The organism is Nocardia sp. NBC_00881, assembly GCF_045207455.1.
Taxonomy (GTDB): Bacteria; Actinomycetota; Actinomycetes; order Mycobacteriales; family Mycobacteriaceae; genus Nocardia.
The window spans coordinates 3223942-3280788 of record NZ_CP108798.1 but is presented as its reverse complement, the minus strand read 5'-3'; the positions used below and the strand labels follow the sequence as shown (position 1 = coordinate 3280788).

Sequence of the window (56847 nt, the reverse complement as noted above, 5' to 3'; positions counted from 1 at the left end):
TCACACCGCACGTGCACGTCCACGCCCGGACATGCAGCGGCTTCTTTCCTCCCTGCGCTCCGCACACCGAGCAGAGCTGCGAGGACGGGAACCAGCGATCCACCTTGCCGAAAACCCGCCCATACCGGCCGGCTTTGTCCTCCAGCATGCGAGTGAACATGCTCCATCCGGCATCATGGACCGACTTCGCCAACCTGGCACGCGCCAAACCTTTGACGCACAGGTCCTCGACGAACACCGCTTGGTTGTCGCGGATGATCGCCGTGGACTGCTTGTGCGCGTGATCCCGTCGCGCGTCGGCCACCCTGACGTGAGCACGGGCCACCCGAGCCCGCGCCTTGGCACGGTTCTTGCTGCCCTTCGCCTTACGGCACAGCGACTGTTGCGCCTTGCGGAGTTTACGTTCGACGCGGCGAAGGAACCTCGGGTTCTCGATCACCGTGCCGTTCGACAACACCGCGAACGAACTCAGCCCCAAGTCGATACCGACCTCGGAATCCGACCGCGGCAGCGGCACGGACTCCACTTCGACCACGAATGAAGCGAAATACCGGGCCGCCGCATCCTTCACGATCGTCACGCTCGACGGCTCCGACGGCAACTCCCGCGACCAGCGAACCGATATATCCCCGATCTTCGGCAGCCGAAGCCTCCGCCCGGCCGTGACCGTGAACCGGGAGTTCTTCGTGAACCGGATCGACTGCCGATTGTCCTTGCGGGACCGATACTTCGGCGGCGCAACTCTCGGGCCATTCCGTTTGCCGGTTACCGACGTGAAAAAGTTTCGGTACGCAGTATTCAAATCCGCCAGGGCCTGCTGTAGAACCACGGCGGACACTTCCCCGAGCCACTTGCGTTCCGGGATGCGCTTCGATTCGGTGAGCCGCTTGGACAGTTCTCCGTCGCTGATCCGCTGCCCCGCTTCGAACGCTTCCCGCCGCGCCCGCAGTGCATCGTTGTACACCACCCGGGCGCATCCGAATGCCTTCGCCAACGACTGTTGTTGTCCCACAGTGGGATACAGGCGGAAGTTGTACCGAAGCTGCGCACTCCGATCCTACCGTCGGTTCAGGAGCGAATACGGCATTGTTCGCACCGGCAGACACCCTTTCATGCTGTGCGCACTTGGTAGAGGACCGCCCGGTTCAGGGCACGCTCGGCCCTGACAGGCCTCCCGCGTGAGCCTTCACCACCGCCCTGGAGGGCGGCGCACTAGCCCACACCCCGGTAGCGCGACCACGCCGTTACGGGCCGTGCGCTGTCCGATCCGGACGCGCGTCCTGTGCGTCTCGGCAATCCGGAGCCGCGACGAGCAGGTGACCACGTGTGACGTGGGTGTGATCCGACCACGGGCTGGTGTGGCAGGCTAGGCGGATGCGAGTAGCCGTTGTCGCGGGGCCCGATCCCGGGCATGCTTTTCCAGCTATCGCGTTGTGCTTGCGGTTTTTGGCGGCCGGGGACGAGCCGGTCTTGTTCACCGGCCCGCGCTGGTTCGATGCGGCGCTCGGAGCCGGGATCGGCGTGCGCAGACTCAAGGGTCTGGCGCCGCGACCGATGGACGATGACGCCGACGCCGGGCAGCGCATCCACGAGCGGGCCGCACACATCTCCACCGAGATCCTGCCCGACCTGAGCGCCATGCTGCCCGAGTTGGTGGTCTCCGATGTGCTGACCGCCGGCGGCGGGATGGCCGCCGAACAGCTGGGCGTGCCATGGGTGGAACTGTCACCGCATCCGCTGTATCTGCCGTCGAAGGCGTTGCCGCCCATCGGAAGCGGGCTTGCTCCGGGCGTGGGCCTGAGCGGGCGGGTGCGCGACGGTGTGCTGCGGACCATGACCTCGCGCGCGATCCGCCACGGGCGACTCCAGCGCGAGCGGGCACGCGAGAGCGTCGGTCTCCCCTCCCCCGACCCCGGTCCCGCCGCTCGCCTGATCGCCACTCTGCCCGCCCTCGAGGTGCCACGACCCGATTGGCCGGAATCCGCGCACGTTGTCGGTCCGCTCTTATGGGAGCCCACCGACGCGATCCTCGACCTTCCAGCCGGGGACGGGCCGCTGGTGATGGTCGCCCCCTCGACCGCCCACACCGGCGTCGCGGGCATGGTCGAGACTGTGCTGGCGGCCCTCGACGGAACCGGTGTCCGGGTGGCGATCTCGATGCTGGACACTCCGCCTGCCGACCTGCCTCCGTGGGCAAGCGCGGGTCTCGGCCGTCAGGACGAGCTGCTCACCCACGCCTCCGTGGTCGTCGGAGGCGGCGGCCATGGTTTGCTCGCCAAATCCCTTTCCGCGGGCGTCCCGGTCGTCACCGTTCCGGGCGGCGGCGACCAGTGGGAACTTGCCAATCGTGCTGCCCGCCAAGGAAGTTCGGTACTCGTCCGCCCGCTGTCGCCCGACGCCCTCCGCGCCGCGGTCCAGGAAATTCTCACCGACCCGCGTTACTCCGCCGCGGCCGCCGAAGCAGCCGCCACAGCGACCGCTCTCGAGGACCCCGTCGCCCTCTGCCGCCAGACCCTCCACCCCGTCCAAACCTGACGAGTGGCATATGGCCGCGGCAAAACGCCCGAGAAGCCCTCTCCGTGGTGTGCCCCTTGCCGGGAGTATCTTGGGCACGGTGCGGTTGACCGAGTTCCAGGAACTGTTGCACACCGAGTTCGGTGTGGCGCGAGGCGACGCCCTGCTGACCGATCACGTGGTCCTCGCGCTCGGGGGCCGCACCGGAGCCGCCGCCATCGAGGCGGGTGTGGATCCGCGGGACGTCTGGCGCGCCCTGTGCGCGGAGTTCGACGTGCCGAGGGCGCGCTGGTGAGCGCCACCGGGCAGGTCGATCAGGGCGGGCCGCTCTACCGGTTCGACGAGCGGCGTCGGATGATCCCGCTGGATCCGGAGCGCTTGGCCGCTCGGGTGGTGGACGCCCATCCCGTCGACTTCGCGAGTTTCCGGCAAACCGGTATCGAGCTGATGCTCCTCGGCCGCTACGACGAGGCGCTCGACCATCTCGATCGTGCGCTGGAATTGGTGGACACCGAGCAGCGTCGAATCACCGTGTGGATCAATCTGGGCGACGTCTACCGTTATCGGGGCGATGCTGTCACGGCCGAAAGGCTCTATCGCCGCGCCGTCGAGCACGCGCGTGCGTCCGCGTCGGAGGTGCTTTCCTTCGCCGTCCAGCACCTGGGTAAGGCGTTGGCCGAGCGGAACCAGCTGCGCGAAGCGCATACGCTGCTGGTGGAGGCGATGGAACTGCGCGCCGCCGAAGGCGACTCCGAGGAGATCGAATCCACCCGCGCGGCCCTGGACACCCTCGGTGAGCTGCCGATACCGTTGCCGCCCACGGTCGCCTCGCTACTCGGCGAGGCGCCCACCTGGTCGGACGATCACGAGGGAATGAGCGGTGGTGTCGTGCTCGTAGACGGTGCCTACTGGCTGAAGCGCGGTCCGAAGGCGGTCGCCGAGCACGAACGCCTGAACTGGTTGCGTGACCGCGGGATTCGCCTGCCAGAGGTGGTGGCATTCGAGGACGACGTGCTGGTGCTCGCCGACGCGGGTGCGCCGAGCCTGGCCGCGCGCGACAGCTCCGAAGAGCCGGCCGCGATCGGCACTGTCATGGGCTCGATCCTGCGACGGCTGCACGGCATTCCGATCGATGAGTGCCCGTTCGACGGCCGCTTGGACGTCGTCTTGGGGCAGGCGCGCCGCCAGGTGATCGAAGGTCTTGTCTATACCGACGATTTCGACGACGACAACAAGGGCTCCAGCCCGGCGGACCTGCTGGCGCGGCTGCTTGCCGAACGTCCGGACCACGAGGATCTGGTGGTGGCGCACGGTGACTTCACTCCGGCGAATGTGCTGGACGGCGAGATTCTGCTCGATGTCGCCGCGCTCGGCGTGGCCGATCGGTATCGGGATGTGGCGATCGCCGTGCGTGATCTGCGCGAGGACTTCGGCGAGGCGGCGGTGGCGGCCTTCTTCGCGGCTTATGGTGCGATCGAGCCGGACCCTCGCCGCCTCGCATACTATCGGCTGCTCGACGAATTGTTCTGAGCATCAGGTCTTTTTCGCGTAGTGCCGGGCGGCCTTGGTGCGATTGCCGCAGGTCGCCATCGAGTGCCAGCGCCGGGTGCCGTTCTTCGAGGTGTCGTAGAAGAACAGCACGCACTCCGGATGCGCGCACTGGCGGATCCGGTCGGGCGCCTCGCGCAGCAGGTGCAGCAGGTTGTCGGCGGCCAGCCAGCCGGGTATCCAGCTCTTTTCGGGAACATCGACCACATCGGCGGGTCCGGACTCGGTGAGCGTGCGCCGGATCCGCCCGTGTTCGAGCACTTCGTCTAGGCCATGGTGGGCGGCGTGCACGACCACGTCGTACACGGCCGTACGGGCGGCGAGCACGGCTTTCAGCGTCGCCTCGTCGGCGTGCGCGCGGTCGGCGAGGCCAGCCGATTCCAACCAGATGCGCAACCCGGCCACGTCGGTGAGCAGATCCTGCGGTCCGTGCTCGATCCATCTCGTGTTCAGCAGGTCGAGCGCCAGCGGTTCACCGAGGTGGGGGCGTGGATCGGGCATGACTGAGGGTATCGAGTCCGCGCCGATGTCCAGGTAGACCACCTCCTTTGTAACCGTTTAAATATCTATTAACGGTTGACCGTGCTGGTCGGCGTCGGCTATGTTCTAACCGGTCAAACAGATAATAACGGTTGAACATTCCGAGGAGGAACACATGACCACGGTCGCCGCACCCCAGCTCGCCACCGGGCACATCGGCCTGAACGTCTCCGACCTGAACCGCTCGGTGGACTTCTATCGCCGTGCACTGGGCTTCGAGCAACTCGCCGCGAGCACCGACGGTGACCGCCGCTGGGCATTCCTCGGTGCAGGCGGCAAACTCGTGGTCACGTTGTGGGAACAGAGTGACGGCGCCTTCTCTACTGAAAAGCCTGGGCTGCACCATCTTTCGTTCCAGGTAGACAGCATCGACCAGGTGCGCGCGGTCGAGCGGGTGCTGCGCGAACTGTCGGTCACCTTCGCCTACGACGGTGTGGTGGCGCACGGCGAGGGCGTCGCCTCGGGCGGCATCTTCTTCACTGACCCCGACGGCATCCGGCTCGAGGTCTACACGCCCAGCGGCGCCGAAACTGCCCCTGCGCCCAGCGGTGCCGCCCCGACCTGTGGGTTCTTCTGACCCCACCTCGTCAGGCCGCATAAGCGAAAGGAGAATCGCGATGGTCCCGTTTCATCCCGGCGAGATCGCTGTTCAGCGCCGGATGGGCCAAGCGCACATCGCCGACCGGGTCGGTCGCATGATCCGTCCCGACATCCCCGCGGTCGCCGCCGACTTCCTTGCCGAACAGCCGATGGTGGTGATCGCGGCCGCCGACGCTGCGGGCAGGCTGTGGGCGAGTGAACTGGTCGGGCCGCCGGGCTTCGTGCGTGCGGTCGACGCCGCGACGATCGCCATCGGCGCACGGCCCGCCGCGGGCGACCCACTGCGCGAGGTCTTGGCGCATTCCGCCCGCATCGGCATGATCGCCCTGCAACCCCAGCGGCGCAGGCGGATGCGGGTCAACGGCAGGTCGACGCCGGAGGGCGAGGGCTTGCGCATCGTCACCGACCAGGTGTACTCGAACTGCCCGAAGTACATCTCCCGCAGGGAGATCGAGAGCTATGCTCCGGATGCCGAGCTACCGGCGGTGCACCACGGCGTCGAGTTGGTCGCAAGCCAGCGAGCCGCGATCGCGGCGGCCGACACGTTCTTCGTGGCGTCCGCCGATGCGGACGGGAACGCCGACGCTTCACATCGCGGTGGGAATCCGAGCTTCCTGCATGTGCTTTCGCCCACTCGGCTGCGCTGGCCGGACTACCGCGGCAACTCGATGTTCATGACCCTCGGCAATCTCGAGGTGAACCCCCGTTGCGGAATCCTGATCCCGGACTGGACCACCGGCGCCTCACTCCAGATCACCGGATCCGCCGAATTGACCTGGGCACCAGAGACATTCGCCGCAGGTGCGCAGTGCTCCATCGACTTCACCGTCGACGAGGTGATCGAACGCCGCGCGGGAGCGCTGCGCTGGGGGCCTGCCGAACTCTCGCCCACCAATCCATCACTATAAGAAAGGAGTCGCCCGATGCGACCTCCGCTGCCCCCGTTCGACGCGGAATCCGCCAAGGCCAAGGTGCGGGCGGCTGAAAATGCCTGGAATACCTGCGATCCCGAGCGGGTCGCCGCTGCCTACACCGAGGACTCGGTGTGGCGCAACCGCGACGAGTTCTTCACCGGCCGTGACGCCATCGTCGAGTTTTTGACCAGGAAGTGGGCGACCGAGAACGGTTACGCGCTGCGCAAGGACCTGTGGGCCTTCGAGGGAAACCGCATCGCCGTGCGATTTCAGTACGAATGGCACGACGCGTCCGGCCGGTGGTGGCGCAGTTACGGCAACGAGCAGTGGGAGTTCGCACCGGACGGGCTGATGTCCCGTCGTGAGGCGAGCATCAACGACGTCCGGATCGAGGAATCCGACCGACGCATCCTCGGACCCCGGGATCCGGAAAGCGAATCGGTGCTGCCCCAGCAGTAAGAGCGACCGTTATCGAAGTATCCGGTTGCGGATGGACCATCCACGCGGAATGGCGTCCTCCTGGTCGGGAGGTCGGGAGGTCAGGGGTCGGGAGGTCGCCACCTCGCCACCTCGCGAAACGGTGGCGGCGGGACTTCGCCGTTCTCGGCAAACCCCATTCGCGCGTTGCCGGGCGCGTTGCTTGACTCGAACACGTGTTCGTCTAATCTTGACGGCAGAACTTGTCGGTGCCGCCCTCTACTGTAGGCGCCAACCACAGAACGAGACCTACCCGTCGAAAAGGGGATCAGGATCATGGCACCACAGGCGTACGACCGCGACAAGGCGCTCGAGCTCGCGCTGGCCCAGGTGGAGAAGAGCTTCGGCAAGGGCGCGGTCATGCGCCTCGGCGAGGAGGCCCGCCAGCCCATCTCGGTGATCCCCACCGGCTCCATCGCGCTGGACGTAGCGCTGGGCATCGGCGGCCTGCCGCGCGGCCGCGTCGTCGAGATCTACGGTCCGGAATCCTCGGGTAAGACCACTGTCGCGCTGCACGCAGTGGCCAACGCGCAGGCCGCGGGCGGTGTGGCGGCGTTCATCGACGCCGAGCACGCGCTCGATCCGGATTACGCGCGCAAGCTCGGCGTCGACACCGACGCGCTGCTGGTCTCCCAGCCCGACACCGGTGAGCAGGCTCTGGAGATCGCCGACATGCTGGTCCGCTCCGGCGCCATCGACATCATCGTCATCGACTCGGTGGCCGCGCTGGTGCCGCGCGCCGAGATCGAGGGCGAGATGGGCGACAGCCACGTCGGTTTGCAGGCGCGCCTGATGAGCCAGGCGCTGCGCAAGATGACCAGTGCGCTGAACAACTCCGGCACCACCGCGATCTTCATCAACCAGTTGCGCGAGAAGATCGGCGTGATGTTCGGCTCGCCGGAAACCACCACAGGCGGTAAGGCATTGAAGTTCTACGCGTCGGTGCGCCTGGATGTGCGCCGCATCGAGACGCTCAAGGACGGCAGCGATGCGGTCGGCAACCGCACCCGCGTGAAGGTCGTGAAGAACAAGGTCTCGCCGCCGTTCAAGCAGGCCGAGTTCGACATCCTCTACGGGCACGGCATCTCCAAGGAGGGGTCGCTCATCGATATGGGTGTCGAGCACGGCTTCATCCGCAAGTCCGGCTCCTGGTACACCTACGAGGGCGACCAGCTCGGCCAGGGCAAGGAGAACGCCCGCAAGTTCATGCTGGAGAACATCGACGTGCGCGACGAGATCGAGAAGAAGATCAAGGAGAAGCTCGGCATCGGCGCCGACGTGACCGCGGAGCAGGCTGCCGCTGAGGTGCCCGCCGATTTCTGAGCCGATGAGCGGCCGGCGTTCGCCCGGACCGCGCCGGGCCGCGCCCGAGGGGTCGCGGTCCGACGCGGTGCACGAGATGCGGCGCCGGTTGGACGAACTCCTGTCCGCCGCCGGCCGGTCAGCCGACTCCCGGACCGGTGGCCAGGAACCTGAACGAGTCCGGAGGGCCGAAGGTGGTTCGGCTGGGCCGGACACCATGGAAACCCGGTCGAACGCGTCCGATCCGCAGCGGGCGCGTTCGGCCGGGCCCAAGCGTGAGCGTCGAAACGCGATGTTGTGCGAGGACTCCCAGTCAGCTGGCCCTGAACGGTCCGACGGCCGAGGGGCCGATCCCGGGGCCGGATCCGGTGGCGGGACAGCCGAGCAGGCGAAGGACGTATGCCTTCGCCTACTCGGCGTCCGCGCCCGCAGCCGCGCCGAGCTCGTCCAGCACCTGACGGCCAAGGGGTACCCACCCGAGGTGAGTGATCGTGCGCTCGATCGCCTCACCGAAGTAGGCCTCATCGATGACGCTGCGTTCGCCGAACAATGGGTGCACTCCCGCCACACCTTCTCCGGCAAAGGCAAACAGGCGCTCGCACTGGAACTCCGCCGCAAGGGCGTTGCGCAGTCGGATGTCGCGCCCGCTCTGGCCGCCATCACCGACGACGACGAGGAATCCCGCGCCGCCGACCTGGTCCGCCGTAAACTACGCTCCCTGCCCCGAGATCTGGACCGCGACAAGACGATCCGCCGCCTCGTCGGCATGCTGGCCCGCCGCGGCTACGGCCAGTCGACGGCCTACCGTGTGGTCAAAGCCGAGCTGGCCGGTCACGGTGCCGAGGACGACCTGGTCGATCCCTTCGACTGAACCGCGCCGGCGGTGATTTACCGCGAAACCGAGCGCGCGACGGACACGTCGAACTGCTGGTTCTCGAGCCGATCGCGGTGTGTACTACCTCCCGGAGTAGGGGATGTCCCCGGCGATGTCATTGTCCGTCGGGAGGTGTGGACGACTACTGGGCCGCGATCGGTCAAGATCCGGACGGCGACGCCATGGGGTCGAACGCGTTCTCGGCGCTCGCCTCCCGGCCAGGTACTTCTCGAACGCTCGGTGATCTATGCTCACGACTTCTTTCCGATGTCGACGCCAGGTGCCGCGTCGGTGATGATGGAGTCCGCGGCCACCACGGCCGTGCCGCCCTTACCGCGTTTGCGTGCCCGCAGCCGCCGTTCCAGCTTGGTCGCCACCAGGGTCAACGCACTGTTGAGGGCGATCATGATGACCGCGATGATCATCAACGCCGGGATGGTGTTCTGTTCGGCCGCGCCGAGCTGCTGTCCCGAGCGCACGATCTCGACGTAGGTGATCTGATAACCGAGTGCCGAGTCCTTCAGTGCGACGACCATCTGTGAAATCAGCGCGGGCAGCATCGCGGTGATCGCCTGCGGCAGCAGGATCAACCGCATCAGCTGGCCCTTGCGCATGCCGAGCGCGACAGCCGCCTCAGTCTGCCCCTTCGGCAGTGACCGGATGCCCGCGCGTACGATCTCGGCGATGACCGAACCGTTGTAGATGGTCAGCGCGGTGACGACGGCGGCGAGCGCGAGATCGTCGGACTTGAAGATCTTGTAGTCGGAGAACACCGCGAACAGGAAGATCATCAGGATAAGCACCGGGATCGCGCGCGCCAGCTCGACGATCGCGCCCGCGATCCAGCGCACTACCCGATGCTCCGACAGCCGAAGTATGCCGAAGACCATGCCGAGAACCAGTGCGAACACGATCGACAGCAGCGCGGCGACGATGGTGCCCCGCACACCGGGCAGCAGGTAGGTCGACCAGACTTCAGCGTCCAGGAAGGGCTTCCACTTCTCGGTGGTGAACTGCCCTTTGTCGGCGAATCCGCGGTAGAGCACCCAGCCCGCCGCGAGCACCGCGACCACGACCAGGACCGAAAAGATGTTGTTGCGCAGTCGTGCCTTCGGGCCCGGGGCATCGAACAGCACCGAGGGGCCAGCGGTCATGCCTGCGCCTCGCTGACGCTCGGCTCCGGCATGATCGCACCTACGGCTGTGTTCATGGTTCGCTCACTCATCGGGCCACCTCGTATCGCTTGGCCAGCCAGCCGAAGAACAGGCCGGTCGGCAGGGTCAGGATCACGAAGCCGAGCGCGAAGATCGCGCCGATAGCCAGCACCGCGGCTTCGGTCTCGTTCATCTCCGCCATCAGGGTCGCGGCTTCGGCAACACCGATTGCCGAAGCGATGGTGGAATTCTTGGTCAGCGCGATCAGCACGCTGCCCAGCGGGGCGATGACCGAGCGAAACGCCTGCGGAAGCACGATGAGCCGCAGATTCTGCACGAAGCCCAAGCCGAGTGAGCGGCCCGCCTCGGACTGGCCCATCGGCACGGTGTTGATGCCCGAGCGCAGCGACTCGCAGACGAACGCGGCGGTATAGATGCCCAGGCCGATAACGGCGAAGCGGAAATTGTTCTGCGCCACTGAATCCGGCCCCTCCCCCGCAAGCCGCCAGCCCATCGTGGTGTAGAGGCCCAGCGACATGAACACGATGATCAGCGTGAGCGGGGTGTTGCGGAAAATGGTGACGTAGGCGGTACCGACCCACCGCGCGACCGGCACGGGGGAAACGCGCAGTCCGGCGACGATCGTGCCGAGGATCAGCGCGCCGATCGCCGACAGCACGGTCAGTTTTATGGTCACCCAGAAGGCTTCGAGGATTTTGGTGTCATACCTCGAGATCAGGTCGAACACGGTGGACGCGTCCCTCCGATCGGGTTTCGATGGTCAGGGGAAGTGCGGCGGGAGGCTCGGCCCGGGTGGGGCCGGGCGACCCGGGCTCAGGTGAAAGGCGGTAGGGAGTTCAGTACCGGTTCACCGTCGGCGGCTGTGGCGCCTGGTAGCCGGAGGCACCGACCGTCGTGTCGAACGCCTTCTGCCATGATCCGTCGGCGATCATCGCCTCGATCGCGTCGTTGACCTGGTTGCGGAGTTCCTTGTCGCCCTTCTTCAGGCCGATGCCGTAGTTCTCCGTAGTGAACGGCTTGCCGACTACCTTGAACGCGCCAGTGCTCTGCGCGGCGTAGCCGGCCAGAATGATGTCGTCGGTCGTCACCGCGTCCCACGAACCCGCACGTAGTCCTTCGAGGCACAGCGAGTAGGTGTCGTTGGCCTGCAGCTGGGTGTCGGGGAAGTTTTTCTGGATGTTCTGGGCGGGGGTGGAGCCCTTCACCGAGCAGACCTTCTTGCCCTTCAAACTGTCAGGGCCGGTGATGTCGGTGTTGTCAGCGCGCACCAGCAGCGACTGTCCCGCGACGTAGTATGGACCGGCGAAATCGACCTTTTCCTTGCGCTGGTCGTTGATCGAGTAGGTCGCGACGATGTAGTCGACCTGACCATTCTCGATCAGCGTCTCGCGCTGATTGGAGGGGGATTCCTTCCAGGTGATGTTTTCGGGCTGCACGCCGAGCTTGCCTGCCACGTACTCGGCGACCTCGACGTCGAAGCCGCTGTAGGAGCCATCCTTGTTCCGCAGTCCGAGGCCTGGCTGGTCGAACTTGATGCCGACGGTGAGCTTGCCGTCCTTGGCGTGGTCCAGGGCGGATTTGTCGTCGCCGCCGCCGCACGCGGTGGCGGTCGCGGCCGCGAGTGTCAGGGCGATCGCCCCGATACCGACTCGCAGGGCACGGTTGATCCTCATCGAGTTCCTTCTCCCTCTAGTGGGTCTAGCTATCCGGCAGTTCAGTGTTGTTATCGGCAGTTCGGTGTTGCTATCCGGCAGTTTCGGTGTTGCTCTCGGCAGTTCAGTGGCTCAATATCTTGCCGAGAAAGTCCCTGGCGCGGTCGGACTTCGGCGCGGTGAAAAAGGCGTCGGGCGTCGCGTCCTCGACCACCAGGCCGTCGGCCATGAACAGCACTCGATTCCCGGCACGGCGGGCGAAGCCCATCTCATGGGTGACCACCAGCATGGTCATCCCATCCTTGGCCAGCGACACCATCACCTCGAGCACCTCGTTGACCATCTCTGGATCCAGCGCGGAGGTCGGCTCGTCGAACAGCATCACCTTGGGATTCATCGCCAGCGCGCGGGCAATGGCGACGCGCTGCTGTTGCCCGCCGGACAGCTGGGCCGGGTACTTGTCCGCCTGATCGGCGATGCCGACCCGGTCGAGCAATTCCATGGCGCGGGTGCGCGCGTTGTCCTTCTTGACCTTGCGGACCTTGATCGGCGCGAGCATGACGTTCTCCACGATCGTCTTGTGCGCGAACAAGTTGAACGACTGGAACACCATGCCGACGTCCGCGCGCAATGCCGCCAGCGCGCGGCCCTCGGCGGGCAGCGGGACACCGTCGATGGCGATGTCACCGGAGTCGATCGGTTCCAGTCGGTTGATGGTGCGGCACAGCGTCGATTTTCCGGAACCGGAAGGGCCCAGAACGATGACGACCTGTCCTTTGGGAACCTCGAGATTGATGTCCCGGAGTACATGCAGGTCGCCGAAATGTTTGTCCACATTGCGCATCGAGATCATCGGCGGCGCGCTGGTGGCGGCGCTGACGTCCCCGGTCGAAGCGTTCCCGGTCGTGTCGGGCGCGGCGGCGTCGTCGGTCATGGTCAATGACCTTAAGCGGATTCTGGAAATTTGCCCGAGTTTCTGCGACACGCCGTCACGCCGCGCCGAGCCGACACGTGGCCGTAACTTACGGTTTCCCTACCCAGGCACCCCGGTTCCTGCGCCGATGCCCGCGAAACCCGCCGGACGTGGACCCGTACCCTGGACGGGTGGATTCGATCGGACAGGCAGTTTTGTCTCCGGCGCCCGTCGAGGGCACAGCACGCAGCTACGAGGTCCGTACCTTCGGTTGCCAGATGAACGTGCACGATTCCGAACGCTTGTCGGGGTTGCTGGAGGATGCGGGATACGTGAAGGCCGCGCCCGGCGCGACGGCCGATCTCGTCGTCTTCAACACCTGCGCGGTGCGCGAGAACGCCGACAACAAGCTCTACGGCACCCTGGGGCATCTGGCGCCGATCAAGGCGGACCGCCCTGGCATGCAGATCGCCGTCGGCGGCTGTCTGGCCCAGAAGGACCGTGAGGTCGTGGTGCGCAAGGCGCCCTGGGTGGATGTGGTGTTCGGCACGCACAACATCGGCTCGCTGCCAGTACTGCTGGAGCGAGCGCGGCACAACCAGGAAGCCCAAGTGGAGATCCTGGAGTCGCTCGATGCGTTCCCGTCCACGCTGCCTGCCAAGCGCGAATCCGCCTACGCGGGCTGGGTGTCGATCTCGGTCGGCTGCAACAACACCTGCACCTTCTGCATCGTGCCTTCGCTGCGTGGCAAAGAAGTCGACCGTCGCCCCGGCGACGTGCTCGCCGAGGTGCAGGCGCTGGTCGATCAGGGCGTGCTCGAGGTGACGTTGCTCGGGCAGAACGTGAACTCCTACGGCGCTTCGTTCGCCGACCCCAACGAGCACCGCGACCGTGGCGCGTTCGCCAAGCTGCTGCGTGCGTGCGGGGCCATCGACGGCCTGGAGCGGGTCCGCTTCACCTCGCCGCATCCGGCCGAGTTCACCGATGACGTGATCGAGGCGATGGCCGAAACCCCGAACATCTGCCCGCAACTGCACATGCCGCTGCAATCCGGCTCGGACCAGGTGCTCAAAGCCATGCGTCGGTCCTACCGCAAGGCCCGCTACCTCGGGATCATCGACAAGGTGCGTGCCGCGATGCCGCACGCGGCGATCACCACAGATATCATCGTCGGCTTCCCCGGCGAGACCGAGGAAGACTTCCGGGAGACCCTGGATGTGGTCCGGCAGGCGCGCTTCACCAGCGCGTACACCTTCCAGTACTCCAAGCGACCTGGGACACCTGCCGCCGATATGCCCGGCCAGCTGCCCAAGGCCGTCGTGCAGGAGCGCTACGACCGGCTGATCGTGCTGCAGGAGGAGATCTCCCTGACCGCGAATCAAGCGCTGGTCGGTACCGAGGTCGAGCTGCTTGTCGCGGCGGGGGCGGGCAAGAAGAACGCCGCGACCGCCAGGATGAGCGGGCGCGCCCGCGACGGCAGGCTGGTGCACTTCCGGCCCGGCGGCACCGCCGAGCCGATCCGCCCCGGCGATCTCGTCACCGTCGACATCACCGATGCCGCTCCGCACCACCTGATCGCCGACGCCGCGATCAAGACCCACCGCCGCACCCGCGCCGGCGATGCGCATGAGCGCGGCGTCACCCCGAAGACCGAGCCCATCGGCGTCGGTCTGGGTCTGCCCCGCGTCGGCGCGCCCGCCCCGGAACCGGCGGCCGCGGGCTGCTCGACCGGTTGCGACGGATGAGCACCGGGCCGGACAAGAACGGCGACGTGACCCGCGGCGCCGCGGGATCCGATTCCGCATCCGGCGGTGAGCGGAGCACGTCCGCGGGAACCCCAGGGCCGGGCGGGACAACCGACCCCGCGGATGGTCCAGCGAACGACGAACGAAACGAGGACTCGGTGAGCTCGGTGGCGAGCACAAGCGACTTCGAACAATTCCGCGAGGATCTCGATGCCGTCGAGCGGCGGATCGCCGGCGAGATCGATCCCGGCGTGCGCGCCATGGTGGTGGCGGGAGCGGTGTTCCTGTTGCTGCTGTCGCTGGTTCTGCCGCATGCGGGCGCGGCACGTGGATTCGACGTGCTGCTGGGTACCGACGCGGCGCGAATCGAGCACATCGGGCTGCCGTCCCGCGTCTTCGTGTGGTTCCTCGTCGTCTTCGGCATCGGCTTCTCGACGCTGGCGCTGATGACCCGCCGATGGGTGCTGGCCTGGATCGCGGTCGCGGGCAGCGCTATCGCGAGCGCGTTCGGCATCTTCTCGATCTGGCACCGCCAGACTCCCGGCCTGGGCAACTACCACGGCGCGGGCCCCGGCTTCGGGCTGATCCTCGGAGCCATTGTCGCGATCGTGCTCACCTTCCACTGGGTGCGCGTGGTGTGGAGCCGCACCGCGCTGCACCTGGCGGCCGAAGAGCAGCGCCGCCATGCCGCCGCGGCCGCGGAGGAGCGCGACCGCCGTCGCCGTTCCGGCGAATCCTGACACGACGCGATCAGACGACAGTGGCCCCTCCCGATCGGGAGGGGCCACTGTTGTTGCCGGCGGTCAGCGGTTGCTCACGGCGCCTTCGGCGGCCTCGGCCCATTCGCGCCACTGCTTGGCCTGCTCCAGCGCTTTCTCCGCGTCTCGGGTGTTGCCCGCTGCCTGCGCCTTGGCGGCCTGCTCCTCGAATTGCGCCACACGTTCACGGAACTGGGCCGCGCGGGCCATCGCCTCCGGGTCGCTGCGCCGCCACTGCGCGTCGACGGCGTCGCGGACGCGCTTCTCGATAGCGCGCAGCTTGCCTTCCAGCTCCTGCATGCGCTCGCGCGGCACCTTGCCGATGGCATCCCACCTGTCCTGCAGCTCGCGCAGCGCGGTGCGGGCGCCGTCCAGGCCGGAGGACGGGTCGATGTGGCCGTAGGCGCGCAGCAACTCTTCTTTGGCTGTCGCGTTCTGTTCGAACTCGGCGTCGCGTTCGGAGACGGCGGCGTTGCGGGCGGCGAAGAACACGTCCTGCGCGCTCTTGAAGCGCCGCCACAGCACTTCGTCGGCCTCGCGCGGGGCGCGGCCGGCGACCTTCCACTCGGCGAGCAGGTCACGGAAGACGCCCGCGGTGCCTACCCAGTCGGTGGAGCCGGACAGTTCCTCGGCCTGCGCGCACAGCTCCTCCTTGCGGGACTTCGCGGCCGCGCGTTCGCGATCCAGCTCGGCGAAGTGTGCGCCGCGGCGGCGGTTGAACGCCTCGCGCGCCTTGGAGTATCGCTTCCACAGCGCGTCGTCGACTTTGCGGTCCACGCCACGGATGGACTTCCACTCGTCGAGGATCTCGCGCAACCGATCGCCAGCGGCCTTCCACTGGGTGGACTCGGCGGCGATCTTCTCCGCCTCGGCCGCCAGCGCCTCCTTGCGTTCGGTGTGCTCGTGGCGGGCGCGCTCCTTCTCCTCCTTGGCGTGCGCGGCCGCCTCCTCGGAGTGCTCGGCGATGGCCCGCAAACGCTTGGCGAGCCCGTCGATATCGCCGATGACGGCGGCGGTCGGCAGCGATTCGGCCAGCGCGACGGCGGCGGCCTTGGTCTTGCGTGCGTCCGCGCCCGCGGCCAGTCGCGCCTCCAGCAGGGCGACCTCGGTGGCCAGGTCGTCGAACCGGCGGCCGAAGTGAGCCAGGCCCTCGGCGGCGTCGCCCGCCTGCCAGGAGCCGACCTGGCGTTCTCCTTCGGCGGTCTTCACCCACGCGGTGCCGTCTTCGTCGACCCGGCCCCACCTGCTGGGATCTGAGACGGTGGGCACGACGACGGGATGCGGATGCTGCTGGGCGGGGCCCGGGGCGGGTTTGACCGCGTGCGGCTTGGGGGGTTGAATCGAGCCGCCGGGTTTCGGGGCACCGGAAGTGCGCGGCATCTTGCCCGGGCCGGCTTTCGCGGTTCCGTTGCTGTCGGTCATTTTTCCTCGTCCCTGCCGCGCGTCACGGCTGCCTGGTTACGCCCTAGCTCATTCCATTGAACCCGGTCCGAGCTCTTGTGACCATCGATCCACGCCTAAATCCGGGGCAATGCAACCCCTGATGACCTGGGTTGTAGCTCCTCGAACACTATCAATCTCGGCGGTGTTTCCGGCAGAGACACTCGAAGCCGGAAAGTACCCGTGGTCTCGGCAACGACTACGGTTACGACGTGTTCTCCATCGCCGCCCTGGTTCCCTCGCCGCCGATCCTGGTGCCCGAGCTGTGCGGCGGCGTGGCGGACGCGGCGGGAATCGACCAACCCGATCCGCGCGCCGTGCTGCGCGCCGCAGTGCTGGACGCGGCGCATGTCCTTGCTGCCGTGACGGACCGGTGGACGGTACTCGGCGCGGGGGCCGAGAACGGTGTGCTCGGGCCGGAAACGCTCGGCACATTCCGCGGGTTCGGCGTCGACGTGCGGGTCGGACTCTCCGCCGCCGCGCTCACCTGCTCGGCTGAGGCAGACCTCCGGCTTCCGCTGTCCGTGCTGGTCGCCGGGTGGTTGCGTGGGCGGGTCGCGCCCGAGGCGGTCGCCGAGGCGCACATCATGTCGGCGGGCGCGCGACCCGATCGCTGCGCCGAACTGGGGACGAAACTGCGCGCCGAGCTGGACGCCGACGATGCGCCACGGGGCGTGCTCGTAGTCGCCGACGGCGCGGCCACCCTGTCCACCAAGGCGCCCGGCTACCTCGACCCACGGGCCGAAGCCGTGCAAAACGAACTGGATCACGCTCTGACGGCGGGCGACCGCGCCGGAATCCACGCGCTCGACCCGGCGCTGTGCGCCGAACTAGGCCTCTCCGGCCGCCCGGCCTACCAGATGCTGGCCGGGCTCTTCCACGCCGATCCGGTGGTCGAGACGCGCTACCGCGACGCGCCGTTCGGCGTCGGCTACCACGTGAGCCTCTGGCGGCCCTCAGTCGAGGACGTCCCGTGACCGGCGCGGGAATCCGTCCGATCGCGGTCGTCGGGCCGACCGCCACCGGCAAATCCGACCTCGCTCTCGACCTGGCTGAACGGCTCGGCGGCGAGATCGTGAACATCGACGCGATGCAGCTCTACCGGGGCATGGATATCGGCACCGCGAAGCTGACCGTCGCGCAGCGGCGCGGCATCCCGCACCACCAGCTCGACGTGCTGGAGGTGACCGAAATCGCGACCGTCGCCGCCTACCAGGCCGCAGCGAGCGCCGACGTCACCGCGATCATGGACCGAGGGCGGGTGCCGATCATCGTCGGCGGCTCGATGATGTACGTCCAGGCGCTGCTGGACCAGTGGGATTTCCCGGCCACGGATCCGGCCGTGCGGGCGCGCTGGGAGGCGGTGCTCGCCGACGGCGGCGTCGCGTCGGTGCACGCGGCGCTGCGGAAAGCCGACCCGGTGGCCGCGGCCACCATCCTGCCCACCGATGGCCGCCGCATGGTGCGCGCGCTCGAGGTCGTCGAGCTCACCGGCCGTCCGTTCGCCGCATCGGCGCCGCGGATCGGACAGCCGCGGTGGGGGACCGTCATCATCGGCGTAGACCGCGAGACCGCGGCTCTGGACGCGCGCATCGAGCAGCGCACCGCCCTGATGTTCGCGGGCGGGCTAGTCGAGGAGGTGTGCGGCCTGATCGAGCGCGGGCTCCGCGCCGGCGTCACAGCCCGGCGCGCCATCGGATATGCACAAGTCCTGTCCTACCTGGACAACGAATACGACCTGAGCCACGCGCGGGAACGCACTCTGATCGGCACGCGCCGCTACGTCCGCAGGCAGCGCTCGTGGTTCCGGCGAGATGCCAGGGTGCACTGGGTGGACGGCGCCGCCCCCGATTTGTCGGCGACGACGCTCGCCCTGCTCGACGAGAAAGAACGGACGCAGTGACCCGACGTGTGACCACTCGCAACGCCTCGGTCCAGGTGTGGCAGGCCTATCTGAACAACCGGACCAAGCGCCACCGCGACGGCCGGTTCCTGGTGCAGGGGGTTCGACCGATCACCCAGGCCGTCGCCAACGACTGGCCGCTGGAGACATTGCTCTACCGCCTCGGCGCGCCAGATCTGTCCAGCTGGGCGCGCGAGCTCTTGGACACCAGCGGAGTGCCGCAGGTCGGCCTGGTGCCGGAGCTGATGGCCGAACTGGGCGAAAAGTCTACCGGCATACCGGAACTGGTAGCCGTCGCGGTGTCCAAGCAGGTGGCACTGGAGACCTTCGAGCCGGGTGAGCCGGGAGAGGACGCACCGGTGGTCGTGGTGTTCGACCGCCCCAACTCGCCCGGCAATCTCGGCACGCTGATCCGGTCGGCCGACGCCTTCGGCGCGAGCGGTGTCATCGTCACCGGGCACGGCGCCGATCAGTACGACCCGCACACCGTGCGCGCGTCGACGGGTTCGCTGTTCGCCATGCCGGTGATTCGTGCCGCCGGACCCGCCCAGGTGCTCGAGTTCCGCGACCGCCAGGTGCTCCGCGGCATTCCGACGCGGATCGTCGGTACCGACGAGAAGGGCCCCCGCGCTGCCTACGATCACGATTTCACCGAGGCGACGATCCTCGTCGTCGGCAACGAGACCAGCGGGATGAGCGCGGCCTGGCAGCAGACCTGCGACGACATGGTGCACATCCCGATGGGCGGCACCGCCAGCTCGCTCGGCGCGCCGTCGGCGGCGGCGGTGGCTCTCTACGAAATTTCCCGGCAGCGCCGGACGTTTGCCAAGTGACCACAAGAGGGAGACATCGCACGTGCCGGACATCGAGTTCACCAAGGGGCACGGCACCGAGAACGACTTCGTGGTGCTGTCCGACCCACAGGTGGGTCTTGCCCTGACCCCCGAGCGGGTCAGCGCGCTGTGCGATCGCAGGCGCGGGATCGGTGCGGACGGAGTACTGCGGGTCGCCAGGGCTGGTGCGCTGCGGGGCGCCGGTGTGCTCGACGAGATCCCGGAGGGTGTCGGCGCCGACGACTGGTTCATGGATTACCGCAATGCCGACGGCTCGATCGCCGAGATGTGCGGCAACGGCGTGCGCGTGTTCGCCCACTACCTGGCGGCGTCGGGACTGGAGACCCGCGACCGCTACGTCGTCGGCAGCCGCGCCGGGGCGCGCCCGGTCACCGTGCACGCCGCGGACCTGGTCACCGGTGATGTCACCGTGGGCATGGGGAAGGTGCGCGAACTGGGCGAATCGACCGCGACTATCGCGGGCTGGGCGATGTCGGGGATCGGCATCGATGTGGGCAACCCGCATCTGGCGTGCGTCGATACCGGACTGTCGTCGGAAGCCCTCGGCAAGCTCGACCTGACCGTTCCGCCCGGCTTCGATCCCGACCTGTTTCCGCACGGCGTGAACGTCGAGATCGTCACCGCGCTGGACACCGATCGCTCGGTCGACATGCGGGTGTACGAGCGCGGCGTCGGCGAAACACGCTCGTGCGGAACGGGAACCGTTGCCGCGGCGGCCGCGGCGCTGGCTGCCGAAGGCTTCCGGATCGCCGAGGACACCGGCCGGGCGACCGTCCGCGTGCCGGGCGGCGAGGTGACCGTCGGACTGGAGAACGGTACGGCGTGGCTACGCGGACCTTCCGTTCTGGTGGCTACCGGCCGACTCGCCTTCTCCTGGTGGGACGGCATGTGAGCTGCGCGGGTCCGCGAAATAACCGAGTGAACCTGCCGCCGTTTCGTGGCAGCATGGATGGCGTATGAGCAAATCAGAGACGTACCAATTCACCCCGGCGGCCGCGAGCGATGGCGCCGCCGAGGAGTTCGATGACACTGTGACCGGTGACGTCGTCGCAGAGCACGCCGCTCGGATGAACCGCACCGGTTGGTCCGCCGACCCCACGGTCGGCGAACTGCAGTTGGAGGACCGCAGCTCGCTACGTCGTGTGGCGGGTCTGTCCACCGAACTCACCGACATCACCGAGGTCGAGTATCGCCAGCTGCGCCTGGAACGGGTCGTACTGGTCGGTGTCTGGACCACCGGGACCGCCATGCAGGCGGAGGCGAGCATGGCCGAGCTGGCCGCGTTGGCCGAGACCGCGGGCTCCGAGGTGCTCGAGGCGCTGATCCAGCGCCGCGACCGGCCGGACCCGGCCACCTACATCGGCTCCGGCAAGGCCGACGAACTGCGTTCCGTAGTGCTGGAGACCGGCGCGGACACCGTGATCTGCGACGGTGAGCTGACCCCCGCACAGCTGACCGCGTTGGAGAAGGTGGTCAAGGTGAAGGTGATCGACCGGACCGCCTTGATCCTGGACATCTTCGCTCAGCATGCGACCTCCCGCGAGGGTAAGGCGCAGGTCTCGCTGGCCCAGATGGAGTACATGCTGCCGCGGCTGCGCGGCTGGGGTGAGTCCATGTCCCGGCAGGCCGGTGGCCGCGCGGGCAGCAACGGCGGCGTGGGCCTGCGTGGTCCCGGTGAGACCAAGATCGAGACCGACCGCCGCCGTATTCGCGAGCGAATGGCAAAGCTGCGCCGCGATATTCGTGAGATGAAGACCGCGCGTGACACCATGCGGGCACGCCGCAACTCCAGCGGCATCCCGTCGGTGGCGATCATCGGCTACACCAACGCGGGCAAGTCGAGCCTGATGAACGCCCTCACCGGCTCCGGCGTGCTGGTGCAGGACGCGCTGTTCGCCACCCTCGACCCGACGACCCGCCGCGCCGGCCTGGACGATGGGCGAGAGGTGGTCTTCACCGACACCGTCGGCTTCGTTCGCCACCTGCCGACCCAACTGGTCGAGGCGTTCCGGTCCACCCTGGAGGAGGTGACCGGCGCCGACCTGCTGTTGCACGTGGTCGACGGCTCCGACGCGCTGCCCGCCGAACAGATCAAAGCGGTCCGCGAAGTGGTGACGGACGTGATCAAGGAATCCGGTGCGCCTGCCCCGCCGGAACTGCTCGTGGTCAACAAGATCGACGCGATCGATCAGATGGAGCGCACCCACCTGCGCGGACTGCTCCCCGACGCCTCGTTGGTCTCGGCCCACACCGGCCTCGGCATCGACGCATTGCGCGCGCGCCTCGCCGAAACGCTCGGTGGGCTGGACGTGGAGATCAGCGTGTTGCTTCCGTACACGCGGGGCGACCTCCTCGCTCGCATCCACGCCGATGGCCGCATCCTGACCTCCGGCCATGAGGAGGGCGGAACCCGCGTTCGTGCCCGCGTCCCGCATGCCCTCGCCGCGGCCCTGTCGGCGTACGCGCACGCGGGAACGGCCGGCGCGCCGGAGGCGGACGGGCATTCGTCCGCGTAGCGACAAGGTCGCGGGTCTGTCCTGCTAAACGGGTGCCGGTCCTCGCCGCTCGCTGATGGATGCCCGCCGATAGGCTCGGGGATCTCGTGGGCATGTGGGCGGACTCACATCAGACCTAAGTGCTAGCGGCCGTGCGGATGTCGCGTCAGCGGTTACCTGCGGATTCGCTACAAGGTCGTCGGTGCGAACGCCCGAGCTGGTCGGGCGTGTCGCAGGACGCCTCGCACATCGAATGCGACACAGTCGATTCGTTATATATCGTCGGCGCACCGACAGCAGGAGGGTTCATGTCGCACGACCGCCGCGGGGCCGCCGATTCCGGTGATCGGCATTCGGGTGCCAAGAGCGCCGATCCGGTGCTCAGTGACGGTGCGCCGCTGTCTGTTTCGCTGACCGAGACCGATCTGCGGGTGCTCGACACTCTGCTGGCGCCGCTGCGCGCGTGGACGAGCCCGCGCTTCTACGGCCTGGAGAATCTTCCCGCTGACGGTCCGGTGCTCCTAGTCGGCAACCACAACCTGATGGGCGGCATCGACGCACCGCTGCTGCTGCCCGAGGTGCTGCGCCGCCGTAGCCGCCTGGTCCGCGGCTTGGCCGAGAACGTGCTGATCAACGTCCCGGGGCTACGCCAACTCCTGCACTACTACGGCGCGGTGCGAGGGACCAGGGACAACTGTCTTGCCCTGCTCCGGCGCGGCGAGGCCGTCATGGTCTTTCCGGGCGGCGGTCGCGAGGCGGTGCGCCGCAAGAACGAGAAGTATCTGCTGAAGTGGGAAGGTCGCAGCGGCTTCGCTCGCATGGCCATCGAGGCGGGTGCCCCGATCGTCCCGGTTGCCATGATCGGCGTCGATGACGCCTACGACATCGTCGTCGACGGCGACCATCCGGTTCTGCGCCCACTGCGCTGGACCGTCGAAGCCCTCGGGCTCAGCCGCGACCTCACCCCTCCGCTCATCCGCGGCATCGGCCCCACCGTCATCCCGCGCCCGGAGCGCTTCTACTTCTCCGTGGGCGCTCCGATCGACCCGGAGCCCTGGCGCGGCGCCGACGACGTGCACGCGGCCGCCAAAGAATTCCGTGATGTGGTACGCAAGGCGCTGGAGGAGGAGATGAATTTCCTCTTCGCCGAACGTGAGCGCGACCGGGGGCGCACCTTGGTCGGTCGGCTGCGTGGTCGGCTGAACATCTGAGTACCGATCGGGTTCGCCATCATTCTGGGATGGCCCTGGGTCGACGGATAGGCGACCTCGGCCTTCGCGCGTTTGCCGAGAATCGCGCCCGATGTTTCGAAGCCACGCCCTCAGTCCAGGTGAGGAACGATCTCCAGACCAGAAGTGAACGTGGATTCTCTTTCCGGGTACCGTATGTGGCAACGAAGGCCGGTGTGGACCGGCTGGTGTGGGTCACTAGGAGGTTGGCGTGCAGCGCACACTGTTCGAAGCCGAACACGCACTGTTCCGGGAGTCGTACCGCAAGTTTCTCGATCAGCACGTCGCGCCGAACCATACGAGGTGGGAAGAGCAGGGCATCGTCGACCGCGAGGTCTGGCTAGAGGCGGGCAAGCAGGGCTTTCTCGGAATGGCCATGCCGGAGGAGTACGGCGGCGGCGGAGTCGAGGACTTCCGCTACAACGTCATCGTCGCCGAGGAGTCGGTCCGCCGTCAGTACTCCGGTCTCGGCTTCGCTCTGCACAATGATGTGATCGCCCCTTATCTGCTGGAGCTGGCCGATGACGAGCAGAAGCAGCGCTGGCTGCCCGGCTTCTGCTCCGGCGAGATCATCACCGCAATCGCGATGACCGAGCCGGGCACCGGTTCGGACCTGCAGGGCATCAAGACCCGAGCGGTGCGCGACGGTGACGACTGGATCCTGAACGGCGCCAAGACTTTCGTCACCAATGGCATCAACTCCGACATCGTGATCGTGGTCGCGCAGACCGACCCGGACAAGGGCGCCATGGGCTTCAGCCTGCTCGTGGCGGAGCGCGGCATGCCCGGCTTCGAACGCGGCCGAAACCTGGACAAGCTCGGCCTCGCGGCGCAGGATACCGCCGAATTGAGTTTCACCGACGTGCGCGTGCCCGGCAACAACCTGCTCGGCACTCAGGGCATGGGCTTCGTCCACCTCATGCGCAACTTGCCCCAGGAGCGCTTGTCGATCGCCGTCATGGCGGCCACGGCGATGGAGGCCTGCCTGGAGATGACCATCCAGTATGTCCGCGACCGCAAGGCGTTCGGCAAGCCGATCGGCGCCCTGCAGAACACCCGCTTCGTGCTCGCCGAGCTGGCCACCAAGACCACCGCGGTGCGCCTCATGGTCGACAAGTTCATCGAAATGCTCAACGAGGGCGAACTCACCGCCGAGGACGCCGCCATGGCCAAGTGGTGGAGCACCGAAGAGCAGCTCGACCTGATCAACCGCTGCCTGCAACTGCACGGCGGCTACGGCTACATGAAGGAATACCCCATCGCCAAGGCCTATATGGACGCCCGCGTCCAGACCATCTATGGCGGCACCACCGAGATCATGAAGGAAATCATCGGTCGCAGCTTGAAACTGGCCTGATAGCAGGCAGCTGAATGAAGACATCCGGCCGAGAAAGCTCACCTTCGCGGCCGGATATCGGATGAGGTCAAGCCATCTCGGGCACGCGCAGGTGAGCGAAAGCCAAGTCGTACTCCGCCACCTCGAGCACGTCGGCACCCATCCGACGGGTCGCCGCGGCCCTGATCTGATCCGCCTTTTCGCGGCTGTTGTCCAGGGCCGCACGGCTCGCCCAGACCATCGCACCTACCGCTCGACCGGTTGCCCGGTCGACGAACAGACTGGCGCTGCGGAACCCGTCTATCATCTCCGCCTCCGGCAGCACTCCCACCTTCAGGGTGTCGATCACCTGGTCGATGTTGTCCGGATCGGTCTGCAACCACGTGCACCGAGTGCACGCGCCGTCGCCGGCCAGGTGATCACGGTGCATTACCGCGATTTCCCATTCTTCGACCCGCTCCACCGGGCCGTTGAGCATGTGGGCCAGGCCATCACGTAGTGCTCGGGCCCGCCCTGTGCTGGCATGCATCGCACCCTCGGATTCCCATGCGGTTGTGGCGATGCAGCGCCCTGATGCCCGCTCTACCATCAATGACAGGCCGACCCACCCCTCGATCTCGGACAGATTCGGCATCACTTCATCGCGGAGGTTTGCGACCCCGCTGTCGATCGATGACGGCTGGGCCGCAATTGTGCTTGAACGTGCGTACACGAGCCACCTCCTGCCCTGGTCAGGGCGGCGCCCCGGTGGCGCCACCGGACATATTTACCCTCCTCCAGTGTGAGCGTGCGCGCAATGCCTCATTTCACGGGCAGATTCTCCAGTTATTTTTTAACCTGGTACGAGTTCTTGCTGAAATGTTCAGTCGTAGCGAGCGCAGTCCGGAAAATGATGAGATATAAAGGTGCGGAAGAGGATTGGTGATTTCATGGAAATCCGGTCTTTTCGACAGCCTTGTGATGATTCTGGGAACGTTTCTCATGTAGGTGATTTCCCATTCGCCGATCCCTTTTAGCAGACGCGTGCGGCGCCGGTGTGGGGAACGCAGAGGCGAGCCCTACGGACCGCGACACATCGTTCGGGAAGCGGGAGCGCAGTCCTCAGACATCGACCGTGGGCAGGGTGACAACGAAGCGGGCGCCACGATCAATACCGTCGGTTACGCGGATGTCGCCTCCGTGCCGCTCGATGACGTCGCGGACAATGGCGAGGCCGAGTCCTGCGCCGCCTTCGTCGCGGCTGCGGGCATCGTCCAGGCGGACGAAGCGCTGGAAGATTCGGGTCCGGTCGGCTTCCGGAACACCGGGACCGTCGTCGGCGACGTCCAGCACGGTTGTGCGATCGCCAGTGTGGTGCAGGCAGACTCGTACGGTGGTGGCCGCGTGCCGCTGGGCGTTGTCGACGAGGTTGCCGAGTAGGCGGGCGAGCTGGAGTCGGCTGCCGGTGACCACGACCGGGTCGTTCGGCAGCACGGTGTCGACGGTGATCCGGTCGCCGACCCGGTGGGCCAGTTCGTCGCGGACCAGTGCGGCCAGATCGACGCGGTCCGCACGGGGTTGCTCGCCCGCGTCGAGCCGGGCCAGCAGCAACAGATCGGCCGCGAGATGTTCCAGCCGGACGGTGTCTCCGATCACGCCGTCCAGTTCGAGCAGGTGCGGGTGCGCCTGGGCGACCTCTAGCTGGGTGCGCAAGCTGGCGATAGGGCTGCGCAGTTCGTGCGCGGCGTCGGCGATGAAGCGGCGCTGGCGTTCCGCGGATGCCTCCAATGCGGCGAGGGTGGCGTTCGTAGTGCTTGCGAGCCTGGCGATTTCGTCGCGCGAGGCGGATTCCGGGACGCGGCGGGAGAGGTCGCCGTCTTCCATGATCTCGGCGAGCTCCGACCGGATCGACTCCACCGGGCGCAGGGCACGGCGGGTGACCAGCCAGGTCACCCCGGCGACCACGGCGAGCAACGGCGGCAGGCCGATGAGCATGGCTTGGCGCGCATCGGCCACCGCGCTGTCGGCGGTGTCGAGGGAGACGCCGGCGTAGACCGTGACGGGCTGCCCGCCCGCGGTGGTGGCCGCGACCGCGGCCACCCGGAAGGGGCTGGGTTCGCCCCCATCCACCGTCAGCCGCACATCACCGAACATGACCTCGGTGGCGGTCGGGTCTTTGGTGGTGGCAGTGGGCGGCTCGTCCTCGCCGTCCTCGCCGTCCTTCTCGTCTTGGTCGTCGTCCACTTCGTCGTCTTGGTCGTCCTCGTCTTCCCGGGACGCCGAATACGGGCCGAAGTCGGCCATGGGAGGTTGGCCGCGGAGGTCGTCGTCGGCTGCCAAAACGAGGCGGTCGGCCGAAACAACCTGTACCGGTTGGCTGTCGGCGTCGGGCAGCTTCAACCGTGTGAGGTCGGTGCTCGCCGCGAGCTGGGTGGCCACGTCACGGGCTGTCGTCTCCGCTTGCAGACTCGCACTCTCGACCAAGTTGTGCCGCAGCACCGCGAGCACCGTCAGCCCGGCAGCGGTCAGGGCCACCGCGACGACGGCGGTGGCCGCGAGGGTGGTGCGCGCCCGGACCGAACTCCACCACCCTCGCCTGCGTCTCGGCCGATCAGTCACGGTCGGCCACCAGCCGGTAGCCCGCGCCGCGGACGGTGGTGATCGATCGGCGATCGAACGGAGCGTCGATCTTGCGGCGCAGCGTGCTGATGTAGACCTCGACGATGTTCGGGTCGCCGTCGTAGGCGAAGTCCCAGACATGCTGGAGGATATCGGCTTTCGACACCACCTCCCCGGCGCGAACGGCGAGGTGTTCGAGGACGGCGAACTCTTTCGCGGTGAGCGTCACGTCTTGGGCGCCGCGCCGGCATGTGTGGGTGTTGGGGTCCACGATCAGATCGCCGATGCGCAAAACCTGCGCGCCGCCGCGCGTTCGGCGGCGCAACAGGGCGCGGATGCGCGCGAGCAACACCACATAGGAGAACGGCTTGCTGAGGTAGTCGTCGGCGCCGGTGTCCAGGCCTTCGGCCTCGTCGTATTCGCCATCCTTCGCGGTGAGCATCAGCACCGGTGTCTCACGGCCCGCGGCGCGCAGCGTGGCACATACCCGGTAGCCGTTCATGCCCGGCAGCATGATGTCCAGGATGATCAAGTCGTAGTCGGTGGTGGTGGCCGCGTGCAGCCCCTCGGTGCCGTCGTGGACGACGTCCACGGCAAATCCCTCGGCGGACAACCCTTTTGCGAGGGCGAGGGCCAGACGCTTCTCGTCTTCCACAATCAGCAGACGCATCCCACAAGGGTGACAGACTGTTCCTGAAGCAGTCTTCAGGTGGCTTCAGGTCGCCTTCAGCTCGGGTTTGCCACAGTGCTGATCACATTCGAGAGCACGACTCCCGCAGGAGGTTTCACCATGACAACCGTTTTCCACCGCGCACTCGCCGGTCTGCGCTGGATCCTCGTCGGCGCCGCCGTCGTCGCCGGCGTGAGCCTAGCCCTCACGGCCGTCGCCACCGGCGGAAACGTTGGGCACACCGTCTCCTTCTCCGCGCCGGCCACGGACTGGTCGCTGATCGCGGACCCCAGCATCACACGGCAGCAAGCCATCGACAAAGCGGTCGAAGCCGTGCCCGGCGGCCGGGTGGAGTCCGCCGAGTTCGACACCAACGGCGGCAGCGCAGTATGGGAGGTCGAACTCGTTACCCCCGACGCTGTGGAGCACGAGGTGACCATCGACGCGAACAGCGGCAAAGTACTCGAGACCGTCAACCACGACTGACTCCCGCCGCATGCCGATACATCCCCGTCATAGCGGTATGAGGCATTTCTTCCCGCCAGAGGCGCGATCACAGGGAGAACTCCCGCTGGCGCGAGAGACCGGGCTCCGGTTGGCGACGTGTGCGTCGCACGCCGGAGTCTCGGCATCAGCCAGGGTGTCGCTGATTTCGCAAGCCAACCTTCGCCGCGAGAGTAGCCTCAAAGGGTCCTCTCGAGTAGCGGAGGCCGCGATGCACGAAATGGCTATCACCCAGAGTGTCATCGACGCCGTCTGTGAGCACGCGGCGGGACGGCGGGTGTACTCCATCACCGTCGAGGTCGGCGCGCTCTGTGCCGTCGTGCCAGGGGCCATGCGGTTCTGCTTCGAACTGGCGGCCGAGGCGACAGTGGCGGAGGGGGCGGAGCTGATCCTCGTGGAAATCCCGGGCGCCGCGGCATGCCGCAGCTGCGGCGCCGAATTCCGGCTCGCCGATCCGATCCTGCTGTGCCCGTGCGGCAGCGCCGATGTGGAGATCCGGTCCGGGCGCGAGCTGCGTATCCGATCGATGGAGGTAAGCGAGACATGTGCGCAACCTGCGGATGTGGCGACGACGCGGCGGCCGTGATCCGAGTCCCGCACGAGCATCACCACGACGACGGGCACGACCACGCTCACTCACCCGAGCACGACCACCCACACGGCGCGGACCACGTCCACCTGCCCGCCACCGAGACGGTCAGCCTGGAATTGAAGGTCCTCGCCAAGAACGATGAACTTGCGCGGCGCAACCGGGCCTGGCTGGCCGAGCGCGACATCCTGGCGCTCAACATGACCAGTTCCCCTGGCGCGGGCAAGACGACCCTGTTGGAGCGGACCATCCGCGAGTTCGGCCAGACGCCGATCGCGGTGATAGAGGGGGACCAGGCGACGCTGCTGGACGCCGAACGGATCAGGGCGACCGGCTGCCGCGTCGTCCAGATCAACACCGGCGCGGGGTGCCACCTCGATGCCGAGATGATGTATCGCGCGCTGGAAACCCTCGACCCCGAGCCTGGCACGCTGTTGTTCGTCGAGAACGTCGGCAACCTGGTCTGCCCGGCGCTGTTCGATCTCGGCGAGCGCGACAAGGTCGTGATCATCTCGGTGACCGAGGGGAGCGACAAGCCGCTGAAGTACCCGCACATGTTCCAGGCGGCGGGCCTGGTGCTCGTCAACAAGATAGACCTGCTGCCCTACGTCGATTTCGACCTCGACAGATGTCGTGAGTACGCCGCCTCGGTGCATCCCGGTGTCGGGGTCCTTCCGCTCTCGGTGACCACCGGAGAAGGACTGTCTTGCTGGTACGACTGGCTCGCCGAGCAGCGGGGCCGGTCCGGCGTCGGGGCCTTGAGCAAGGTACGGGGCGAGCCTTAGGATGGCGTGACAAGGATCACATCGACGGGTGGCCTTCTTCGAGAAAGGTGAGATCGGCTCCCGATGATCCGCTGCAGAAGGTGGCAGTCCGATGCCCACACGAGAAGCAGTACAAGCCGAGGACACGTTGATCCACGTTCTCTGGATCAACGCAGGACTCAGTTGTGACGGTGACTCGGTCGCTCTGACCGCGGCCACCCAGCCGAGCATCGAAGAGATCGCCCTCGGCGCCCTTCCCGGCCTGCCGAAGATCGCCGTGCACTGGCCGCTCATCGATTTCGAGTGCGGCCCGAATGGTGGTGCAGACGATTTCCTGGAGTGGTTCTTCAAGGCCGACCGCGGCGAGATCGATCCGTTCGTGCTGGTGGTGGAGGGGTCGATCCCGAACGAGCAACTCCACGAGGACGGCTACTGGTGCGGCTTCGGCAACAATCCCGCCACCGGCCAGCCCATGACAACCAGCGAATGGCTGGACCGTCTCGCGCCTAAGGCGACTGCCGTGGTAGCGGCGGGCACATGCGCGACCTATGGCGGCATCCATGCGATGGCGGGCAACCCGACTGGCGCGATGGGCGTACCCGACTATCTCGGCTGGGACTGGACGAGCAAAGCGGGCATTCCGATCGTGTGCGTGCCCGGCTGTCCGATCCAGCCGGACAACCTGTCGGAGACGCTCACCTACCTGCTCTACCTGGCGACCGGGCAGGCGCCGATGATCCCGCTCGACGAAGCGCTGCGGCCGAAGTGGCTGTTCGGCGCGACCGTGCACGAGGGTTGCGACCGCGCGGGCTACTACGAGCAGGGGGAATTCGCCACCGAGTACGGTTCGCCGAAATGCATTGTGAAACTGGGTTGTTGGGGCCCTGTCGTCAAGTGCAACGTGCCCAAGCGTGGGTGGATCAATGGCGTGGGCGGCTGCCCGAACGTGGGCGGCATCTGCATCGGCTGCACCATGCCCGGATTTCCCGACAAGTTCATGCCTTTCATGGACGAACCACCCGGCGGCAAGCTCTCATCCACCGCGTCGGGGCTCTACGGATCGGTGATCCGCAGCCTCCGTCACATCACCGGCCGCACGGTCGACAAGGAGCCGCACTGGCGGCACAAGGGCCAGAAGCTGGACACCGGCGCGACTCGCACCTGGTAGGAGGGTCTCCGATGACACAGATCATCCCGGAGCCGTCGCACCGCACGATCGAACCGGACCGTCTCGTCGAGATGGCCTGGGACCCGATCACCCGGATCGTCGGCAGCCTCGGCATCTACACCAAGATCGACTTCGAGAACCGCGAAGTGGTCGAGTGCCACAGCACCTCGTCCATCTTCCGTGGCTATTCGATCTTCATGCGCGGCAAGGACCCGCGCGACGCGCACTTCATCACCAGCCGCATCTGCGGTATCTGCGGGGACAACCACGCGACCTGCTCGTGCTACTGCCAGAACATGGCCTATCGCGTGCAGCCGCCGCACCTCGGCGAGTGGATCGTCAACCTCGGCGAGGCCGCCGAGTACATGTTCGACCACAACATCTTCCAGGAGAACCTGGTCGGCGTGGACTTCTGCGAGAAGATGGTCGCTGAGACCAATCCCGGCGTGCTGGCCAGGGCGGAGAACACCGAGGCGCCGCACGCGGGCGACCACGGTTACCGCACGATCGCCGATATCATGCGGGCGCTCAACCCGTTCACCGGCGAGTTCTATCGGGAGGCGCTGCAGGTCAGCCGCACCACCCGCGAGATGTTCTGTCTGATGGAAGGCAGGCACGTGCATCCCTCGACGCTGTACCCCGGCGGCGTCGGCACCGTCGCGACGGTCCAGCTGATGACCGACTACATGTCCCGCCTGATGCGCTATGTGGAGTTCATGAAGAAGGTCGTGCCGATGCACGACGACCTGTTCGACTTCTTCTACGAGGCGTTGCCCGGCTACGAGCAGGTCGGTCTGCGGCGCACGATGCTGGGCTGCTGGGGCTCGTTCCAGGATCCCGAGGTCTGCAACTTCGAATACCGGGACATGGCGGACTGGGGCCGCAAGATGTTCGTCACCCCGGGCGTGGTGGTGGACGGCAAACTCCTCACCACCTCCCTGGTGGACATCAACCTCGGCATCAGAATCCTTTTGGGCAGTTCGTATTACGAGGACTGGACCGACCAGGAGATGTTCGTGCCGACCGATCCGCTCGGCAACCCGGTGGACCGGCGCCACCCCTGGAACCAGCACACGAATCCCAAGCCGCAGAAGCGCGACCTCGACGACAAATACAGCTGGGTGATGTCGCCGCGCTGGTTCGACGGCTCCGGCCACCTCGCCCTGGACACCGGCGGCGGCCCGCTGGCGCGGCTGTGGTCGACCGCGCTGGCCAACCTGGTCGACATCGGCTACGTGAAGTCGACCGGGAACAGCGTGCAGATCAACCTGCCCAAGACCGCGGTCAAAGGCCCGGTCACCTTGGAGTGGAAGATCCCCGCATACGGCAGCAACACGATCGAACGCAACCGTGCCCGCACCTACTTCCAGGCGTACGCGGCGGCCTGCGCGCTGCACTTCGCGGAGAAAGCCCTCGCAGAGATCAGGGCGGGCCACACCAAGACCTGGGAGAAGTTCGAGGTGCCCGACGAGGGCATCGGCTGCGGTTTCACCGAGGCGGTGCGCGGTGTGCTGTCGCACCACATGGTGATCAGGGACGGGAAGATCGCGAACTATCACCCGTATCCGCCGACGCCATGGAACGCCAGCCCGCGCGACGGCTACGGCACGCCGGGTCCTTACGAGGACGCGGTGCAGGGCCAGCCGATCTTCGAGGAGAACGACCGCGAGCACTTCAAGGGCATCGACATCATGCGCACTGTGCGCAGTTTCGATCCCTGCCTGCCGTGCGGCGTGCACATGTATCTCGGCAACGGACAGACGGTGGAGAAACTGCACTCACCGACCCAGACGCTTACCGGGGAGTGAGCGCCCGGATCCGGCGACGGGACGGGAGATGACGGTGGACGATCGCCCGATCGACCAGGACAACGCAACGCCCGACAGCCGGTGGCGCGAGGCGGGCGATCGCATCGAGACGCTGCTGGAGGCGAGCTCGGCGGGCGGCACCCTCGCCCGCGAGCGCGCCGAACAGTTGGTGCGTGAGGTCGCCGACCTCTACGGCGCGGGTCTGGCCCGCGTGATCGGACTGCTGGACGCGGCGGCGATCGAGCGGCTGGCCCGCGACGATCTGGTCGCGAGTCTGCTGCTCGTGCACGGGCTGCACCCGCACGACGTGCACACCAGGGTGCGTACGGCGCTGGACAGTGTGCGTCCCTACCTCGGTTCGCACGGCGGGGACGTCAGCCTGGTCGGCATCACCGACGGCGTGGTCCGACTGGAGCTGGCGGGCAGTTGTCGCAGCTGCCCGTCCTCGTCGGTGACGCTGGAGCTGGCCGTCGAGGACGCAGTACGTGCGGCGGCGCCGGAGATCGAGGCCATCGAAGTGGTCGCGCAGACCGAGTCGGCGGGGCTGATCCCCGCGGACTCTCTGTTGGCACGGGTGCACGCGAACGGTGACCGGTCCGGAAACTGGATCGCGGTCCCCGAACTGGCCGAGCTGGGTCCCGGCGAAATAGGCGGGTTCGCCGTCGCCGGGCTCGCGGTGCTGGCCTGCCGGGTGGGTCCGGACGTGTTCGCCTACCGGGACCACTGCCCGGCCTGCGACAACTCGCTGTCGGGCGCCGTGCTGCATCGGCGCGTCGGGTTTCCGGTCGGCGACGCGGTGCTGCGCTGCCCGACCTGCCGAGCGCACTTCGACGTTGTGCGCGCCGGTGCGCGCGTGGATGGCGACGGACACCTCGAGCCACTTCCGGTGCTCGTCCGCTCCGGTGAACTGGCGATGGCGGTGCCGGTGGAGGTGCACGGATGAATACGCCGTTCCGGGTCCTGCAGCGGATTACCGCCGACGGCAAGTCCGCGACGCGGGCGGGTGAACGGTGCGAGATGTGCGCCGAACAGATCGCCGACGAGCACCAGCACGTGGTGAATGTCGAAGGCCGTCAGCTGATGTGCGTATGCCGCAGCTGCTATCTGCTATTCGTGGACCAGGACGCGGCGCTGCGCTATCGGGCGGTGCCTGATCGGTATCTCGCGTTTCCCGGCTTCACGATCAGCCAGGGCGAATGGGACGCGTTGGAGATACCGGTCGGCCTGGCGTTCTTTTTCCGCAACTCCGCGCTGGGCAGGACTGTGGCCTTCTATCCTGGGCCCGCGGGTGCGACCGAGTCAGAACTTCCTCTGGCGCAGTGGAATTCGATCCTGGAGCGGCACCCCGAACTCGACGTGCTCGCCGCCGACGTCGAGGCGCTCCTGATCCGGGTGCCCGACCGCGGAACCGCGGCGGCGAGCTGCCTGCTGCTTCCGATCGACACCTGCTACGAGTTCGTCGGCCGGATCCGGCTACTGTGGCGCGGATTCGACGGCGGGCAGGACGTGCGGCGCTACCTGGACGAGTTCTTTGCCACCGTATCGGCTCGCGCGCGACGGGGTGGTGCGGTATGAGCCCGGTCTACTCGACGACGTTCGCCGTGCTCGAGATGAAGCCGGAGCCGTACGCTGTCGCACCGATCCTGGCCGCGCGAGTCGGAATCGCCGCACTCGCGGAGGAACCCGTGCATGCGATCGCCCTGCGCGCGCAGGTGCGCATCGAGCCGTTCCGTCGTGGCTACTCCGAGGAGGAGGGCGCGGGGCTGGCCGACCTGTTCGGCTCGCGCGAGCGCTGGCCCGCCACGCAGCGGTCGTTTCTCTGGATGCACTGCGCCACCATGGTTCCCGGGTTCACCGGTGGCGCGGAGGTGGATTTGCCGATGCCGTGCACCTATGACTTCGAGGTGACCGGGTCGAAGTATCTGTGTGCGCTGCGCGAGGGCGTCGTTCCACTGCTGTTCCTGTTCAGCGGCACGGTCTTCATCAAGGGCAGCGGCGGATTCGCGATCCAGCAGATTCCCTGGGACCGCGAGGACAAGTTCGACATGCCGATCTCGGTCTGGCACGACCTGATGGCGGCGCACTTCCCGAACACCGGCTGGCTGCGACTGCGCCGGGACACCCTCGATGCCCTCACCGCCTACAAGTCGGGGCACGGCCTGCTCGGGTTCGACGACACGGTGACTCGGCTGCTGGCCCGCGCGGAGGAGCTACCGTGACCGTCGACCCAGGCGCCCGCGCCCGTGCCGTCGCCGACGCGGTGCTGTACGAGGGCTACCTGCTGTACCCGTATCGAGCGAACTCGCGCAAGAACCAGTCGCGGTGGCAGTTCGGCGTGTTGGGACCGGACGGTGCCGCCGCGGCCGGGCTCGGCGAGGAGTCCGAGATGTCGGCGCAGTGCCTGATCGATCCGGGCGAGAACCCAGTACTCACCTGCACAATCCGATTCCTCCAGCTTCAGCGGCGACAGGTGGTGGACGGCGCTGGTACGCCGATCGCCGAGCTGACCGTCGATGCGCGGTCGTGGTTGTCCTGGGACGAGGCCGTCGCGCGGGAACTCGTCGTCGGCCCGCTGACGCCCGCGAATTTTAGTCAGCTACTGAGCGTTCCGGGCGGGACCGACACCGAGGAGATCACCGACGAATCGGGACAGTCGGTGGGCACCTTCGCGCGCACTCGGCTGCCGCTCGCGGGCCGATTCGATCTGACGATAGACCGGGACGACCGGTACCTGCGGCTCACGATCACGGTCCGCAACGTGGGCGCGCCGGCCGCCGACAAGCAGGACGCCATTGCCCGCTCGCTGATCGGGACGCACATCATCGCGGAGATCATCGGCGCACAGTTTGTTTCGCTGCTCGACCCACCGCCCGACGCCGAGGCCGCGGCCGAACGCTGCTACCGGCACCGCTGCTTCCCGGTACTTGCCGGACCCCCGGGTGACCACAGCCTGCTGCTCATCTCGCCGATCATCCTCTACGACCACCCGGAGATCGCCGAGCAGAGCGAGGGACCGCTGTTCGACTCCACCGAGATCGACGAAATCCTCAGCCTGCGCATCATGACGATGACCGACGAGGAAAAGGTGCTGGCGCGGGCGACCGATCCGCGCGCCGCCGAGATCATCGATCGCTGCGACGGAATGACGCCCGATGACCTGCGCCAGTTGCACGGTGTGCTGCGCGATCCGCATCTCGACCGGCCGCGACTGATACCGGAGGTTCCCGAGGGCATCGATTGGTGGGACCCGCTGGCCGACAACGAGGTTCGCCCGGAGTCCGATGCGGTGCCGGTCGCGGGTGTGTTGGTGCGCAAGGGCAGCCGGGTCCGGTTGCATCCGTCCCGGCGGGCCGACGCCCAGGACCTGTTCTTCGACGGCAAGCCCGCCAGGGTCGTCTCGGTGCACGAAGACGTAGACGGGCAAGCGCACGTCGGTGTCGTGCTGGACGACGACCCGGCGGCTGATCTGCACGAATGGTACGGCCGCTACCTGTATTTCACGCCTGACGAACTGGAACCGCTAGACAGCCCCGACAAGTGAAAGGAAGTCCGCTATGGAAGCGGTGGGAGTGATCTCGACGTCCATCGTCGCCGTGCTGGCGGCAGTGGGTCTATACCTCGGCGTTCGGTCGATCCCGGATATCAGGCGATATCTGAAGATCCGGCAGATGTAGCGGCCGACAGGAAGGAATACATCATGGGTAACCAACGCGAAGAGCCACAAGAAGCCCGCGGTGAGCCGGGGTCTCGCGACACCGGCTCCGACACCGTGGCCGGGGGACCCACCGACCGCGAACCGGGTGATATCGGACACGAGGAGATCACCTCCGCTGTCGGCACCGATACCGAACGGCGAGGCGAGTTCACCACGGAGCCGGGTCACGGCGCCGAACCGGTGACCCCGCCCTACCAGCAACACAAGCGGACCGCGAACGACCCGGATGAGACGGCGACCGGCAAGGTCGACGACGCGAACGTCGGCGGCGCGACGGCGCCGACCGAAGGGCAGGGGTGATCAGACGGCCACGGTGCTGATCGCCGGGATCGGCAACATCTTCCTGGGCGATGACGGATTCGGACCCGAGGTCGTGCGGCGGCTGCCGCGCTACCCCGACGCCGGCGTGCGCGTGATGGATTACGGCATCCGCGGGATGCACCTCGCCTACGACCTGCTGGACGCGTGGGACGCGCTGGTGCTGGTCGACGCGCTGCCCGATCGCGGGGAGTCCGGACGTGTCGCGGTGTTCCGCGCCGCAACCGCCGACGCCGACGCCGTGCATCTCGACGCGCACGCGATGACTCCGGCCGCCGTGTTCGCCGGGGTGCGCGCGCTGGGCGGCGCGCTGCCGCCGACCGTCGTAGTCGGCTGCCAGGTCTCCTCCGTGGACGACCGGATCGGGCTGTCCGAGCCCGTCGCCGCCGCGGTGGACGACGCGGTCGCTGCCGTCGGCCGTGTCCTCGCGGACCTGATACCCGACGGCGCACAGCCCGTCGAAGGCCACGCGGCGCAGGTCGGCACAGTCCGGGACGGCTCGTCGCCGTCGCCGACCAGAGTGCGACAGGAGGAATAACCGATGTGTCTTGGCATCCCGGGACGAGTGTTGGACATCCTCGATGGCTACCACGACCAGATCGCGCTCATCGATGTGTCCGGTGAACAGCGGAAAGTGAATATCGGCCTGCTCGGGGACGATCCGGCGCGGCCGGGCGACTGGGTGATCATCCACATGGGCTTCGTCGTCGAGAAGACCGACGAGGCCGGCGCCGCGGCGGTGCTGGACGGGCTGCGCCTGCTGCAGCGTGGAGATCAGCTATGACCGCCGCGCGGCTGCGGCGACGCCTGCTCGTGCGCGGCGTGGTCCAGGGCGTCGGATTCCGGCCGTTCGTCTACACCACCGCGGCCGAACTGGCGCTGGCCGGAAGCGTGAGCAACGACAGCAGCGGGGTCGTCATCGAAATCGAGGGCACACCAACGGCTCTGGACGAGTTCACCGAGCGGCTGCGCCTGCGGCCGCCACCGCTCGCAGTGGTCGAATCGGTCGACCAGACCGACCTTCCGGTGCGCGGCGGCACCGGATTTCACATTGCCGACACCACCCGTGACGGCGGCGGGCGCACGCTGGCCTCGCCCGATGTCGCGATCTGTGCCGATTGTGAGCGGGATCTGCGCGACCCCGGCGACCGCCGCTACCGCCACCCGTTCGTCAACTGCACCAATTGCGGGCCGCGGTTCACTATCATCGCCGGCCTGCCCTACGACCGCGAACGGACTTCGATGGCGGACTTCGCCATGTGCGACCGATGCGCCAAGGAGTACACCGACCCCACCGACCGGCGTTTCCACGCCCAGCCCATCGCCTGCCCGGCGTGCGGTCCGACGCTGGCGTACTCCGGACCGGGAACGGGTGACCCACTGGCCGCCGCGCGTGAGCTTTTGCGCGTGGGCGGAATCCTCGCGGTCAAAGGCATCGGTGGCTATCACCTCGCCTGCGATGCGGCGAATGAGGCCGCCGTTGCCGAATTGCGCAGGCGTAAACGCCGTGGCGACAAGCCCTTCGCGCTCATGGCGCCCGACCTCGCGACGGCCCGCGAAATCGTCGAGGTCGACGACGCGGCGGCCGCGCTGCTGACCAGCCCGGCTCGCCCGATCGTGCTGCTCGCCCGCCGGGCTGTGCCCGCGGCACACCGCCCGGTCGACGGCGACCCGGAGACGGGGTCCGATGCCGGATCTTTTGACGCCGCGGCGCCGATGGCAGCCAGGTCCGATGTGGCGAACACCGAATGGCACCGTTGCCCGGCCCCAGCCGCATCCGTGGCGCCCGGCAATCCGGACCTGGGTGTCATGATCGCCTACACCCCATTGCACCTCCTGCTGTTCGGCTTACCCGACGATCCGCCCGGCCCGCGAACGCTGGTGATGACCTCCGGCAACCTCGGCGGCGAGCCGATCTGCTACGAGGATGACGATGCCCACTCCCGTCTCGCCGGGCTCGCCGACGGCTGGCTCTCGCACAACCGGCGCATCCTCGTGCCGTGCGACGACTCGGTGGTCCGTTGGCTCGACGGCCATGAGCTGCCCGTGCGCCGTTCGCGCGGCTATGCGCCGCTGCCACTTGCGCTGCCGGTCCCGCTGCCACCGACCCTCGCGGTCGGTGCCGACCTGAAGAACACCTGCGCCGTGGCCGACGGCCGCTATGCCTGGCTGAGTCAGCACATCGGTGATATGGATGATCTGGCCACGCTGCGGTCCTTCGACGCGGCGCAGCGGCATCTCGCGGATCTCACCGGAGTGCGCCCGGTGCAGCTCGTCGCCGATGCGCATCCCGGCTACCGCTCCGCCGCGTGGGCGCGCAGGCATGCGGGCGAGCGAGCCGTGTACACCGTGCAGCACCACCACGCGCACATCGCCGCCGTGATGGGCGAGCACGGGCTCGGCGCCACCGAACAGGTGGTCGGCATCGCTTTCGACGGCACGGGATTCGGTCCGGACGGTGCGATATGGGGCGGTGAGGTCCTGCTGGCCGGCTATAAGGGCTACCGAAGGCTCGCCCATCTGAAATATGTGCCGCTCGCCGGTGGCGATCTGGCGGTCCGCAGGCCCTACCGCATGGCGCTGGCACATCTCTGGTCCGCCGGGATTGCGTGGCATGAGGATATTCCCGCTGTCGCGGCGTGCCCGGCGGAGGAAAGGTCGGTTCTGGCACACCAATTCGAGACCGGGCTGGGCTGCGCGCCGACCTCCAGCATGGGCAGGCTGTTCGATGCGGTGTCCTCGCTGGTCGGCGTGCGGCACGTGGTCGACTACGAGGCCCAGGCGGCGATCGAGCTGGAAGGATGGTCGCGGGGCGCCGACGAAGGCGCGCCCGAATATCGGTTCACGCCTGGCGAAGGCGATCCCGCCGCCATCGATCCCACCCCTGTGCTTGCGGCGGTGGTGGCCGACGTGCGCAGCGGTCTACCCGCCGCGGTGGTCGGAGCTCGGTTCCACACGGCGGTCGCGCAGCTGGTGCTCGATCTCGCGGTCCGCTACGCCGCGGCCCCGACGACTGTCGCCCTGTCCGGCGGCGTCTTCCAGAACGCCCTGCTGCTCACGCGGTCGTGTGCGCTACTGCGGGACAACGGGTTCACCGTGATCAGCCATCACCGGCTGCCGCCCAACGACGGCGGCCTCGCGTTCGGGCAACTCCTCGCGGGCAGCGGGGGATGAGCGGAAGGAGAGCAACGATGTGTCTAGCGGTGCCAGGAAAAGTGCTCAGCCTGCACGAGCGCGACGGCACGATGATGTCGGTCGTCGACTTCGGCGGTGTGCACAAGGACGTGTGCCTGCAATACATCCCGGACGCGGCCGTCGGCGACTACGTCGTCGTTCATGTGGGATTCGCGATTCAGCGTCTGGACGAGGAGTCCGCGCTGAAGACATTGGCCGAGTTCGAACACCTCGGCGTACTGAACGAGGAATTCGGCGACGGCTTCGCCATCGCCGCCAGGCAGGCGGGTCTCGACAACCCCGCGGCCGAGCCGCCACGCGAGGAACCAGAGGTGACGCCATGAAGTATTTGGACGAATTCAGCAACCCCGAGCTCGCCAAGCACCTGCTCGACCGGATCCGTTCCGCCACGAGCAGACGCTGGGCGATTATGGAAGTCTGTGGTGGACAAACGCATTCGATCATCCGCCACGGCATCGACCAGCTGCTGCCCGACCAGATCGAGATGATTCACGGCCCCGGCTGCCCCGTCTGCGTCACCCCACTCGAGGTGATCGACAAGGCGCTGGAGATCGCGGCAAGGCCCGGTGTGATCTTCTGCTCGTTCGGTGACATGCTGCGCGTGCCGGGCAGCAGCAAGGATTTGTTTCGGGTCAAGAGTGAGGGCGGCGATGTCCGGGTGGTCTACTCGCCGCTGGACGCGCTCAACCTGGCCAAGGAGAACCCCGATCGCGAGGTCGTGTTCTTCGGCATCGGTTTCGAGACCACCGCGCCGGCCAACGCCATGACGGTGTACCAGGCGAAACGACTCGGCATCCGGAACTTCTCGCTGCTGGTGTCGCATGTGCTCGTTCCGCCCGCGATCGCCGCGATCATGGAGTCGCCCACCTGCCGGGTGCAGGCATTCCTCGCGGCCGGACATGTCTGTACGGTGATGGGCACTGACGAATACCCGCCACTGGCCGAGAAGTACCGGGTTCCCATGGTGGTCACCGGCTTCGAGCCGCTGGACATCCTGGAGGGCATCCGCCGCACCGTGCTGCAACTGGAGACCGGCAGGCACGAACTGGAGAATGCCTATCCGCGCGCGGTGGCCGCGGCGGGCAACCCGGCCGCGAAAGCCATGCTGCAGGATGTCTTCGAGGTGACCGACCGGGCGTGGCGTGGCATCGGCATGATCCCGCACAGCGGCTGGCGGTTGTCGCAGCGCTACCGCGAGTTCGACGCCGAAGAGCGCTTCTCGGTGGGGAATCTGCACACCGCCGAGTCGTCGATCTGCCGCTCGGGTGAGGTGCTGCAGGGGCTCATCAAACCGAATGAGTGCGCGGCCTTCGGTAAGGAGTGCACGCCACGAAACCCGTTGGGTGCCACCATGGTGTCCTCGGAAGGCGCTTGCGCCGCCTACTACCTCTACCGTCGGCTCGATCTCCCGGCGGAGGTGGCTCATGCCTGAGGAACGCACTGCACCCGTGGCGATCGACATGGACGGCTGGGTGTGCCCGATGCCGTTGCGGGATTCGCCGAACATCGTGATGGGCCACGGCGGTGGCGGCGCGATGTCCGGCGAGCTGATCGAGCATCTGTTCCTGCCCGCGTTCGGCTCGGCCGCGCAGGCGGACATGGGCGACTCCGCGGTGGTCACGCTCGGCGGTGTCCGGCTGGCGTTCTCCACGGACTCGTTCGTAGTCAAGCCGATCGTCTTCCCGGGCGGCACCATCGGGGAGCTCGCGGTCAACGGCACGGTGAACGATCTGGCCATGGCCGGCGCTCGCCCGATGGTGCTGTCGACCGCGTTCATCCTGGAGGAGGGCACCGCGCTGGCCGACATCGCGCGCATCGCGCAGGCGGTCGGCACCGCAGCCTTGGCGGCGGGGGTCCAGCTGGTCACCGGGGATACCAAGGTGGTCGACGCCGGGCACGGTGACGGGATCTATATCAACACCGCGGGAATCGGCCTCGTGGACCCCGGCGTGGACATCCGACCGCAGCGCGCGACCCCGGGCGACGTCGTGCTGGTCAGCGGAGACATCGGGGTGCACGGTGTCGCGGTGCTCAGCTGCCGCGAGGGATTGGAGTTCGGCACCACCGTGCTCAGTGACACCGCGCCGCTGCACGGACTGGCCGCGGCGATGCTGGCGACCGGTGCCGATGTGCACGTGCTGCGCGATCCCACCCGCGGCGGCGTCGCCGCGTCGCTCAACGAGATCGCTCGCACCGCGAATGTCGGTGTGGCGCTGGACGAGCGGCAGCTTCCGGTCCCCGCGGGCGTGCGGGACGCGTGCGGGCTGCTCGGGCTGGACCCGATGTACGTGGCCAACGAGGGCAAGCTTCTCGCGTTCGTCGCCGCGGAGGACGCAGACCGCGTGCTCGCGGCGATGCGGGAGCACCCTCTGGGCGCGCAGGCAGCGGCCATCGGCCGGTGCGTCGCCGAGCACCCCGGGATGGTGGTGGCCCGCACGGCCCTCGGCGGCACGCGCGTGGTGGATCTGCCCGCAGGAGAGCAGCTGCCGCGGATCTGTTGAGACGGCGGGCGCGACCGCCGTCCGAACAAGAAGGCGAGGTGTCCGTTATCGTCCAGGTCGCCGACCATCCTGTGGTGCCGCGCGGCGCATGGTCCGGGCTGGACCGGAGGCAGCGGCGCGGCGTCGTCGGGATGGCGCTCGTCATCCTCGTGCTGCACGCCCTCGGGTGGGGTGCGCTGCTCCTGTTCGTCGTTCCCGGTCGCTACATCGTGGACGGGGCGGTGTTCGGCGTCGGGCTCGGCATCACCGCCTACACGCTCGGGATGCGGCATGCTTTCGATGTCGACCACATCGCGGCGATCGACAGCACCACCCGGAAACTTGTGGCCGACGGGCGCAAACCGCTGTCGGTCGGGTTCTGGTTCGCGCTCGGACACTCGACCATCGTCTTCGTCCTGGTCGCGTTGCTGGCGTTCGGTGTCAAGGCGCTCGCGGCGACCCTGCGCGAGGGGGACTCCGGGCTGCGCCGCTGGACCGGTGTGTTCGGCACCGGAGTATCGGGGACTTTTCTCATCCTCATCGGCCTACTGAACCTGGTGTCCCTGATCGGGATCTGGCGGGTGTTCCGCGGGGGACTGCGGGGCAACTACGACGAGGCCGCGCTGCGATGGCAGCTGGACCACCGCGGCGCGCTGAACCGGATGCTGCGGCCGCTGACGCGGGCGGTGCGTACGCCATGGCGGATGTATCCGGTCGGGATGCTGTTCGGCCTCGGCTTCGACACCGTCACCGAGGTGAGCCTGCTGGTGATCGCGGGCGGCGCGGCGGCGACCGACCTACCCTGGTATGCGATTCTCGTGCTGCCCGTGCTGTTCTCGGCGGGCATGGCGCTGTTCGATGCGCTGGACGGCGCCTGCATGAACTACGCCTACAGGTGGGCGTTCGCCGGTCCGCTCCGCACGATCTACTACAACATTGTGGTCACCGGGCTGTCGGTCGCCGTCGCCCTGCTGATCGGCGCGCAGGAGATGATCTCGATTCTGACCGACGAGCTCAGCGTCACCAACGGTCCGCTGGCCTGGGTCGGCGACCTGGATCTCGGCGCGCTCGGCTTCCTCGTCGTCGGCCTGTTCCTGCTCACCTGGTTGATCGCTGTCGGGGTGTGGCGATTCGGCGATCTCGATCAGCGGTGGCGGGCCGACCGCATCGGAGAACGGCCCGGCTGATGGCAGGCGGCGGAGTCGAGATGTTCGCCCGGTACGCCTACGCCCCCAACCGGCTCGGCTACTGTGGGCCCCCCGACGCGGTCGTGCTGCGCGACGGGACGGACGATCAGGTGCGGGCGGTGGCTCGGCGGTTCACCGGAGCGTGGCCGTATCTGCGGGTGATGTCGGCGATGACCGGAATCGGTGACCCGCTGGATCGCCGCCTCGTCGAGTCCTACTGGCTGGGCGGCGGGATCAGCGCAGACCTGGACCCAGCCGAGTTCACCGCCGAGTTGCTGGCATTGCTAGGCCCGGTCGCGGGCGGGTACTGGACGCATCTGGGCCCGGAGCTGGCCGACGAGGCCGCGGCCAACCACTGCTTCCACGTCTTCGGCGTGTACCCGTGGTCCCGTCTGCTCGGGCACGGCAACGGACATCCGCTGCATGTACTCGACAGTTGCCGGATCACGTGGGGGACGGTGGTCGACCGCACCGACACCGAGATCGCGCTGCGCTGTCGCAGGCTGAGCTGGGATGGGCGGCTTGCGCTGTCGGGGGAAACGATGCGGCCCATCCCGATTCGGGTAGACGGCTACGCGGCGGTGCCGGATGTGTCGGTGGGCGAGCAGGTCGCGGTGCACTGGGGGCGGTTGTGCGGACGCCTCGACGACGCACAGGTCCGCGCCTTGGCGGCGAGCACGGCGTACCAGCTGGAGGTCACCAACCGGCGCCTTGCCGTACGACGATGAGACCGCTGTCTCGGATATGCCCTGCCCAGGGCATATCGCGCGCTGCGGACCGTTAGCTGAACTGAAGCAACTCAGGTTCGACTGCGTTGATCTTTGACACGGCCGCAGTCTGCCCGACAGTGCGCTCGTTGGTCGGTGGCGCGTGCCATCGCGGGTCGAGTTCTCTCCGTCATCCCGGTCGACAGCGTGCCGAATCCTCATGGCCGCAGATCAATCCATGACTCGACCGGTATCAGCGCCGAGGTCGGCCTCTTCCGCTCCGCGATCGCCCAGGTCCTGGACTTCGCCCGCAGCGTCCGCCGCCTCTACGCGGTCAGGGGATAGGAATTGATCAGACCGCGTCGTCGTCTTCAAAGCCGATCTTCTCGGCGAATGTAGTAGCTCGGATATGTCGGCGCGCGGCCAACACCACCGCGACAGCGTCCAGCCACCTTGCGAATAGTTGGTCGCGGAGGGCATCGGGGCTGTGCGGCGGGCGGGCGGCCGACATCCAACCGCGGACCAGCTCGGTCGGCTGCTCGCCGATCAGCGGTTCACGTAGCTCCAATGCGCCGTCCAAGCCGAGCGCCCGCACACAGCCGGCCAGGAATTCGAGAGGATACGGGCCGACCTCGAGTTCCTCCGCGTGCAACGCCGCAGCTACTGCCGCCGCACCGAAGAGGGCCGGGCGTGCTTCGTCAGGTTCAGCCATGCCGGCAGCGATCGCCGCCTGGACGTCGATCCCGCGCAGCTCTTCGTCGCGACAAATCTTCGGGTCGCTCATTGTGGCAGGCCGACATCGACGGCATTGCTCAGACCTTCATTCGGGTCACTGTCTGTGACCACGCCCAGCTCACCGTCGATGAACCGCTTCTTGGTGACCCATTCTGTGTAGCCCCAGGGGTTATAGATCTCCAGCTTGTCACCTCGCGCCGCCATGATCACCAATTCGTGCATATACCCCCCCTTTTCCCCGGGATCCCGATCCACGGTGATGGGAACCGGTTTGCCCGCATTCACCGCGGTCTCGATCTCCGGCAACACCGCCTGCCGCGCCGCCGCCGACTCCGAAGGGGAACCGCCATCAACAGACGTAACGGTGTAGGTGTCGCCGGTTGATGGCTGGAGCACGGTGGTGAACAGTTCGGCCCTGCCATCGCGGGTGTTGTCCAAGGTGGCGTCGGTGGCGCCATAGGCATGAACCAACCGGTCGCGGAACGCGGTGGAGGAATCGTCGCCCGGTGTCGCGCCGACCACAGCGGCAGGGCCTTGACCGGTGGTCAACCCCAGCATGAATACCGGGTCGTTGGCGGCGCGTGCGATGACGGTGGAGGCGGCGACGCAGTGCTCTGGGTCTTGGCCGTATAAGGGGAGGACATAGACCTTACCTTTCTCCTCTGCTGGTGTTGTGTAGGTGGATTTGCCTTTATAATCCAATATGTATTCACCGCCTTTTCGAAATGTGGTGTCGAGGCTGTGGACGTTTGGGTTCAGATGCTCGGACAGCCAACTGAGGTCATTCCCGTGCGGGTGTATCAATTTGACGAATGACTGGACGTCGGCCAGCGAATATCCAGCTGCCAGTGCTTTCCAGATGTGCGCGGCCTCCTGCGGGGATTCGGCGGCGCCCAGCAGATTTTCGAATTCCTTGCGATCCGCCTCCGACATATCGTTCAGCAGTTGCGAGGCCCGTTCCAACGCTATCGGCGTGAGGATACCCAGGAGGGGATCCTCCGTAGAGCCGTCGTCCCCGGCATATGCCAGAACTACCGACGACAATGGATCGATGCCGGGCGAATTGATCTGCCTCGCCCGGGCTCGCGCGGCAAACTCGTTGAGTGCGCTCACCACATCGGTTGCCGCATCAGCCCAGAGCTTTGCGGCGGTGAGGCGGCGATGGCAGCCCTGCGCCGCATGATCGCGAATCTCGAACCACTCGAGCCCCGACCCGCTCGGGGATAGCGTCGCCGCCTTCGCCAGCTGTAGCAGTTCGACGCCCTGTTCATCGGTTTTCTGTGCCTGTGCCAGCTTCTCGGCAAAAACATTCAATGCATCGGCTCCACCTTGAAAAGCGGCCAAGCCGGCCTCTGATTGGGATACCAGAGCCTGAACAGCTTCCGTCGCGGTCGCCGCAGCCGCTCCACGCCAAGCGACAGGAAGCGATCGGATTGCCACGCCGGCCAAATCTATGGCGGAGCTGTTCCATGCCTTCGCCGCGGCTTCATAGTCGCCCGCCCGGTCGGTGATGCTCGTCGGCGAGCCACCCGGCGAGGGAGGCATCAGGGCGATGTCGATCACGCGTCGCAAGCCCGGCAGTCGCAGGAACGGTGGGAGGATCTCGAACATCATGCTATCGATCAAATCCAACGCCGCCTGCAAGGCGGGCACCGTGCTCATCTCACAACCCAGGCCTTCGGGTTCTGCGTTGTGGCATTGGGCTCGGGCACGTCAAGTCCACTCGAATTGGACAGATCCGACTTCAATAGGCTCAAAATGGGCAGCGGGTCCGCCGGGGATACCCCCGAGCCAGGCGTAACGGTATCCACCCCGCTGACCGCCCGGCCTCCATCCAGATCTGCTCCTTCATATTTCGCAGCAGCGTCGGGCAGCAGTTTCCTGAGTTCGACTATTGCTGAGCTCGTCACACCCGTCTCGCGAACCCAGGCCTGATGGAATTCCGACCATGCAGATTGGACAGCCATATCGCCGAACATTCCGGAATAACTCATCAATGGAGGCACCACGCCGAGAACTCCGGTCGATCCTGCCAGGAGTTTATTTATCGCGGTGAGATTGTCGATTACCAGATCGACCATCGTTATGGGGGACAACATCCCGTCCGGATCGAGCCATAGACCCAGTGCTGGGGGAGGTGGAACCGGCGTTACCGAGGTAGACCCCTGCGAACCGCCGTTTCCCGTCGCGTCACCCTCGCCCCCGTCGCCATCCGGCACAGCTTCCAACCTCTCCGCTCCCACTGACCATCCCTACCATGAAAGCAAGGCTGGGCCCGGCCGATCCGGCCAGAAGGCGAACCGTCACTCGTTCCTCAACCAACAGAATTCCTTACCAGAATCGAATACAATTGCAGCACAGGCAATTCAGCAACAAAGAGAATCGCCGGCACCCTTCCGCATCGGCAACTGACGTTCGACCTCGATCACTGTCTACCCGCTATGGTGCAAGACCCTAGCCACCGGGCCGGAGGCCGGAAACGGCTTCGGACAACACACTTTCAATTGTTTGTTGTGAACTGTGCACAAGCACACCGGAAATACGGATCCGACCGTACCGCGAAAGTCCGCGCCACCCTCCGACCAGCGACCCAGGTGGCGCATGCCACCATCACCACAGACCACACAGGCTGGCCCGATCCTCGGGTCGCTCATTGTGGCAGGCTGACATCGACGGCATTGCTCATACCTTCATTCGGGTCACTGTTCGTGAGCGCGCCCAGCTCACCGTCGATGAACTGCTGCTTGGTGACCCATTCTGTGTGGCCCCAGGGGTTATAGATCACCAGCATGTCATCTTGCGCCGCCATGATCACCACTTCGTGGGCATTTCCCTCTTCCCCGGGGTCCCGATCCAGGGTGATGGGAACCGGTTTGCCCGCATTCACCGCGGTCTCGATCTCCGGCAACATCGCCTGCCGCGCCGCCGCCGACTCGGAAGGGGAACCGCCATCAACAAACGTCACGGTGTAGGTGTCGCCGGTTGACGGCTGGAGCATGGTGGTGAACAGTTCGGCCCTGTCCTCGGTCGTTCTGTCCCAGGTGGCGTCGGTGGCATCGTAGATATGAAACAACCGGTCGCGGAACGCGGTGGAGGAATCGTCGCCCGGTGTCGCGCCGGCCACTGCGGCCGGACCTTGACCAGTGGTTAACCCCAGCATGAATACCGGGTCGTTGGCGGCTCGTGCGATGACGGTGGCCGCAGCAACGCAGTTACCCTTGTTTTGCCCGTATAACATGGTACTGCCGCTGCGGACGTTTGGGTTCAGATGCTCGGACAGCCAACTGAGGTCATTCCCGTGCGGGTGTATCAATTTGACGAATGACTGGACGTCGGCCAGCGAATATCCAGCTGCCAGTGCTTTCCAGATGTGCGCGGCCTCCTGCGGGGATTCGGCGGCGCCCAGCAGATTTTCGAATTCCTTGCGATCCGCCTCCGACATATCGTTCAGCAGTTGCGAGGCCCGTTCCAACGCTATCGGCGTGAGGATACCCAGGAGGGGATCCTCCGTAGAGCCGTCGTCCCCGGCATATGCCAGAACTACCGACGACAATGGATCGATGCCGGGCGAATTGATCTGCCTCGCCCGGGCTCGCGCGGCAAACTCGTTGAGTGCGCTCACCACATCGGTTGCCGCATCAGCCCAGAGCTTTGCGGCGGTGAGGCGGCGATGGCAGCCCTGCGCCGCATGATCGCGAATCTCGAACCACTCGAGCCCCGACCCGCTCGGGGATAGCGTCGCCGCCTTCGCCAGCTGTAGCAGTTCGACGCCCTGTTCATCGGTTTTCTGTGCCTGTGCCAGCTTCTCGGCAAAAACATTCAATGCATCGGCTCCACCTTGAAAAGCGGCCAAGCCGGCCTCTGATTGGGATACCAGAGCCTGAACAGCTTCCGTCGCGGTCGCCGCAGCCGCTCCACGCCAAGCGACAGGAAGCGATCGGATTGCCACGCCGGCCAAATCTATGGCGGAGCTGTTCCATGCCTTCGCCGCGGCTTCATAGTCGCCCGCCCGGTCGGTGATGCTCGTCGGCGAGCCACCCGGCGAGGGAGGCATCAGGGCGATGTCGATCACGCGCCGCAAGCCCGGCAGCCGCAGGAACGGTGGGAGGATCTCGAACATCATGCTATCGATCAAATCCAACGCCGCCTGCAAGGCGGGCACCGTGCTCATCTCACGACCCAGGCCTTCGGGTTCTGCGTCGTGGCATTCGGCTCGGCCGCCCCGGCCAGAATACGAACCGTCACCCGTTCCTCAACCAACAGAATTCCTTACCAGAAACGAATACAGTTGCAGCACAGGCCATTGAGCAACAAAATAGCATCGCGCGGCACCCTTCCACTTCGGCAATCTGACGTTCGACCTCGATCACTGTCTACCCGCTATGATGCAAGACCATAGTCAGCGGGCCGGAGGCCGGAAACGGCTTCGGAGAACACACTTTCCATTGTTTGTTGTGAACTGTGCACAAACACACCGGAACTGTTCCTCGGTGCTGCCGCAGATGACTTCTTCCGGTCGTGTCAGACCACAAATCGGAGCCCTCCGGATAACGGGGAAAGCTTGGGGGTGCTCTCGGTTCAGGAAGGTCTCCCACTGGTTGTGTCCCAGACCGGAATCGTCCCGCAGCCAGTTCGTGTAGCAGGTGCCGGTGCCGCCACCTCCTATCGGCAGCACGACGGCGACCAGCTTGCCGGCGAAGAAGCGCACCGCATCGGTTTTCGAGGTCCAGGTGCTCTGCCCAGCCCCGCCGTCGGAGCCGTTGCCGTCGAGCAGATACAGCGTCAGATGCGGCGCAGCCGCATCCGACGGTAACAGCATGTCCACCTGCACGATCCGTGCATCGTCGGCGCCAGGGTGTCGGGTGTGGGATCGGCGTTCCAGGCGTTGATCCACCAGACCCAGCTGAACAGTTCATAGTGCCGCGAGTGGATTCTGCTTTAGAGGCGCCGACCCCGTTCGGCCCACCGAGGGAACCGATCTCCTCACCAGAGCATCATTGCCGCCGTTTCCGCCAACGCATGTGCACACTTCACTAAGTCCGGCCGAAAGTTCGGTTTCCCGAGCCATTTTCTACCGGTTTGCGCCACGGTGCCAGCGCCGCCGACAACGCCTGGTCCAACCCTGCCTTGGCAGCAATGCGCAGCAGCGCGACCGCACCAGCCTGCGACACAACCCCCGAACCATCACCGTCAACTTTCAGCGACGGATACCACGACATAGACTTGTCCACCGAGAAGCTGCTCCTGCAACTGCGCGATTCGATCCTCGACAAGTCGAACTATCGCAGTTCAGGGCACCTTTTCGCTAATTCCGCCACGCAGTGGCGGAATTAGCGTGAACAGCCGAGGTCAGTGCGCCGGGACGGTGAGGTCGTAGACGGCGACGTTGCCGAAGCGCACCGGGGTGTAGTGCGTGGAGACCCAGTCGGCGATGTCCTTGTGCCCGGCCGGACGCCACAACCCGTTGCCCGGGGCGCTCGCTTGCCCCGCGCCCAGGGGAACGCCCGGTTGGTTGCGTACTCGCCATGAGTCGGGCAGTTTCACCTCTTGCGCGAGGTAATACGTCACCTGATGGGTGCGGACCATGGTCTGGAAATCATCGAGGGTGGGAACCGGGTCGTCGGAGGTGAAGCCACCGATCGCGATGACCGGGGTGCGGCTGGCGAGCTCGAGGGATGCGGCGACCGAGGAACGGTCCACAGCGGCTGACCAGGTGGTTGTCGTAGTGCGCAGCAGCGCGGCGACTTGCGGCTCGGTGTCGCCGTTCACGAACGACATCACCTCGCTGCGCATATCGTTCGCCGGTGTCGGCTGTTCGGGCTTCGCAGGACCGACCGTCGGACCACCCCCGGTATGCGCCTGCGGCAGGGTGGCCGCGGCGTACGCCGTCGATCCGCCGATCCCGGCGAGCACACCCACGATGACCGCCACCGAGACCGCCCTGGCGTGAACCCGCCGCGACACGGCCGGGAACGCGGCCGCGACCAGACCGAGCGCCACCACCACCGACACCACCGCGAGCGCCCAGCGCAACCACGGCAGCCATTCGGCGTTGCGGCTCAGCAGCACGAACGCCCACAGTCCCGACGTGAGCACCAATGCGGCAGCGCCGATTCGGCCGAATACCTCCTCGCGCCGACGCCACACCTCAGCCACGCCGATCGCGAACATTCCGGCCACGGCGGGACCGATGGCCAGCGTGTAGTAGGCGTGCATGCCGCCGCGCATCGTGGTGAACGCGACGCCGTCGATGATCAGCCACAATCCGAAGACCAGCGCGGTCCCGCGGACGGGGTCGGTGCGCGGGGCGCGCCCACGTGACGCGAGCACCAGCACGAAGGCGAGCAGGGCGGCGGGAAGCAACCAGGAGATCTCGAACCCGATCTCGCCGGTGAACAGTCGGGTCGGACCAGACCCGCCTCCGAATCCGCCGAACCCACCGCGGCCCTGGCCCAGGGCGCTCGGCAACTCGTACCCGGGTGGCAACGCGAATCGGTTGCCGCCGTGGTGATTGTGGCCCAGGATGCGGGCGAAGCCGTTGTAGCCCAGCACCAGATCCATAAACGTGTTGTTCGTCGACCCGGCCAGATACGGCCGCGACGAGGCGGGCCAAAGGATCGTCAGCAGTACGTACCACCCCGACGAGGCGAGCAACACCGCCGCGGCGGCGAGCAAGTGCAGCAGCCGTTTTCGCATCGAGGTCGGCGCGACGATCAGGTAGGTGAGCGCCAGCGCGGGCAACACCATGAGCCCTTCGAGCATCTTCGCCAGGAACGCGAATCCGAGCGCGACGCCGGCCAGCATCAGCCAGCGCGCGTTAGCCCGCTGCAACGACCTGATCGTGCAGGACGCGCTCGCGGTCATCAACAGCACCATCACCGCGTCCGGGTTGTTGAACCGGAACATCAACGCCACCACCGGCGTTACTGCCAGGGCGGTCCCGGCCAGCAGGCCGGCGCCACGGCTGAGGGTCGCCGTGGCCACCGTTGCGTACAGCAGTGCCACGGCCACGACGGCCATCAGCGCCTGCGGCACCAGCATGCTGGCGCTGCTGAATCCGAACAGCTGTCCCGACAACCCCATCACCCACTGTGAGACCGGCGGTTTGTCGACGGTGATGAAGTTGCCCGGATCCAGCGAGCCGAACAGTAGTGCCTTCCAGTCCCGCGCACCGGACGAGGCCGCCGCGGCGTAGAAACCGTTGCCCATGCCGTTGACCGTGATGTGCCACAGATACGCGACCGCCGTCCCGGCCAGCAGCACCGCCAGACCCGCTCGCTCCCACCGACGAGCAGGCGGTAGCCCGACCGGATCGGGATCGATAGTTGTGGTCGCATCGGGCGGGGCCGCGTCGGCGCTGATCGCTGTCACCGCGGCAGTCTCGCAAGTGGCCTCGTGGATTCCCTGCGCGCTTGCTGTCAATCAGCTGTGAACGTGGGAGGTCACGGTGCATGTCCGCGCGGCCGACGCGCGTTGCCGTCGCTCCTGTCGTCAGATCTTGCGGATGACCGTGACGACCTTGCCGAGGATCTGGGCGTCGTTGCCGGGGATCGGTTCGAACACCGGATTGTGCGGCATCAGCCAGACGTCCCTGCTGGTGCGCTTGAACGTTTTCACCGTGGCCTCGCCGTCGATCATCGCGGCGACGATGTCGCCGTTGTCGGCGACGTTCTGCTGTCGGACGACCACCCAGTCGCCGTCGCAGATCGCCGCGTCGATCATGGACTGGCCGACGACCTTCAGCAGAAACAGCGAACCGTCGCCGACCAGCTCGCGGGGGAGTGGGAAGACGTCTTCGACGGCCTGTTCCGCCAGAATCGGACCACCGGCGGCGATGCGGCCGAGCACCGGCACGAATGTGGGCACGGGACGGCCGGCGTCGACGGCGACATCGGAGCCATCCACCGCGGCGACCGGCAGACTGGTCACCGAACGCACCACCTCGTCCAGGCCTCGAACGTCCACCGCGCGTGGACGATTCGGATCGCGGCGCAGGTAGCCCTTGCGTTCCAGGGCGCGCAACTGATGGGCGACCGAGGAGGTGGACGTCAGCCCGACAGCGTCACCGATCTCCCGGATGCTCGGCGGGTAGCCGCGCTCGCTCACCGAAGTGCGGATCACCTCCAGCACTTTGCGCTGACGCACGGTGAGATCCGCTCCGGTACTCGCCGAGTCGGCGCCGCTTCCGGTCTCGTCACCCGTGTCGCCTGTGTGCCTCACCGCAACCGCCCTTTCCTGCTGTGCCCGGCCGATCCGCGCCGGTGTCTGTCGTCATGGCCTGTCGTGCATTTGGTAGTTCGAATCTAGTCCGGTCGCGTCGATGTATCAAACATCTGTTCGACGCATGTCGGGCGTTTCCGCTGACTTCGTCGCTCTGCCGTGGTAGAAATCGAACACACGTTCGTCGAACACGTGATCGAATGAGTTGGGAACATGTGTTCGAATGGGACACCGGCTCGAACAGCGACGGAGCACTCACCACGGAGGTTTGTCCGATGAGCACTGCGATCAGCGCGATCAGCGACATCACCACATCGATCGGTGCGGCAGGTGCGGAGTTCGACCGCCGCGCCGCCGCCGCTGCGGCGGTTGATCTCGGCTATGAGACGGGCCCCCGTGTGCGGCGCGGCGACCCGCGCGCCAGGGCGATGGTGCCCGCGCATCGCTCCGCTGTCGATCGGCGCCCCCGCGGCGCCCGCCCTGGCGGCACTGCGGTCCTATACGACCGTGCTGCACGGACTTCCGCGCTCCGGCGGGCACAGGGCCGGCATCCGATGGAGCGGGTAGAGCGGGCGCAGGTCGGTTTCGCCGTGCTCGCCGTGACGGCATTGCTGACCGCCCTTGTGGTGGCGGGGCTGATCGTGCTGGCGCACGTGCGGGCGGGCGACTGGGGCGGCGAGTCCGGGGGGTCGGTGCCCGCCGTGGTCGACGGCCAAGGTGGTGCGGGCGCGCCACCGCCGCGCTGACCGGCGGAAGCGGCCACTCATCGTGGCCGGAATTGTGATCGAAGACGGGCAAGCCCGCCGTCCCAAGGGTCCGTGCGCCTGGAGTCTTCGCCCCGGCCACGGCCATGGCCCGCGGCGACGTCGCGATCCACAGTTTCGCGCTGCGTTTACCGCTGCCCGCCTTCAACTGGGCCGACCGCGACACGAGGTGGACCTACATCACCGGTGATCTGCTGCCACGCCACATCGATCTGGAGCCCGACCCGGTCTTGGTCGGCGCCGTCCTCGGCGAGCCGTTCTGGCCCGAACCAGCCCGCGGCCGCCTCGTCTCGCGGCTGCCGGACCTCCTCGCGGACCTGACCGCGCACCGGCAGATCGTCGAATGAACGAGGTGGCGCGGCGGTAGCCGTGGGCGAGTGCGACGGCTCGGGTACTCGGACGGGTATCCTCGAACTGTTATGCAGGTATTTCCGGGTTCGAGTGGGGAATACCTGGTGCTGAGGTATAGACCTCTGTACACGTGCTCGCCGGACCGATCGCCGCGATCGACGGCCGGTCCGGCCGCGAGCACACGCATCGACGAAGGATTTCTCGGATGCATTGCCCGTACTGCCGACACCCCGACTCCCGGGTGGTGGACTCGCGCGAGGCCGACGAGGGCGCGGCCATTCGCCGCCGTCGCGCCTGCCCGCAGTGTGGGCGGCGGTTCACCACAGTGGAGACCGCCATCCTGTCCGTGGTCAAGCGCAGCGGAGTCACCGAGCCGTTCAGCCGCGAGAAGGTCATTCGCGGCGTGCGGCGCGCCTGCCAAGGCCGTGAAGTCGACGACGACGCACTGAACCTGCTCGCGCAGCAGGTGGAGGACGCGGTGCGTGCCAAGGGTTCTCCGGAGGTGCCCAGCCACGAGGTCGGCCTGGCCATCCTGGGGCCGCTGCGCGACCTCGATGAGGTCGCCTATCTCCGGTTCGCCTCGGTCTACCGGTCGTTCACCTCCGCCGACGATTTCGAACGCGAGATCCGGGAGATGCGCCAGGCGCGCGACGAGGCGCTGTCTACCGCCGACTGACTAGCGTCGGACCGCGGCGATCGCCTTCTCGATCCGCTTGGCGGACACCGGGAACGGCGTGCCGATCTTCTGGGCGAACAGGCTGACCCGGAATTCCTCGATCATCCACCAGATCTCGGCCGCTGCGGGAGCATGCCTGCGATGCTCCGGCAGGGCCCCGATCAGGCGGTCGTAGGCGGCCAATACCCGATCGAGTTCGACCATGCCCTGACGATCGCGAACCGCCGAGCCCGGCAACGCGTCCAGACGCACCACCGCCGCCCGCAGATAGCGGGGCAGCTCGCGCAGCCGGGCGCCACCCCACTCGGAGACGAATCCGCGGAACACCAGGTTGTCGAGCTGTTCGCGGACGTCGTCGGCTATGTCGCGTTCGCTCCTGTCCGTGAGCGCGGCCGAAACCTGGTGGGCCCCCGCGAGAACCGGCACGACCAGGCGCACGAGCCGGGTGACGGTGGAGGCGAGTTCGGGACGGATTCGGGCGACGAGCGCATCGAACTCGTCTGGTGTGTGCACCGGACCGCCCACGGCGGCGATGAGTTCGTCGGCGGCCGCCGCGCGGCAGTCCTCGATCAGCGCCTCCAGCGAACCGTACGGATTCTGGCTCAGCGCAAGGCGATCCGTGGCAGACAGCCCTGCGGTGACGGACCGGACGGAGGTGGGCAGCGCGTGCAGCACCAGCGCCCTGGTGCCCAGCAGCATCGCGGCCGCCTGCTCGGCAGGGGAGCTGAGCACGCGGACCGCCACACCGTCGCCCTCGGCGACCAGCGCGGGATACCCGGTCACGGTCTGTCCGGCCACTTGGCGGCGCACCGTCGGTGAGACGATGCCGAGTGACTCGGAGGTCCACACCGTGGCGGGCGGACGTTCCACGCCTGCGGTGGCGCGGGCGACCGAGGCAGAGACCTGTTCGGCCAGCTGTGTTTTCAGCGCGGCGAGGCTTTTCCCGCGAGTGAGCACCGTGCCATCGCCGCCGATAGCGGCGAAGGTCATGCGCAGGTGGTCGGGCAGAACAGACGGATCGAAGTCGGAGGGCGCGATCGAGACCGAACCCAGTCGGGACAACTCGCGCGCCAGCCCGGTGCGCAGCGGCTCCGCACGCGGGGTCAGTGCGGCCAGTGCCGCCGCGGCGAAGTCCGGTGCGGGAACCACACTGCGGCGCAACGTCTTCGGCAGTGACTTGATCAGCGCGGCGGCCAGCTCGTCGCGCATACCGGGCACCAGCCAATCGAAGCCGACGGCGCGGACGTGCGCGAGCTGTTCGACCGGGATGCGCACCGTGACACCGTCGTTCTCGGTGCCCGGCTCGAATTGGTACGTGAGCGGGAAGCTGAGCTCGCCTTGACGCCAGGAATCGGGGAAGGCGGACGGGTCGAGCGCGGTCGCGCCCTCGTTGACCACGGTGGCGGTCGACAAGTCCAGTAGCGTGGGGTCTTTGCGCTGTGCGGTGCGCCACCAGCTGTCGAAGTGGCGCACCGAGACGATGTCGGCGGGTAAACGTTTGTCGTAGAACTCGAACAGCACTTCGTCGTCGACCAGGATGTCGCGGCGGCGCGCGCGGTGCTCCAGGTCGGCGACATCGTCGAGCAGTTCACGATTGCGGTGAAAGAACGGGTGCCGGGTCTGCCATTCGCCCTGTACCAGCGCATGTCTGATGAAGAGCTCGCGTGAAAGCTCGGGATCGATCCGGCCGTAGTCGACGGGTCTTCCGGTCACCAGTGGGATGCCGTAGAGGGTGACGCGTTCATAGGCGCGCGCGGCGCCCCGCTTGGCCGACCAGTGCGGCTCGGAGTAGGTGCGTTTGACCAGATCGCCTCCGAGCCGCTCGGCCCACTCCGGCTCGATCTTCGCGGCCATCCGACCCCACAGCCGCGAGGTCTCGACCAGTTCGGCGGCCATCACCCAGCGCGGCGGCTTCTTCGCCAGCGACGAGCCGGGGAAGATCATGAACTTGGCGTTGCGCGCGCCGAGGAACTCGCGCGATTCCGCTTCACGTAGCCCGATGTGCGACAACATGCCCGCAAGCAATGCCTGATGGATCGCGGTGGAATCCCAAGGGAAGCCATCGTTCTCGACTATCGCATGGTCTGCTGCCGTTGACGCACCGGAACGTCTGCGCCGGGAACTCGATC

57 protein-coding genes (2 of these 57 cut by a window edge) are annotated in these 56847 nt (G+C 67.0%); 39 read left to right on the top strand and 18 right to left on the bottom strand.

Features of this window, described 5'->3' with window-relative positions; all coding sequences use genetic code 11:
* Positions 1-1012 carry the 5' portion of an RNA-guided endonuclease InsQ/TnpB family protein gene (locus tag OH799_RS13320; protein ID WP_406280032.1) on the bottom strand. Its footprint begins 266 nt before the window's first position, so the window shows 1012 of its 1278 coding nt (coding positions 1-1012); the start codon lies at positions 1010-1012; its stop codon lies off the left edge, out of view.
* Between the two features lie 362 nt (positions 1013-1374).
* Here OH799_RS13320 and OH799_RS13315 point away from each other — a divergent pair, with 362 nt between their 5' ends.
* The 3 genes from OH799_RS13315 (at position 1375) to OH799_RS13305 (ending at position 4044) form a co-directional block, all read left to right on the top strand.
* Positions 1375-2535: a glycosyltransferase gene (locus OH799_RS13315; RefSeq protein WP_406280029.1), complete on the top strand. Its 1161-nt coding sequence runs from the start codon at positions 1375-1377 to the stop codon at positions 2533-2535.
* A 79-nt stretch (positions 2536-2614) separates the two neighbouring features.
* On the top strand, positions 2615-2809 hold the full coding sequence (locus tag OH799_RS13310; protein WP_357260714.1) for a DUF3046 domain-containing protein: 195 nt from the start codon (positions 2615-2617) through the stop codon (positions 2807-2809).
* Positions 2806-4044 (top strand): phosphotransferase, encoded by a 1239-nt coding sequence (locus OH799_RS13305; RefSeq protein ID WP_406280026.1) that lies wholly within the window; start codon positions 2806-2808, stop codon positions 4042-4044. Before OH799_RS13310 ends, OH799_RS13305 begins: the two co-directional genes overlap by 4 nt.
* Positions 4045-4047: 3 nt before the next feature.
* Here the strand turns inward: OH799_RS13305 and OH799_RS13300 are convergent, their stop codons facing one another.
* Positions 4048-4563 carry a CGNR zinc finger domain-containing protein gene (locus OH799_RS13300; RefSeq protein ID WP_406280023.1) on the bottom strand — a complete coding sequence of 172 codons (516 nt, stop codon included), beginning with the start codon at positions 4561-4563 and terminating at the stop codon, positions 4048-4050.
* Positions 4564-4717: 154 nt separating this feature from the next.
* Here OH799_RS13300 and OH799_RS13295 point away from each other — a divergent pair, with 154 nt between their 5' ends.
* From OH799_RS13295 to recX, 5 genes are all read left to right on the top strand, one after another.
* Positions 4718-5179 (top strand): VOC family protein, encoded by a 462-nt coding sequence (locus OH799_RS13295; protein WP_406280020.1) that lies wholly within the window; start codon positions 4718-4720, stop codon positions 5177-5179.
* A gap of 40 nt (positions 5180-5219) precedes the next feature.
* On the top strand, positions 5220-6110 hold the full coding sequence (locus OH799_RS13290) for a pyridoxamine 5'-phosphate oxidase family protein (protein ID WP_406280017.1): 891 nt from the start codon (positions 5220-5222) through the stop codon (positions 6108-6110).
* Between the two features lie 15 nt (positions 6111-6125).
* A complete protein-coding gene (locus OH799_RS13285; protein WP_406280014.1) occupies positions 6126-6575 on the top strand; it encodes a nuclear transport factor 2 family protein in 450 nt (149 codons plus the stop codon).
* A 294-nt stretch (positions 6576-6869) separates the two neighbouring features.
* Positions 6870-7916, top strand: coding sequence for a recombinase RecA (gene recA, locus OH799_RS13280; protein ID WP_357260730.1), 1047 nt, complete (start codon positions 6870-6872; stop codon positions 7914-7916).
* Between the two features lie 271 nt (positions 7917-8187).
* Positions 8188-8766 (top strand): recombination regulator RecX, encoded by a 579-nt coding sequence (gene recX, locus OH799_RS13275; protein ID WP_406282061.1) that lies wholly within the window; start codon positions 8188-8190, stop codon positions 8764-8766.
* A gap of 254 nt (positions 8767-9020) precedes the next feature.
* Here the strand turns inward: recX and OH799_RS13270 are convergent, their stop codons facing one another.
* From OH799_RS13270 to OH799_RS13255, 4 genes are all read right to left on the bottom strand, one after another.
* Positions 9021-9923: an amino acid ABC transporter permease gene (locus OH799_RS13270; protein ID WP_406280010.1), complete on the bottom strand. Its 903-nt coding sequence runs from the start codon at positions 9921-9923 to the stop codon at positions 9021-9023.
* Between the two features lie 67 nt (positions 9924-9990).
* Positions 9991-10671: an amino acid ABC transporter permease gene (locus OH799_RS13265; protein WP_406280007.1), complete on the bottom strand. Its 681-nt coding sequence runs from the start codon at positions 10669-10671 to the stop codon at positions 9991-9993.
* Between the two features lie 109 nt (positions 10672-10780).
* Positions 10781-11617 (bottom strand): glutamate ABC transporter substrate-binding protein, encoded by an 837-nt coding sequence (locus OH799_RS13260; protein WP_406280004.1) that lies wholly within the window; start codon positions 11615-11617, stop codon positions 10781-10783.
* 103 nt (positions 11618-11720) lie between these two features.
* Positions 11721-12449, bottom strand: coding sequence for an amino acid ABC transporter ATP-binding protein (locus tag OH799_RS13255; protein ID WP_406282058.1), 729 nt, complete (start codon positions 12447-12449; stop codon positions 11721-11723).
* A 251-nt stretch (positions 12450-12700) separates the two neighbouring features.
* Between OH799_RS13255 and miaB the strand changes: the two genes are divergently transcribed.
* Together miaB and OH799_RS13245 are read left to right on the top strand one after the other, a co-directional pair.
* Positions 12701-14254 (top strand): tRNA (N6-isopentenyl adenosine(37)-C2)-methylthiotransferase MiaB, encoded by a 1554-nt coding sequence (gene miaB / locus OH799_RS13250; protein WP_406280001.1) that lies wholly within the window; start codon positions 12701-12703, stop codon positions 14252-14254.
* Positions 14251-14994, top strand: coding sequence for a hypothetical protein (locus OH799_RS13245; protein ID WP_406279998.1), 744 nt, complete (start codon positions 14251-14253; stop codon positions 14992-14994). Before miaB ends, OH799_RS13245 begins: the two co-directional genes overlap by 4 nt.
* Positions 14995-15057: 63 nt before the next feature.
* Here OH799_RS13245 and OH799_RS13240 read toward each other — a convergent pair whose 3' ends face one another.
* Positions 15058-16434: a DUF349 domain-containing protein gene (locus OH799_RS13240; RefSeq protein ID WP_406279995.1), complete on the bottom strand. Its 1377-nt coding sequence runs from the start codon at positions 16432-16434 to the stop codon at positions 15058-15060.
* Between the two features lie 230 nt (positions 16435-16664).
* Here OH799_RS13240 and OH799_RS13235 point away from each other — a divergent pair, with 230 nt between their 5' ends.
* From OH799_RS13235 to OH799_RS13205, 7 genes are all read left to right on the top strand, one after another.
* The gene (locus OH799_RS13235) at positions 16665-17429 is read left to right on the top strand and encodes a hypothetical protein (protein WP_406279992.1); all 765 of its coding nucleotides are present in this window, start codon (positions 16665-16667) and stop codon (positions 17427-17429) included.
* Entirely contained in the window at positions 17426-18355 is a 930-nt protein-coding gene (miaA, locus tag OH799_RS13230; RefSeq protein WP_406279989.1) for a tRNA (adenosine(37)-N6)-dimethylallyltransferase MiaA, read from the top strand. Before OH799_RS13235 ends, miaA begins: the two co-directional genes overlap by 4 nt.
* The gene (locus OH799_RS13225) at positions 18352-19188 is read left to right on the top strand and encodes a TrmH family RNA methyltransferase (RefSeq protein WP_406279986.1); all 837 of its coding nucleotides are present in this window, start codon (positions 18352-18354) and stop codon (positions 19186-19188) included. The genes miaA and OH799_RS13225 overlap by 4 nt, the downstream gene beginning before the upstream one ends.
* 31 nt (positions 19189-19219) lie before the next feature.
* Positions 19220-20101, top strand: coding sequence for a diaminopimelate epimerase (gene dapF, locus OH799_RS13220; RefSeq protein WP_406282055.1), 882 nt, complete (start codon positions 19220-19222; stop codon positions 20099-20101).
* A 175-nt stretch (positions 20102-20276) separates the two neighbouring features.
* Positions 20277-21725 carry a GTPase HflX gene (gene hflX, locus OH799_RS13215; protein WP_406282051.1) on the top strand — a complete coding sequence of 483 codons (1449 nt, stop codon included), beginning with the start codon at positions 20277-20279 and terminating at the stop codon, positions 21723-21725.
* A gap of 287 nt (positions 21726-22012) precedes the next feature.
* A complete protein-coding gene (locus tag OH799_RS13210) occupies positions 22013-22915 on the top strand; it encodes a lysophospholipid acyltransferase family protein (protein WP_406279982.1) in 903 nt (300 codons plus the stop codon).
* Positions 22916-23144: 229 nt separating this feature from the next.
* On the top strand, positions 23145-24290 hold the full coding sequence (locus tag OH799_RS13205; protein ID WP_406279979.1) for an acyl-CoA dehydrogenase family protein: 1146 nt from the start codon (positions 23145-23147) through the stop codon (positions 24288-24290).
* A 67-nt stretch (positions 24291-24357) separates the two neighbouring features.
* On the opposite strand, the gene OH799_RS13200 is transcribed toward OH799_RS13205, so the two are convergent.
* The 3 genes from OH799_RS13200 to OH799_RS13190 all read right to left on the bottom strand — a co-directional run bounded on the left by OH799_RS13200 (position 24358) and on the right by OH799_RS13190 (position 27537).
* Entirely contained in the window at positions 24358-24903 is a 546-nt protein-coding gene (locus OH799_RS13200; protein ID WP_406279976.1) for a hypothetical protein, read from the bottom strand.
* A gap of 467 nt (positions 24904-25370) precedes the next feature.
* Complete coding sequence (locus OH799_RS13195) at positions 25371-26867, bottom strand: sensor histidine kinase (RefSeq protein WP_406279973.1); 1497 nt, start codon at positions 26865-26867, stop codon at positions 25371-25373.
* Complete coding sequence (locus OH799_RS13190) at positions 26860-27537, bottom strand: response regulator transcription factor (RefSeq protein WP_357260770.1); 678 nt, start codon at positions 27535-27537, stop codon at positions 26860-26862. The genes OH799_RS13195 and OH799_RS13190 overlap by 8 nt, the downstream gene beginning before the upstream one ends.
* Positions 27538-27657: 120 nt before the next feature.
* On the opposite strand from OH799_RS13190, the gene OH799_RS13185 reads away from it, so the two are divergent.
* The 19 genes from OH799_RS13185 (at position 27658) to OH799_RS13095 (ending at position 43993) form a co-directional block, all read left to right on the top strand.
* Positions 27658-28023 carry a PepSY domain-containing protein gene (locus OH799_RS13185; protein WP_406279970.1) on the top strand — a complete coding sequence of 122 codons (366 nt, stop codon included), beginning with the start codon at positions 27658-27660 and terminating at the stop codon, positions 28021-28023.
* Between the two features lie 229 nt (positions 28024-28252).
* Positions 28253-28627 carry a hydrogenase maturation nickel metallochaperone HypA gene (locus tag OH799_RS13180; RefSeq protein ID WP_406279967.1) on the top strand — a complete coding sequence of 125 codons (375 nt, stop codon included), beginning with the start codon at positions 28253-28255 and terminating at the stop codon, positions 28625-28627.
* Positions 28585-29415, top strand: coding sequence for a hydrogenase nickel incorporation protein HypB (gene hypB / locus OH799_RS13175; RefSeq protein ID WP_406279964.1), 831 nt, complete (start codon positions 28585-28587; stop codon positions 29413-29415). The genes OH799_RS13180 and hypB overlap by 43 nt, the downstream gene beginning before the upstream one ends.
* 91 nt (positions 29416-29506) lie before the next feature.
* On the top strand, positions 29507-30562 hold the full coding sequence (locus tag OH799_RS13170) for a hydrogenase expression protein HypE (protein ID WP_406279961.1): 1056 nt from the start codon (positions 29507-29509) through the stop codon (positions 30560-30562).
* Positions 30563-30573: 11 nt separating this feature from the next.
* Positions 30574-32370, top strand: a complete 1797-nt coding sequence (locus OH799_RS13165) for a nickel-dependent hydrogenase large subunit (protein ID WP_406279958.1) — start codon at positions 30574-30576, stop codon at positions 32368-32370.
* A gap of 28 nt (positions 32371-32398) precedes the next feature.
* The gene (locus OH799_RS13160; RefSeq protein WP_406279955.1) at positions 32399-33313 is read left to right on the top strand and encodes a NifU family protein; all 915 of its coding nucleotides are present in this window, start codon (positions 32399-32401) and stop codon (positions 33311-33313) included.
* Complete coding sequence (locus OH799_RS13155; protein WP_406279952.1) at positions 33310-33945, top strand: DUF5947 family protein; 636 nt, start codon at positions 33310-33312, stop codon at positions 33943-33945. The genes OH799_RS13160 and OH799_RS13155 overlap by 4 nt, the downstream gene beginning before the upstream one ends.
* Positions 33942-34589: a DUF6084 family protein gene (locus OH799_RS13150; RefSeq protein ID WP_406279949.1), complete on the top strand. Its 648-nt coding sequence runs from the start codon at positions 33942-33944 to the stop codon at positions 34587-34589. The genes OH799_RS13155 and OH799_RS13150 overlap by 4 nt, the downstream gene beginning before the upstream one ends.
* A complete protein-coding gene (locus OH799_RS13145) occupies positions 34586-35911 on the top strand; it encodes a hypothetical protein (RefSeq protein ID WP_406279946.1) in 1326 nt (441 codons plus the stop codon). The genes OH799_RS13150 and OH799_RS13145 overlap by 4 nt, the downstream gene beginning before the upstream one ends.
* 13 nt (positions 35912-35924) lie before the next feature.
* Positions 35925-36044, top strand: a complete 120-nt coding sequence (locus tag OH799_RS13140) for a DUF6893 family small protein (RefSeq protein ID WP_406279943.1) — start codon at positions 35925-35927, stop codon at positions 36042-36044.
* A gap of 23 nt (positions 36045-36067) precedes the next feature.
* Positions 36068-36385: a hypothetical protein gene (locus OH799_RS13135; RefSeq protein WP_406279940.1), complete on the top strand. Its 318-nt coding sequence runs from the start codon at positions 36068-36070 to the stop codon at positions 36383-36385.
* Positions 36386-36398: 13 nt separating this feature from the next.
* Complete coding sequence (locus tag OH799_RS13130) at positions 36399-36941, top strand: hydrogenase maturation protease (protein ID WP_406279937.1); 543 nt, start codon at positions 36399-36401, stop codon at positions 36939-36941.
* A gap of 3 nt (positions 36942-36944) precedes the next feature.
* Positions 36945-37187 carry a HypC/HybG/HupF family hydrogenase formation chaperone gene (locus tag OH799_RS13125; protein WP_406279934.1) on the top strand — a complete coding sequence of 81 codons (243 nt, stop codon included), beginning with the start codon at positions 36945-36947 and terminating at the stop codon, positions 37185-37187.
* The gene (locus tag OH799_RS13120; RefSeq protein WP_406279931.1) at positions 37184-39577 is read left to right on the top strand and encodes a carbamoyltransferase HypF; all 2394 of its coding nucleotides are present in this window, start codon (positions 37184-37186) and stop codon (positions 39575-39577) included. Before OH799_RS13125 ends, OH799_RS13120 begins: the two co-directional genes overlap by 4 nt.
* Positions 39578-39594: 17 nt before the next feature.
* Positions 39595-39921 carry a HypC/HybG/HupF family hydrogenase formation chaperone gene (locus tag OH799_RS13115; RefSeq protein ID WP_406279928.1) on the top strand — a complete coding sequence of 109 codons (327 nt, stop codon included), beginning with the start codon at positions 39595-39597 and terminating at the stop codon, positions 39919-39921.
* A complete protein-coding gene (gene hypD / locus OH799_RS13110) occupies positions 39918-41030 on the top strand; it encodes a hydrogenase formation protein HypD (RefSeq protein WP_406279925.1) in 1113 nt (370 codons plus the stop codon). The genes OH799_RS13115 and hypD overlap by 4 nt, the downstream gene beginning before the upstream one ends.
* The gene (gene hypE / locus OH799_RS13105) at positions 41023-42099 is read left to right on the top strand and encodes a hydrogenase expression/formation protein HypE (RefSeq protein WP_406279922.1); all 1077 of its coding nucleotides are present in this window, start codon (positions 41023-41025) and stop codon (positions 42097-42099) included. The genes hypD and hypE overlap by 8 nt, the downstream gene beginning before the upstream one ends.
* 98 nt (positions 42100-42197) lie before the next feature.
* Complete coding sequence (locus OH799_RS13100) at positions 42198-43265, top strand: HoxN/HupN/NixA family nickel/cobalt transporter (protein ID WP_406282048.1); 1068 nt, start codon at positions 42198-42200, stop codon at positions 43263-43265.
* Positions 43265-43993 carry a DUF6390 family protein gene (locus OH799_RS13095; protein WP_406279919.1) on the top strand — a complete coding sequence of 243 codons (729 nt, stop codon included), beginning with the start codon at positions 43265-43267 and terminating at the stop codon, positions 43991-43993. The genes OH799_RS13100 and OH799_RS13095 overlap by 1 nt, the downstream gene beginning before the upstream one ends.
* 331 nt (positions 43994-44324) lie before the next feature.
* On the opposite strand, the gene OH799_RS13090 is transcribed toward OH799_RS13095, so the two are convergent.
* From OH799_RS13090 to lexA, 7 genes are all read right to left on the bottom strand, one after another.
* Positions 44325-44756, bottom strand: coding sequence for a hypothetical protein (locus OH799_RS13090; RefSeq protein ID WP_406279916.1), 432 nt, complete (start codon positions 44754-44756; stop codon positions 44325-44327).
* The gene (locus OH799_RS13085) at positions 44753-46369 is read right to left on the bottom strand and encodes a hypothetical protein (RefSeq protein ID WP_406279913.1); all 1617 of its coding nucleotides are present in this window, start codon (positions 46367-46369) and stop codon (positions 44753-44755) included. Before OH799_RS13085 ends, OH799_RS13090 begins: the two co-directional genes overlap by 4 nt.
* Positions 46366-46788: a hypothetical protein gene (locus tag OH799_RS13080; RefSeq protein ID WP_406279910.1), complete on the bottom strand. Its 423-nt coding sequence runs from the start codon at positions 46786-46788 to the stop codon at positions 46366-46368. The genes OH799_RS13085 and OH799_RS13080 overlap by 4 nt, the downstream gene beginning before the upstream one ends.
* A 569-nt stretch (positions 46789-47357) precedes the next feature.
* Positions 47358-48878: a hypothetical protein gene (locus tag OH799_RS13075; RefSeq protein ID WP_406279907.1), complete on the bottom strand. Its 1521-nt coding sequence runs from the start codon at positions 48876-48878 to the stop codon at positions 47358-47360.
* A 228-nt stretch (positions 48879-49106) separates the two neighbouring features.
* Positions 49107-49601, bottom strand: a complete 495-nt coding sequence (locus OH799_RS13070) for a hypothetical protein (protein WP_406279904.1) — start codon at positions 49599-49601, stop codon at positions 49107-49109.
* 455 nt (positions 49602-50056) lie between these two features.
* Positions 50057-52078: an ArnT family glycosyltransferase gene (locus OH799_RS13065; RefSeq protein ID WP_406279901.1), complete on the bottom strand. Its 2022-nt coding sequence runs from the start codon at positions 52076-52078 to the stop codon at positions 50057-50059.
* Between the two features lie 120 nt (positions 52079-52198).
* Complete coding sequence (gene lexA / locus OH799_RS13060) at positions 52199-52927, bottom strand: transcriptional repressor LexA (protein WP_406279898.1); 729 nt, start codon at positions 52925-52927, stop codon at positions 52199-52201.
* Positions 52928-53202: 275 nt separating this feature from the next.
* Here lexA and OH799_RS13055 point away from each other — a divergent pair, with 275 nt between their 5' ends.
* The 3 genes from OH799_RS13055 (at position 53203) to nrdR (ending at position 54718) form a co-directional block, all read left to right on the top strand.
* Positions 53203-53673: a hypothetical protein gene (locus OH799_RS13055; RefSeq protein WP_406279895.1), complete on the top strand. Its 471-nt coding sequence runs from the start codon at positions 53203-53205 to the stop codon at positions 53671-53673.
* 104 nt (positions 53674-53777) lie between these two features.
* Entirely contained in the window at positions 53778-54038 is a 261-nt protein-coding gene (locus OH799_RS13050) for a hypothetical protein (protein WP_406279892.1), read from the top strand.
* Positions 54039-54247: 209 nt separating this feature from the next.
* Complete coding sequence (gene nrdR / locus OH799_RS13045; protein ID WP_357260850.1) at positions 54248-54718, top strand: transcriptional regulator NrdR; 471 nt, start codon at positions 54248-54250, stop codon at positions 54716-54718.
* Here the strand turns inward: nrdR and hrpA are convergent, their stop codons facing one another.
* Positions 54719-56847, bottom strand: the 3' portion of a protein-coding gene (gene hrpA / locus OH799_RS13040; protein ID WP_406279888.1) for an ATP-dependent RNA helicase HrpA. 2062 nt of this gene lie beyond the right edge of the window; the window shows 2129 of its 4191 coding nt (coding positions 2063-4191); the start codon falls outside the window, past its right edge; it ends in the stop codon at positions 54719-54721.

Excerpts from the sequence above, each read along its gene's own strand:
- OH799_RS13095 (WP_406279919.1), top strand. The coding sequence starts at position 43,265 with ATGGCAGGCGGCGGAGTCGAGATGTTCGCCCGGTACGCCTACGCCCCC.
- OH799_RS13290 (WP_406280017.1), top strand. The coding sequence starts at position 5,220 with ATGGTCCCGTTTCATCCCGGCGAGATCGCTGTTCAGCGCCGGATGGGC.
- OH799_RS13125 (WP_406279934.1), top strand. The coding sequence starts at position 36,945 with ATGTGTCTTGGCATCCCGGGACGAGTGTTGGACATCCTCGATGGCTAC.
- hflX (WP_406282051.1), top strand. The coding sequence starts at position 20,277 with ATGAACCGCACCGGTTGGTCCGCCGACCCCACGGTCGGCGAACTGCAG.
- hypB (WP_406279964.1), top strand. The coding sequence starts at position 28,585 with ATGTGCGCAACCTGCGGATGTGGCGACGACGCGGCGGCCGTGATCCGA.
- OH799_RS13170 (WP_406279961.1), top strand. The coding sequence starts at position 29,507 with ATGCCCACACGAGAAGCAGTACAAGCCGAGGACACGTTGATCCACGTT.
- OH799_RS13295 (WP_406280020.1), top strand. The coding sequence starts at position 4,718 with ATGACCACGGTCGCCGCACCCCAGCTCGCCACCGGGCACATCGGCCTG.
- OH799_RS13050 (WP_406279892.1), top strand. The coding sequence starts at position 53,778 with ATGGCCCGCGGCGACGTCGCGATCCACAGTTTCGCGCTGCGTTTACCG.
- OH799_RS13080 (WP_406279910.1), bottom strand. The coding sequence starts at position 46,788 with ATGGTCGATCTGGTAATCGACAATCTCACCGCGATAAATAAACTCCTG.
- OH799_RS13285 (WP_406280014.1), top strand. The coding sequence starts at position 6,126 with ATGCGACCTCCGCTGCCCCCGTTCGACGCGGAATCCGCCAAGGCCAAG.
- OH799_RS13085 (WP_406279913.1), bottom strand. The coding sequence starts at position 46,369 with ATGAGCACGGTGCCCGCCTTGCAGGCGGCGTTGGATTTGATCGATAGC.
- OH799_RS13300 (WP_406280023.1), bottom strand. The coding sequence starts at position 4,563 with ATGCCCGATCCACGCCCCCACCTCGGTGAACCGCTGGCGCTCGACCTG.
- OH799_RS13260 (WP_406280004.1), bottom strand. The coding sequence starts at position 11,617 with ATGAGGATCAACCGTGCCCTGCGAGTCGGTATCGGGGCGATCGCCCTG.
- nrdR (WP_357260850.1), top strand. The coding sequence starts at position 54,248 with ATGCATTGCCCGTACTGCCGACACCCCGACTCCCGGGTGGTGGACTCG.
- OH799_RS13315 (WP_406280029.1), top strand. The coding sequence starts at position 1,375 with ATGCGAGTAGCCGTTGTCGCGGGGCCCGATCCCGGGCATGCTTTTCCA.
- OH799_RS13090 (WP_406279916.1), bottom strand. The coding sequence starts at position 44,756 with ATGAGCGACCCGAAGATTTGTCGCGACGAAGAGCTGCGCGGGATCGAC.
- OH799_RS13255 (WP_406282058.1), bottom strand. The coding sequence starts at position 12,449 with ATGATCTCGATGCGCAATGTGGACAAACATTTCGGCGACCTGCATGTA.
- hypD (WP_406279925.1), top strand. The coding sequence starts at position 39,918 with ATGAAGTATTTGGACGAATTCAGCAACCCCGAGCTCGCCAAGCACCTG.
- OH799_RS13140 (WP_406279943.1), top strand. The coding sequence starts at position 35,925 with ATGGAAGCGGTGGGAGTGATCTCGACGTCCATCGTCGCCGTGCTGGCG.
- OH799_RS13210 (WP_406279982.1), top strand. The coding sequence starts at position 22,013 with ATGTCGCACGACCGCCGCGGGGCCGCCGATTCCGGTGATCGGCATTCG.
- OH799_RS13190 (WP_357260770.1), bottom strand. The coding sequence starts at position 27,537 with ATGCGTCTGCTGATTGTGGAAGACGAGAAGCGTCTGGCCCTCGCCCTC.
- OH799_RS13245 (WP_406279998.1), top strand. The coding sequence starts at position 14,251 with ATGAGCACCGGGCCGGACAAGAACGGCGACGTGACCCGCGGCGCCGCG.
- OH799_RS13160 (WP_406279955.1), top strand. The coding sequence starts at position 32,399 with ATGACGGTGGACGATCGCCCGATCGACCAGGACAACGCAACGCCCGAC.
- OH799_RS13075 (WP_406279907.1), bottom strand. The coding sequence starts at position 48,878 with ATGAGCACGGTGCCCGCCTTGCAGGCGGCGTTGGATTTGATCGATAGC.
- OH799_RS13150 (WP_406279949.1), top strand. The coding sequence starts at position 33,942 with ATGAGCCCGGTCTACTCGACGACGTTCGCCGTGCTCGAGATGAAGCCG.
- OH799_RS13155 (WP_406279952.1), top strand. The coding sequence starts at position 33,310 with ATGAATACGCCGTTCCGGGTCCTGCAGCGGATTACCGCCGACGGCAAG.
- OH799_RS13200 (WP_406279976.1), bottom strand. The coding sequence starts at position 24,903 with ATGCCGAATCTGTCCGAGATCGAGGGGTGGGTCGGCCTGTCATTGATG.
- OH799_RS13240 (WP_406279995.1), bottom strand. The coding sequence starts at position 16,434 with ATGACCGACAGCAACGGAACCGCGAAAGCCGGCCCGGGCAAGATGCCG.
- OH799_RS13115 (WP_406279928.1), top strand. The coding sequence starts at position 39,595 with ATGTGTCTAGCGGTGCCAGGAAAAGTGCTCAGCCTGCACGAGCGCGAC.
- OH799_RS13135 (WP_406279940.1), top strand. The coding sequence starts at position 36,068 with ATGGGTAACCAACGCGAAGAGCCACAAGAAGCCCGCGGTGAGCCGGGG.
- OH799_RS13165 (WP_406279958.1), top strand. The coding sequence starts at position 30,574 with ATGACACAGATCATCCCGGAGCCGTCGCACCGCACGATCGAACCGGAC.
- OH799_RS13055 (WP_406279895.1), top strand. The coding sequence starts at position 53,203 with ATGAGCACTGCGATCAGCGCGATCAGCGACATCACCACATCGATCGGT.
- OH799_RS13120 (WP_406279931.1), top strand. The coding sequence starts at position 37,184 with ATGACCGCCGCGCGGCTGCGGCGACGCCTGCTCGTGCGCGGCGTGGTC.
- OH799_RS13180 (WP_406279967.1), top strand. The coding sequence starts at position 28,253 with ATGCACGAAATGGCTATCACCCAGAGTGTCATCGACGCCGTCTGTGAG.
- OH799_RS13185 (WP_406279970.1), top strand. The coding sequence starts at position 27,658 with ATGACAACCGTTTTCCACCGCGCACTCGCCGGTCTGCGCTGGATCCTC.
- recA (WP_357260730.1), top strand. The coding sequence starts at position 6,870 with ATGGCACCACAGGCGTACGACCGCGACAAGGCGCTCGAGCTCGCGCTG.
- recX (WP_406282061.1), top strand. The coding sequence starts at position 8,188 with ATGTTGTGCGAGGACTCCCAGTCAGCTGGCCCTGAACGGTCCGACGGC.
- hypE (WP_406279922.1), top strand. The coding sequence starts at position 41,023 with ATGCCTGAGGAACGCACTGCACCCGTGGCGATCGACATGGACGGCTGG.
- OH799_RS13270 (WP_406280010.1), bottom strand. The coding sequence starts at position 9,923 with ATGACCGCTGGCCCCTCGGTGCTGTTCGATGCCCCGGGCCCGAAGGCA.